This window comes from Mesorhizobium sp. P3_A2, assembly GCF_056403115.1.
The window spans coordinates 55,412-109,060 of the sequence record NZ_JBFUGC010000016.1; the positions used below are offsets into that span (position 1 = coordinate 55,412).

Annotated in this window: 59 protein-coding genes, 1 tRNA gene and 2 pseudogenes (2 of these 62 only partly in view); 34 read left to right on the forward strand and 28 right to left on the reverse strand. The window is 61.7% G+C overall.

Annotated features, from left to right (window positions below; all coding sequences use genetic code 11):
• Nucleotides 1-218 carry the final stretch of a transglutaminase-like cysteine peptidase gene (locus AC1DXM_RS28295; protein ID WP_477238294.1) on the forward strand. Its footprint begins 391 nt before the window's first position, so only the last 218 of its 609 coding nucleotides appear in the window; its start codon lies beyond the left edge, outside the window; it ends in the stop codon at nt 216-218.
• A 252-nt stretch (nt 219-470) separates the two neighbouring features.
• Here the strand turns inward: AC1DXM_RS28295 and AC1DXM_RS28300 are convergent, their stop codons facing one another.
• Nucleotides 471-1,127: a DUF2726 domain-containing protein gene (locus AC1DXM_RS28300; RefSeq protein WP_477238296.1), complete on the reverse strand. Its 657-nt coding sequence runs from the start codon at nt 1,125-1,127 to the stop codon at nt 471-473.
• Nucleotides 1,128-1,385: 258 nt separating this feature from the next.
• On the opposite strand from AC1DXM_RS28300, the gene AC1DXM_RS28305 reads away from it, so the two are divergent.
• Nucleotides 1,386-1,940: an ankyrin repeat domain-containing protein gene (locus tag AC1DXM_RS28305; protein ID WP_477238396.1), complete on the forward strand. Its 555-nt coding sequence runs from the start codon at nt 1,386-1,388 to the stop codon at nt 1,938-1,940.
• 45 nt (nt 1,941-1,985) lie between these two features.
• Here AC1DXM_RS28305 and AC1DXM_RS28310 read toward each other — a convergent pair whose 3' ends face one another.
• Nucleotides 1,986-2,513, reverse strand: a complete 528-nt coding sequence (locus tag AC1DXM_RS28310) for a gamma carbonic anhydrase family protein (protein WP_477238298.1) — start codon at nt 2,511-2,513, stop codon at nt 1,986-1,988.
• Between the two features lie 100 nt (nt 2,514-2,613).
• Complete coding sequence (locus AC1DXM_RS28315; RefSeq protein WP_477238300.1) at nt 2,614-2,982, reverse strand: DUF6949 family protein; 369 nt, start codon at nt 2,980-2,982, stop codon at nt 2,614-2,616.
• A 115-nt stretch (nt 2,983-3,097) separates the two neighbouring features.
• Here AC1DXM_RS28315 and AC1DXM_RS28320 point away from each other — a divergent pair, with 115 nt between their 5' ends.
• Nucleotides 3,098-3,823 carry a hypothetical protein gene (locus tag AC1DXM_RS28320; protein WP_477238302.1) on the forward strand — a complete coding sequence of 242 codons (726 nt, stop codon included), beginning with the start codon at nt 3,098-3,100 and terminating at the stop codon, nt 3,821-3,823.
• A gap of 242 nt (nt 3,824-4,065) precedes the next feature.
• On the opposite strand, the gene AC1DXM_RS28325 is transcribed toward AC1DXM_RS28320, so the two are convergent.
• The 3 genes from AC1DXM_RS28325 to AC1DXM_RS28335 form a co-directional block, all read right to left on the reverse strand.
• Nucleotides 4,066-4,269 carry a DUF3126 family protein gene (locus AC1DXM_RS28325; protein ID WP_006200852.1) on the reverse strand — a complete coding sequence of 68 codons (204 nt, stop codon included), beginning with the start codon at nt 4,267-4,269 and terminating at the stop codon, nt 4,066-4,068.
• 153 nt (nt 4,270-4,422) lie between these two features.
• Nucleotides 4,423-5,271 carry a serine O-acetyltransferase gene (cysE, locus tag AC1DXM_RS28330; protein WP_112563436.1) on the reverse strand — a complete coding sequence of 283 codons (849 nt, stop codon included), beginning with the start codon at nt 5,269-5,271 and terminating at the stop codon, nt 4,423-4,425.
• A gap of 193 nt (nt 5,272-5,464) precedes the next feature.
• Nucleotides 5,465-6,091, reverse strand: a complete 627-nt coding sequence (locus tag AC1DXM_RS28335) for a VOC family protein (protein WP_477238304.1) — start codon at nt 6,089-6,091, stop codon at nt 5,465-5,467.
• 112 nt (nt 6,092-6,203) lie between these two features.
• Here AC1DXM_RS28335 and AC1DXM_RS28340 point away from each other — a divergent pair, with 112 nt between their 5' ends.
• Nucleotides 6,204-6,815: an HD domain-containing protein gene (locus AC1DXM_RS28340; RefSeq protein ID WP_477238306.1), complete on the forward strand. Its 612-nt coding sequence runs from the start codon at nt 6,204-6,206 to the stop codon at nt 6,813-6,815.
• A 74-nt stretch (nt 6,816-6,889) separates the two neighbouring features.
• Here AC1DXM_RS28340 and AC1DXM_RS28345 read toward each other — a convergent pair.
• The 4 genes and pseudogenes from AC1DXM_RS28345 to AC1DXM_RS28360 all read right to left on the reverse strand — a co-directional run.
• Nucleotides 6,890-7,348: pseudogene (locus AC1DXM_RS28345) on the reverse strand (GNAT family N-acetyltransferase); the annotation flags it as partial.
• Between the two features lie 5 nt (nt 7,349-7,353).
• Complete coding sequence (locus AC1DXM_RS28350) at nt 7,354-8,121, reverse strand: alpha/beta fold hydrolase (protein ID WP_477238308.1); 768 nt, start codon at nt 8,119-8,121, stop codon at nt 7,354-7,356.
• A 9-nt stretch (nt 8,122-8,130) separates the two neighbouring features.
• On the reverse strand, nt 8,131-8,706 hold the full coding sequence (locus AC1DXM_RS28355) for a DUF192 domain-containing protein (RefSeq protein ID WP_477238310.1): 576 nt from the start codon (nt 8,704-8,706) through the stop codon (nt 8,131-8,133).
• A 123-nt stretch (nt 8,707-8,829) separates the two neighbouring features.
• Nucleotides 8,830-9,426, reverse strand: coding sequence for a cold-shock protein (locus AC1DXM_RS28360; protein WP_477238312.1), 597 nt, complete (start codon nt 9,424-9,426; stop codon nt 8,830-8,832).
• Between the two features lie 358 nt (nt 9,427-9,784).
• Here AC1DXM_RS28360 and AC1DXM_RS28365 point away from each other — a divergent pair, with 358 nt between their 5' ends.
• Both AC1DXM_RS28365 and AC1DXM_RS28370 read left to right on the forward strand, forming a co-directional pair.
• On the forward strand, nt 9,785-10,225 hold the full coding sequence (locus AC1DXM_RS28365; RefSeq protein WP_112563411.1) for a VOC family protein: 441 nt from the start codon (nt 9,785-9,787) through the stop codon (nt 10,223-10,225).
• A 133-nt stretch (nt 10,226-10,358) separates the two neighbouring features.
• The gene (locus AC1DXM_RS28370; protein ID WP_192251546.1) at nt 10,359-10,649 is read left to right on the forward strand and encodes a DUF2218 domain-containing protein; all 291 of its coding nucleotides are present in this window, start codon (nt 10,359-10,361) and stop codon (nt 10,647-10,649) included.
• Between the two features lie 2 nt (nt 10,650-10,651).
• Here the strand turns inward: AC1DXM_RS28370 and AC1DXM_RS28375 are convergent, their stop codons facing one another.
• Nucleotides 10,652-11,206 (reverse strand): DUF1697 domain-containing protein, encoded by a 555-nt coding sequence (locus AC1DXM_RS28375; protein ID WP_477238314.1) that lies wholly within the window; start codon nt 11,204-11,206, stop codon nt 10,652-10,654.
• Entirely contained in the window at nt 11,203-12,459 is a 1,257-nt protein-coding gene (gene ilvA / locus AC1DXM_RS28380; protein WP_477238316.1) for a threonine ammonia-lyase IlvA, read from the reverse strand. Before ilvA ends, AC1DXM_RS28375 begins: the two co-directional genes overlap by 4 nt.
• A gap of 116 nt (nt 12,460-12,575) precedes the next feature.
• Here ilvA and AC1DXM_RS28385 point away from each other — a divergent pair, with 116 nt between their 5' ends.
• From AC1DXM_RS28385 to AC1DXM_RS28395, 3 genes are all read left to right on the forward strand, one after another.
• On the forward strand, nt 12,576-13,979 hold the full coding sequence (locus tag AC1DXM_RS28385; protein WP_477238318.1) for an aminopeptidase P family N-terminal domain-containing protein: 1,404 nt from the start codon (nt 12,576-12,578) through the stop codon (nt 13,977-13,979).
• A gap of 101 nt (nt 13,980-14,080) precedes the next feature.
• Nucleotides 14,081-15,154, forward strand: a complete 1,074-nt coding sequence (locus tag AC1DXM_RS28390) for an alpha/beta hydrolase (protein WP_477238320.1) — start codon at nt 14,081-14,083, stop codon at nt 15,152-15,154.
• Nucleotides 15,155-15,286: 132 nt separating this feature from the next.
• Nucleotides 15,287-16,444 (forward strand): alpha/beta hydrolase, encoded by a 1,158-nt coding sequence (locus AC1DXM_RS28395; RefSeq protein WP_477238322.1) that lies wholly within the window; start codon nt 15,287-15,289, stop codon nt 16,442-16,444.
• A gap of 258 nt (nt 16,445-16,702) precedes the next feature.
• Here the strand turns inward: AC1DXM_RS28395 and ade are convergent, their stop codons facing one another.
• On the reverse strand, nt 16,703-18,514 hold the full coding sequence (ade, locus tag AC1DXM_RS28400; protein WP_477238324.1) for an adenine deaminase: 1,812 nt from the start codon (nt 18,512-18,514) through the stop codon (nt 16,703-16,705).
• A 346-nt stretch (nt 18,515-18,860) separates the two neighbouring features.
• On the opposite strand from ade, the gene AC1DXM_RS28405 reads away from it, so the two are divergent.
• The 4 genes from AC1DXM_RS28405 (at nt 18,861) to AC1DXM_RS28420 (ending at nt 22,765) form a co-directional block, all read left to right on the forward strand.
• The gene (locus AC1DXM_RS28405; protein ID WP_477238326.1) at nt 18,861-19,712 is read left to right on the forward strand and encodes an alpha/beta fold hydrolase; all 852 of its coding nucleotides are present in this window, start codon (nt 18,861-18,863) and stop codon (nt 19,710-19,712) included.
• Nucleotides 19,713-19,827: 115 nt separating this feature from the next.
• Nucleotides 19,828-20,484 (forward strand): outer membrane protein, encoded by a 657-nt coding sequence (locus tag AC1DXM_RS28410; protein WP_477238328.1) that lies wholly within the window; start codon nt 19,828-19,830, stop codon nt 20,482-20,484.
• Nucleotides 20,485-20,619: 135 nt separating this feature from the next.
• Nucleotides 20,620-20,705: transfer RNA gene (locus AC1DXM_RS28415), tRNA-Leu, on the forward strand.
• A 1,745-nt stretch (nt 20,706-22,450) separates the two neighbouring features.
• On the forward strand, nt 22,451-22,765 hold the full coding sequence (locus tag AC1DXM_RS28420) for a hypothetical protein (protein ID WP_477238330.1): 315 nt from the start codon (nt 22,451-22,453) through the stop codon (nt 22,763-22,765).
• Nucleotides 22,766-22,901: 136 nt separating this feature from the next.
• Here AC1DXM_RS28420 and AC1DXM_RS28425 read toward each other — a convergent pair whose 3' ends face one another.
• Nucleotides 22,902-23,123: a hypothetical protein gene (locus tag AC1DXM_RS28425; RefSeq protein ID WP_477238332.1), complete on the reverse strand. Its 222-nt coding sequence runs from the start codon at nt 23,121-23,123 to the stop codon at nt 22,902-22,904.
• A gap of 317 nt (nt 23,124-23,440) precedes the next feature.
• Here AC1DXM_RS28425 and AC1DXM_RS28430 point away from each other — a divergent pair, with 317 nt between their 5' ends.
• Nucleotides 23,441-24,859: a coiled-coil domain-containing protein gene (locus tag AC1DXM_RS28430; RefSeq protein WP_477238334.1), complete on the forward strand. Its 1,419-nt coding sequence runs from the start codon at nt 23,441-23,443 to the stop codon at nt 24,857-24,859.
• Nucleotides 24,860-25,094: 235 nt separating this feature from the next.
• Here AC1DXM_RS28430 and AC1DXM_RS28435 read toward each other — a convergent pair whose 3' ends face one another.
• Nucleotides 25,095-25,481: a hypothetical protein gene (locus AC1DXM_RS28435; RefSeq protein ID WP_477238336.1), complete on the reverse strand. Its 387-nt coding sequence runs from the start codon at nt 25,479-25,481 to the stop codon at nt 25,095-25,097.
• A gap of 523 nt (nt 25,482-26,004) precedes the next feature.
• Nucleotides 26,005-26,196 carry a hypothetical protein gene (locus AC1DXM_RS28440; protein WP_477238338.1) on the reverse strand — a complete coding sequence of 64 codons (192 nt, stop codon included), beginning with the start codon at nt 26,194-26,196 and terminating at the stop codon, nt 26,005-26,007.
• A 1,801-nt stretch (nt 26,197-27,997) separates the two neighbouring features.
• Between AC1DXM_RS28440 and AC1DXM_RS28445 the strand changes: the two genes are divergently transcribed.
• The 4 genes from AC1DXM_RS28445 to AC1DXM_RS28460 all read left to right on the forward strand — a co-directional run bounded on the left by AC1DXM_RS28445 (nt 27,998) and on the right by AC1DXM_RS28460 (nt 30,647).
• The gene (locus tag AC1DXM_RS28445; RefSeq protein ID WP_477238340.1) at nt 27,998-28,201 is read left to right on the forward strand and encodes a hypothetical protein; all 204 of its coding nucleotides are present in this window, start codon (nt 27,998-28,000) and stop codon (nt 28,199-28,201) included.
• 135 nt (nt 28,202-28,336) lie between these two features.
• Complete coding sequence (locus tag AC1DXM_RS28450) at nt 28,337-28,543, forward strand: hypothetical protein (protein ID WP_192251059.1); 207 nt, start codon at nt 28,337-28,339, stop codon at nt 28,541-28,543.
• A gap of 2 nt (nt 28,544-28,545) precedes the next feature.
• Complete coding sequence (locus AC1DXM_RS28455) at nt 28,546-28,734, forward strand: hypothetical protein (RefSeq protein WP_477238342.1); 189 nt, start codon at nt 28,546-28,548, stop codon at nt 28,732-28,734.
• Between the two features lie 407 nt (nt 28,735-29,141).
• Nucleotides 29,142-30,647, forward strand: a complete 1,506-nt coding sequence (locus AC1DXM_RS28460; RefSeq protein WP_477238344.1) for an HAL/PAL/TAL family ammonia-lyase — start codon at nt 29,142-29,144, stop codon at nt 30,645-30,647.
• A 21-nt stretch (nt 30,648-30,668) separates the two neighbouring features.
• On the opposite strand, the gene AC1DXM_RS28465 is transcribed toward AC1DXM_RS28460, so the two are convergent.
• Complete coding sequence (locus AC1DXM_RS28465) at nt 30,669-31,247, reverse strand: NUDIX domain-containing protein (RefSeq protein WP_112567320.1); 579 nt, start codon at nt 31,245-31,247, stop codon at nt 30,669-30,671.
• Between the two features lie 231 nt (nt 31,248-31,478).
• Here AC1DXM_RS28465 and AC1DXM_RS28470 point away from each other — a divergent pair, with 231 nt between their 5' ends.
• The 4 genes from AC1DXM_RS28470 to AC1DXM_RS28485 all read left to right on the forward strand — a co-directional run bounded on the left by AC1DXM_RS28470 (nt 31,479) and on the right by AC1DXM_RS28485 (nt 33,639).
• A complete protein-coding gene (locus AC1DXM_RS28470; RefSeq protein WP_477238346.1) occupies nt 31,479-32,576 on the forward strand; it encodes an NADH:flavin oxidoreductase/NADH oxidase in 1,098 nt (365 codons plus the stop codon).
• Nucleotides 32,577-32,701: 125 nt separating this feature from the next.
• A complete protein-coding gene (locus AC1DXM_RS28475) occupies nt 32,702-33,016 on the forward strand; it encodes an SH3 domain-containing protein (RefSeq protein ID WP_477238348.1) in 315 nt (104 codons plus the stop codon).
• A gap of 62 nt (nt 33,017-33,078) precedes the next feature.
• Nucleotides 33,079-33,357, forward strand: coding sequence for a DUF982 domain-containing protein (locus tag AC1DXM_RS28480; RefSeq protein ID WP_352560999.1), 279 nt, complete (start codon nt 33,079-33,081; stop codon nt 33,355-33,357).
• A gap of 42 nt (nt 33,358-33,399) precedes the next feature.
• Nucleotides 33,400-33,639, forward strand: a complete 240-nt coding sequence (locus AC1DXM_RS28485; RefSeq protein ID WP_112567278.1) for a DUF2188 domain-containing protein — start codon at nt 33,400-33,402, stop codon at nt 33,637-33,639.
• A gap of 79 nt (nt 33,640-33,718) precedes the next feature.
• Here the strand turns inward: AC1DXM_RS28485 and AC1DXM_RS28490 are convergent, their stop codons facing one another.
• Both AC1DXM_RS28490 and AC1DXM_RS28495 read right to left on the reverse strand, forming a co-directional pair.
• Nucleotides 33,719-33,997 (reverse strand): hypothetical protein, encoded by a 279-nt coding sequence (locus AC1DXM_RS28490; RefSeq protein ID WP_477238350.1) that lies wholly within the window; start codon nt 33,995-33,997, stop codon nt 33,719-33,721.
• A gap of 97 nt (nt 33,998-34,094) precedes the next feature.
• On the reverse strand, nt 34,095-35,063 hold the full coding sequence (locus tag AC1DXM_RS28495; protein WP_477238352.1) for an alpha/beta fold hydrolase: 969 nt from the start codon (nt 35,061-35,063) through the stop codon (nt 34,095-34,097).
• 171 nt (nt 35,064-35,234) lie between these two features.
• Between AC1DXM_RS28495 and AC1DXM_RS28500 the strand changes: the two genes are divergently transcribed.
• From AC1DXM_RS28500 to AC1DXM_RS28530, 7 genes are all read left to right on the forward strand, one after another.
• Entirely contained in the window at nt 35,235-35,975 is a 741-nt protein-coding gene (locus AC1DXM_RS28500; protein ID WP_477238354.1) for a competence/damage-inducible protein A, read from the forward strand.
• A gap of 98 nt (nt 35,976-36,073) precedes the next feature.
• On the forward strand, nt 36,074-36,907 hold the full coding sequence (locus AC1DXM_RS28505; protein ID WP_477238356.1) for a universal stress protein: 834 nt from the start codon (nt 36,074-36,076) through the stop codon (nt 36,905-36,907).
• Nucleotides 36,908-37,056: 149 nt separating this feature from the next.
• A complete protein-coding gene (gene gpt, locus AC1DXM_RS28510; RefSeq protein WP_112567259.1) occupies nt 37,057-37,557 on the forward strand; it encodes a xanthine phosphoribosyltransferase in 501 nt (166 codons plus the stop codon).
• Nucleotides 37,558-37,764: 207 nt separating this feature from the next.
• Nucleotides 37,765-38,262 (forward strand): NUDIX hydrolase, encoded by a 498-nt coding sequence (locus tag AC1DXM_RS28515; protein WP_477238359.1) that lies wholly within the window; start codon nt 37,765-37,767, stop codon nt 38,260-38,262.
• A gap of 205 nt (nt 38,263-38,467) precedes the next feature.
• Nucleotides 38,468-38,788: an ArsR/SmtB family transcription factor gene (locus AC1DXM_RS28520; protein WP_142864953.1), complete on the forward strand. Its 321-nt coding sequence runs from the start codon at nt 38,468-38,470 to the stop codon at nt 38,786-38,788.
• Nucleotides 38,785-39,249: an SRPBCC family protein gene (locus tag AC1DXM_RS28525; protein WP_477238362.1), complete on the forward strand. Its 465-nt coding sequence runs from the start codon at nt 38,785-38,787 to the stop codon at nt 39,247-39,249. Before AC1DXM_RS28520 ends, AC1DXM_RS28525 begins: the two co-directional genes overlap by 4 nt.
• A gap of 26 nt (nt 39,250-39,275) precedes the next feature.
• On the forward strand, nt 39,276-39,689 hold the full coding sequence (locus AC1DXM_RS28530; protein ID WP_477238364.1) for a GFA family protein: 414 nt from the start codon (nt 39,276-39,278) through the stop codon (nt 39,687-39,689).
• Between the two features lie 47 nt (nt 39,690-39,736).
• Here AC1DXM_RS28530 and AC1DXM_RS28535 read toward each other — a convergent pair whose 3' ends face one another.
• The 4 genes and pseudogenes from AC1DXM_RS28535 to AC1DXM_RS28550 form a co-directional block, all read right to left on the reverse strand.
• The gene (locus AC1DXM_RS28535; protein WP_477238366.1) at nt 39,737-41,542 is read right to left on the reverse strand and encodes an ABC transporter ATP-binding protein; all 1,806 of its coding nucleotides are present in this window, start codon (nt 41,540-41,542) and stop codon (nt 39,737-39,739) included.
• Nucleotides 41,543-41,931: 389 nt separating this feature from the next.
• Nucleotides 41,932-42,341, reverse strand: a pseudogene (locus AC1DXM_RS28540) (GNAT family N-acetyltransferase).
• Between the two features lie 207 nt (nt 42,342-42,548).
• The gene (locus tag AC1DXM_RS28545; RefSeq protein WP_477238368.1) at nt 42,549-44,231 is read right to left on the reverse strand and encodes an NAD+ synthase; all 1,683 of its coding nucleotides are present in this window, start codon (nt 44,229-44,231) and stop codon (nt 42,549-42,551) included.
• 95 nt (nt 44,232-44,326) lie between these two features.
• Nucleotides 44,327-45,040 carry a DNA-3-methyladenine glycosylase I gene (locus tag AC1DXM_RS28550; RefSeq protein ID WP_477238370.1) on the reverse strand — a complete coding sequence of 238 codons (714 nt, stop codon included), beginning with the start codon at nt 45,038-45,040 and terminating at the stop codon, nt 44,327-44,329.
• Between the two features lie 189 nt (nt 45,041-45,229).
• Here AC1DXM_RS28550 and AC1DXM_RS28555 point away from each other — a divergent pair, with 189 nt between their 5' ends.
• Nucleotides 45,230-45,793 (forward strand): DUF1003 domain-containing protein, encoded by a 564-nt coding sequence (locus AC1DXM_RS28555; RefSeq protein ID WP_477238372.1) that lies wholly within the window; start codon nt 45,230-45,232, stop codon nt 45,791-45,793.
• Entirely contained in the window at nt 45,790-46,395 is a 606-nt protein-coding gene (locus tag AC1DXM_RS28560) for a DedA family protein (RefSeq protein ID WP_477238374.1), read from the forward strand. The genes AC1DXM_RS28555 and AC1DXM_RS28560 overlap by 4 nt, the downstream gene beginning before the upstream one ends.
• Before the next feature lie 108 nt (nt 46,396-46,503).
• Here AC1DXM_RS28560 and AC1DXM_RS28565 read toward each other — a convergent pair whose 3' ends face one another.
• The 3 genes from AC1DXM_RS28565 to AC1DXM_RS28575 form a co-directional block, all read right to left on the reverse strand.
• Nucleotides 46,504-47,097, reverse strand: coding sequence for a hemerythrin domain-containing protein (locus AC1DXM_RS28565; protein ID WP_477238376.1), 594 nt, complete (start codon nt 47,095-47,097; stop codon nt 46,504-46,506).
• 41 nt (nt 47,098-47,138) lie between these two features.
• On the reverse strand, nt 47,139-47,498 hold the full coding sequence (locus AC1DXM_RS28570; RefSeq protein WP_112625108.1) for a diacylglycerol kinase: 360 nt from the start codon (nt 47,496-47,498) through the stop codon (nt 47,139-47,141).
• An 80-nt stretch (nt 47,499-47,578) separates the two neighbouring features.
• Entirely contained in the window at nt 47,579-47,998 is a 420-nt protein-coding gene (locus tag AC1DXM_RS28575; RefSeq protein ID WP_477238378.1) for a GFA family protein, read from the reverse strand.
• Nucleotides 47,999-48,343: 345 nt separating this feature from the next.
• Between AC1DXM_RS28575 and AC1DXM_RS28580 the strand changes: the two genes are divergently transcribed.
• The 3 genes from AC1DXM_RS28580 to AC1DXM_RS28590 all read left to right on the forward strand — a co-directional run bounded on the left by AC1DXM_RS28580 (nt 48,344) and on the right by AC1DXM_RS28590 (nt 50,633).
• On the forward strand, nt 48,344-49,414 hold the full coding sequence (locus AC1DXM_RS28580) for a GGDEF domain-containing protein (protein WP_477238380.1): 1,071 nt from the start codon (nt 48,344-48,346) through the stop codon (nt 49,412-49,414).
• Nucleotides 49,415-49,519: 105 nt separating this feature from the next.
• A complete protein-coding gene (locus AC1DXM_RS28585) occupies nt 49,520-49,903 on the forward strand; it encodes an antitoxin Xre/MbcA/ParS toxin-binding domain-containing protein (protein ID WP_477238382.1) in 384 nt (127 codons plus the stop codon).
• The gene (locus AC1DXM_RS28590; protein ID WP_477238384.1) at nt 49,863-50,633 is read left to right on the forward strand and encodes an RES family NAD+ phosphorylase; all 771 of its coding nucleotides are present in this window, start codon (nt 49,863-49,865) and stop codon (nt 50,631-50,633) included. Before AC1DXM_RS28585 ends, AC1DXM_RS28590 begins: the two co-directional genes overlap by 41 nt.
• A gap of 58 nt (nt 50,634-50,691) precedes the next feature.
• On the opposite strand, the gene AC1DXM_RS28595 is transcribed toward AC1DXM_RS28590, so the two are convergent.
• Nucleotides 50,692-52,065: a class II 3-deoxy-7-phosphoheptulonate synthase gene (locus AC1DXM_RS28595; protein ID WP_477238398.1), complete on the reverse strand. Its 1,374-nt coding sequence runs from the start codon at nt 52,063-52,065 to the stop codon at nt 50,692-50,694.
• Nucleotides 52,066-52,199: 134 nt separating this feature from the next.
• Nucleotides 52,200-53,649, reverse strand: partial view of a transcription-repair coupling factor gene (gene mfd, locus AC1DXM_RS28600; protein ID WP_477238386.1) — the end only. The gene runs 2,048 nt beyond the window's last position; 1,450 of the gene's 3,498 nt are visible here — the last part of the coding sequence; the start codon falls outside the window, past its right edge — the gene reads right to left on this strand; its stop codon occupies nt 52,200-52,202.

A 53,649-nucleotide genomic window follows, 5' to 3' on the forward strand; every position in this document is an offset into this window, starting at 1 on the left:
TGCTGATGACGGTGGCGCGCCAGCCTAATGGCGACGGCCATGCGGTGCTGACCGTGCGCACCAGCCTCGGCGAGTTCATCCTCGACAATCTGGAGTCCAAGGTGCTGTCCTGGACCGACACCGACTACACCTATCTGAAGCGCCAGTCCGACACGAATTCCGGCGTGTGGGTGACGATCAACGACGGCCGCGCCGACGCGGTTGCCAGCGTCCGTTAGGACGCGAAAACAAAAAGAAGCGTCCGTTAGGACGCGAAACCGAGAAAAAGCGTCCGCCAAAGGCAACGCAAATAAGAGATACGTCCGCTCAGGACGCAACGAGAAAGCCCGGTCGAGTCCCCACCCTCCCCGTCCCCAACGACCGGGTTTTAGGAGCCGGCCCCGTCCCCGGGCCGGCTCCACCATTTCCGCGGTAGGCAGTTTTGGTCGAACCCGAGACAGGGGCGTCACGACGCAAACATAGGCGAGCAGCTATGCCGCCGAAGGCTTGTCCACGAGCTTCTCAACCAGCCGCCTGAGTTCGGAAGGTGTCGTTTGGCCGCCAACGATCTCGTGATAGCTGATGCCTGCTCGCCGCAGTGCTTCCTTCTTGACCGCGTCCCGCGCTGCGGCCGCACCTTGATGATGAGCATGACCTTGGTATTCGACTGCATGTCGCGGCAGACAATTCTCATCTACAAGAAGAAGGTCCACCCGTTTCGAGTTGATGCAGCTGTAGGCGTCGGCATCCTTGCTGCGCAGAATTTCGCCCAATGACACTTGGGCCATCACCTGCCATCCCGGATTGCAGCCGATCACCATGCGATCAAGTTCCTTGAAGACGCGCACTTCGCTCCTGTTGAGGAGCGGCTGAATAGTGAAGTTCGCCTTCATAACAATCCGCAACTGGTCAGCTGCATCGGTCCGTTTCGGTAGCGCGGAAACAGGCTTCGGGGCGACCCACAGGCCGCTAAGGATGTCATCTCCACTGCGCTGTCTCGCCCAGCGCGCGCGGTTCCTTTGCCTCCATGCTTGCCGCCGCTTCCTCGACAGGAAACGCTCCAGGACCATGCCCGCAAGCACGCCGGCAAGGAATATGACCACAAGCAGAATAGGTTTCGCTGTCAGCTCGACAAGCTCAGGTGGCATGCAAGTAAGCTACCTCCAAGACATAGATTTACGCATTGACGGTCATGTCTGAGTTGCAACAATAAGCGACCAAGAGGCGTCCGATGTCAATTTGAGCACTAATGTTTGCCAAGAAGTGCGCCACCAAGACGACGATGAACGCTTGATATCCAAAGGTCACTGATCTCATCGGGCCGCCAGGCGCACCTGAAGATCGCGACGCACCTTTTCACGCACAGAAGTTCGAAGCACTATATGCCCTTGGCCTGGATCTCGGCGATGTTGGAAATCCCGGAAGATCGATGCGAACGCCATCGCCTGTTCAAGGCGATCGACGATGCCTTCAAGGCCGGCGATTTCGAGGGGCTCGGTGTAGCATTGGGCGGCTCGCCCCGCTGGTTCGACGAGCGCATGCCGTTCGAGCTCGGCCTCGGCCATCCGCTGGAATATGCGATTTATTGGAGCCCGGCCGGCTTTATCTCGACCTTGCTGGATGCCGGCTCAAATCCGAATTATCACGATCATGGCGGGTTTCCGGCGATCATTGCCGCGCTGTCCACCGACCGAACCGATAGGCTGGAAATCGTCAGGGTGCTGATCGACGGTGGCGCCGACCCCAACATGCGGGGCGTGAACGACTGGACGCCGCTTCACTATGCGGTGGCCATCCGCAGTGTCGATGCGATCCGCCTTCTTTTGGCGGCAGGCGCCGACCCGGCGCTCGAAACGCGGATTGATGACTATACGACGCCCCTCGAGGAAGCCGACAAGGCCGGCTTTGAGGCCGGCGCTTCATTGCTGCGCGATGCGATGGCCGGGCGCGGCGGACAGTGAGTTGGACCGCAACGCCCCCCGCGACACCGGTGGGTCATGCTTGCCTTAAACCTTCGTCAGCCCGGCCTTGAACCGCTTGCCGTTGGCGACATAGTGCGCGGCCGAGGCGCGCAGCCTGGCGATCGCGGCTTCGTCCAGCGTCCTGATCACCCGCGCGGGCGAGCCGACGATCAGCGAATTATCGGGGAATTCCTTGCCTTCGGTGACCAGCGCGCTGGCGCCGACCAGTGAGTTCTTGCCGATTCTGGCGCCATTGAGGACGATGGCGCCCATGCCGATCAGGCTGTTGTCGCCGATCGTGCAGCCATGCAGCAGAGTGCGGTGGCCGATGGTGCAGCCCTGCCCGATCGTCAGGGGAAAGCCGGGGTCGGTGTGCATCACCGTGTGCTCCTGGACATTGCTGTCGGCGCCGATGACGATTGGCTCATTGTCGCCACGGATGACCACGCCGAACCAGAAGGCGGCGTTGCGGCCGACCTTGATGTCGCCGATCAACGTCGCGTCGGGCGCAATCCAGTTGCTGTCGGCATCCTCGAAACGAGGCGCCTTTCCGTCGATCGCATAGATCGGCATTTTAGTCTCCGATTCGTCTCAGGCGGAACGAACCCTAAAACAATCCAAGGAAAACCGCGTGGCGGTTTTTCCCAGGGAAAACCGCGCAGCGGTTTTCCGTTCAAGACAAATACCGGGCCAGCGATTCCACCAAAAGCTGAGCCGCTCCAGGAGAACCGACGCCCCAGGAGGCAATGGCGATCAGCACGATACCCAGCGCCAGCGCCCAGGCCATCACGGTGCAGCCGCAGGACATCAGCATCAGCGTCGAAATACGGCCCTCGCGCCGCGCGTCCAGCGCATCGTTGGCCAGCATGAACGGCCCGGCGCAGGCCGTCGCGGCCAGCGAGCGCAGGATGTGCGCCGGCGACACATAGGGCTCGGCGAAAGCAAGCCGGCGGCCGGCGGCCAGTTCCATCACGGATCCGGTGAGCCCGCAGGCGGTGAGCCCGACGGCAAAAGCGAACAGAACGGGCAGCAGCGGGCTCATCTTTACCTTCCGTTTACCATGAAATCGCACAGTCGCACCCGACAGCCGCGTTGCAAGAGCCATGCCGCGGCGTGTGTGCCGTCCAAGGACAGGAGCGGCCATTATGGGGATTGCGATGAAGCAGGCAGCGACCGCCGAAGAATTCAACGTCGTCGATTCCGTGCTGATGAAGCGAGTGTTTTATGCCTTTGCGGCACTGGCTCTGTTGTCGCTGGCGATCAGCCTTGGCGGCAAATGGTTCGGCCGCTCGATCGCCATGGCCGGCTATACCGACGACACCACGGTCCATCGGGTGGTGATCGGCAACAATGTCATTGCCGTGCCGGCCAACGCCATCCGCTTCCTGCAGGCGCGCCGCGACGGCCTCGCTTCGCGCCTCGACCTCTATCTGCGCTATCCCCAGATGGAGGGTTACAGCGAAGCCGCCCGCGACGACTTCAACCACACGGGAACGGCCAAAAACATCATCTTCCTGTCGTTCGAACCGCAGATGATGTCGCGCGACATGAGCGGCCGTTTCGCACCGATCTACAGCGCGCTGATCCGCCAGCCCGGAACGCCCGGCCCCGGCGGCACGATGATTTACGGCTTCAGCGAAAAATCAGGTTATCTCAACGAGGTGCTTGCGGTTGCCGGCCGCGCCGGCAAGGATCCGTTCGTCGCCCGCTGCCTGAGCGGACCAAGCGCCGAGGAATCGCTGGCGCCTTGCGAGCGCGACATCCAGGTCGGCGACAGCCTCAGCCTGACCTACCGCTTTCCCCGGGAACTTCTGGACAACTGGCCGACGCTTGACGCGGCAATCGTCGCCGAGGCCACGCGTGTCCTCAAGGCAGCGAGATAGCGACCCTTCGTCGTCCACGGGCGGAGCGGGCGCGAAGCCGCGCGGACCCGCCCTTAGGCGGCGCAGCGGTGCAGAATTTGCTGTTGGAAGAGCAGGGAGGCAGTTCTGGACCGCCGCGTCCTGGGCCGATGCCCCGGCATGGATCCCAGGTCTCCGCAACGCCGCTGCGCGGCTGCTTCGCCCTGGGATGACGATGGTGCGGCTTGCTGCCGCCAATCGCCGAAGTCTGTAGCCTTCTGGGCTCAGGCCAGATCGATGTCGAGGATCGCCATCGAGAAATTGTAATCGCCGTCGTCCTCGTCCTTGAAGACGATGCCGAGGAACTCGTCGCCGACATAGACCTCGGCCGAATCTTCCTTGCGCGGCCGCGCCTTCACTTCGAGTTTGGGATTCTGGAAGACGCGCTTGAAATACGCGTCCAGCTTTCTGATTTCGTCCGGCTTCAAAAGTCTTCTCCGATCGTCGGGCTTGCTCGTTGGAACGCGCTTCTGGCACGTCGACAATGGCGATGTAAAGGCAAGCCGGCTGGATAGAACGCGAAGTTAAGGGGCAACAGCGCCGGCAGCCGGACGGAAGCCCGGCAAACCGGATCGTGCAAATCAGATGTCGAAGCTGACGACCTGGTCCATCGACTGCGACGGCAGAAGCTGGTCCATCTGGCGCGAAGGCTGGTCGCAACCGGTCTCGCCGACGACGCGGGCCGGTACGCCGGCAACCGTCTTGTTGTGCGGCACCGGCGACAGCACCACCGAGCCTGCGGCGATCTTCGAGCAATGGCCGACCTCGATGTTGCCGAGGATCTTGGCGCCGGCGCCGATCAGCACGCCGTAACGGATCTTGGGGTGGCGGTCGCCGCCGGCCTTGCCGGTGCCGCCCAGTGTCACACCGTGCAGGATCGACACATCGTCCTCGATCACAGCCGTTTCGCCGACGACAAGGCCGGTGGCGTGGTCGATGAAGATGCCCTTGCCGATGCGGGCGGCCGGATTGATGTCGGTCTGGAACACCGAGGACGATCGGCTCTGCAGATAGAGCGCAAAATCCTTGCGGCCCTGGTTCCACAGCCAATGTGCCAGCCTGTGCGTCTGGATGGCGTGAAAACCCTTGAAATAGAGCACCGGCATGATGAAGCGGTCGCAGGCCGGGTCGCGATCGTAATAGGCCTGGATGTCGACACGCACGATCGACGACCATTCCTTGTCGTCGGCTAGCATCGACTTGAAGGTCTGGCGGATGAGGTCGGAACCGATGTCCTGGTGCGCAAGCCGCTCGGCCAGCCGGTGGATGACCGCCTCTTCCAGGCTCTCTTGGTTGAGGATGGTTGAATAGAGGAACGCCGCCAGAAGCGGGTCGCGGTTCACCGCCTCCATCGCCTCGTCGCGTATCGAGCGCCAGATCGGATCGACCGGCTGCACCATTGTGGGGCGGGCAATCGTAATGCTGTTCATCGACGTCTCCGGCCTGCCGGCTTGTTGTCCGGCCGCACATATAGGCCAGATCTTAGCACGATTGAACTCAATTTTCCTTAGTCACTCATCAAATGGATTTGGTTCACGCGGATTCAAGCCGCCATGGAAAACGAACCCTTGATCCCCGGCTCGCCGGAAAACGGGCCAGCGGACCCGCGCGATACCGGGCCATTCAGGTCGGCAGCGGCTTTCCGGCCTGTTCCGCCACCATATATTCCGCATACCAGTCGGGCCAGTTCACATCGTACTGTCCGCCGGTCCGCTTCTCATGCTCGCCATGTGCCGCCGCCGCGCGTCGCAGTGCCGCGGCAAGCTCGCCCGACGAGGTGAATATCGTGTCGCCGGCGTCCACGCGGCCGGGCAAACGCTGGGTGATTTCCTGCAGGATGAAGCTGTTGCCGTCCGGATCGCTGAACGTGGCATAGGAGGAATAGCTGCGCCCTTCCGGATGCCTGCCGCTGACCGGCGGCTGCCCGGGTCCGGTGCGGTGGAACACCTCGCTGGCCTCGACGCCGCGCGCCACGAGTTCGGCATGCGCCGCCACGATATCGGATACGACGAGATAAAGCCCCTTGGCCGAGCCCGGCGCGGCTGATGTCAGGCCCTTGCCGAAATGGATCGAACACGGCGAACCCGGCGGCGTGAACTGCACGACCCGAAACGCATCGCCGACGACGAAGTCGGCATCGAGCCGCCAACCGAGGCCACCATAAAAACGCTTGGAACGCTCTGCGTCCGCAACCGCAATAATGACGGCCTCCAGCTTCATGTCGATCGGTCCCGGCACGGTATTCGTCATGTCAGCCTCCTCAGTTAAAGTGGAACGGCAGAATTCCCCAGAGCCCCGGCCCGCGCAAGGTTCGAAATGATTGGTTTTGACTCCGAGGGGTTGAGATCGGTTAACTGGACGGATGACAAATTTGAAAGACCGGCCCTTGATCGACGAACCGCTGAAGCGGCAACTCTCGGAGCTCTATCGGGCCGAAGACCGCCACTACCACAACCTTAGGCATATCGAGGCGATGCTGGCGCTGGCCGAGGACTATCGCACCTTGCTGCATGACCCCGAAGCCGTCGAAGCCGCAATCTGGTTCCACGACGCCATCTATGACAGCAAGGCCAAGGACAATGAGGCGCAAAGTGCGGCCCTTGCCGAGAAAGACCTGGCTGGACGCACTGCTCCGGAACGGTTGAGCCGTATCAGCGCGATGATCCTCGCTACATCCACGCACCAGCTGCCGTCGTTTGACGATGCGGCGGCAATGCGCGACGCCGGCCTCTTCCTCGACATGGATCTGTCGATCCTGGGCGCCGAGCCGGCTGCGTTCGACGCCTATGAGCGGGCGGTCCGACGGGAATACGCCTGGGTCGAGGAGCCGATGTGGCGCGCCGGCCGCAGCGCCGTCTTGAAGAGTTTTCTCGCTCGAGACCACATCTTCCACACCGATGAGTTCCGGCGCCGGTTCGAACCGCAGGCGAGGCAAAACATCGTGCGCTCGATCGAGGCACTCGCGGCTGACTGACCAGAAACTCCGGAGGGAGCCCGGCTAGTCCGGAAAGTTTCCATGCGTTGCTCATACGGCTTGAAACCTGCGCGGCTGTAGACCGATTGCGCCGACGGATGGTCATAGGTGTCTGTATGCAGCCAGACCCTTTGCGGCGCATGCGACCAGACGGCGCGAAGCGCCTGGTCGAGCAGGAACGGGCCGAGCCGGCGGCCATGGAAGACGGGAACCAGTCCGAAATGGACCAGCTCGACGTCCGGTTGGCCGACGCCGTTGAATTCGCACAAGCCAGCTGCCTCGCCTCCAACGCGCAGCACATGGATGTGTGTCGAGGGTAGCGCCAGCAGGCGCTCGAGGTCTCCAGCCGCCATGCGCAGCCGCTGGTCCCACTGCACAGGCTCGCCGACGGCGCGGTAGAGGCTGATGTAACCGGCGCTGTCCAGCCTCTCCAGCGCAACCGAGGCACCGGCTGCCGGCTTGATGCGGGCAGGCGCCGGATTGGCCTGGCGCATTTCCATGTAGGTGACGAGAAGATCAACCAAAGCGGCCATCCGCCTCAGAGCGGATTTTCGGCATAAAACTCCAGCACGCGCTGCTTGAAAGTCTTGTCGCCGACGGCCAGCATATGGTCGCGGCCCTCGATGTGAAACGCCCTGGCGTTCGGCATCAGCGCGGCAAGCTCGTCGGGCGAACCGCCGATATCGTCTGTCGTCCCAACCGCAATCAGCGTCGGTTGGGCGATGCGCGTCATGTCGTCTTCGCTGAGCAATTCACGCGACTTTGCGATGCAGGCCGCCAGCGCCCGGCGGTCGCTGCGTGTCTGATCGGCGAAGGCGCGAAACGAGCGGCCGCGTGGATGGCTGGTGGCGGCCGGATCATCAGCCAGCAGCGCTTCAGCGATGGGGTCCCAGTCGCCGACGCCATCGACCATGCCGATGCCGAGGCCGCCGAAGACCAGCGTCGCCACCTTGTCCGGATCGGACAGCGCCAGGAACGCCGAGATGCGCGCGCCCATCGAATAGCCCATGACATGCGCGCGACCGATGCCGAGATGGTCGAGCAGCGCTGCCGCATCCGAGGCCATTTTGGCCGGCGTATAGTCGGCCTCGTCATAGCTCTTCGACGACGAGCCATGGCCGCGATTGTCGAAGGAGATGGCGCGGTAGCCGGCGTCGTTCAGCGTCTTGAACCAGCCCGGCGACACCCAGTTGACATAGTGGCTGGAGGCGAAGCCGTGGATCATCAGGACCGGATCGCCCTCGCCCGACGCCGGCTGGCGGTCGAGGAAGGCGAGATCGAACCCGTCATGCGAAAAGAACTGCATCGACGCCGCTCAGCCGGCGCCGGGCGTGGGCGAATCGCCCTTGTCCGGGGGCGGCATGCCGGGCCCGGACACCGTACCAACGGCCGGATGGCGCAGCAGATCGCCATATTCGATGCCGTTTTTGGCGGCGATGCCGGCCTTGAGCTCGAGCACGAAGCGCACCGGAACGCCTGGCGAGATGACCGCATCGGAGAACGGCTCGCCATGCTTGACCGCCCGGATCTTGCCGTCCTGGCCGACAAAGATCAGGTCGAGCGGCATCGGCGTGTTGCGCATCCAGAAGCCGACCTGCTTCTGCATCTCGAAGACGAACAGCATGCCATGATCGTCCGCCATGTCCTGGCGATACATCAGGCCGGCCTCGCGCTCCGCTTCGGTGTTCGCGACTTCGATGGTGAAGGATTTGTCTCCGCCTTTCGTCGCCACCACCAGCGGTGTCGGATCGACGGGAAGGATCATCGCCTGGCTTTCGCCGGCGGGAGCCTGCTGGGATGCGGTCGGCTGCCCGGAATAGAAGTAAGCGCCGGCGGCCACGGCAACGATGACGCAGAGCGCGCCCGCAGTCAGCCAGTTCCTGTGCGCCATCTGAAATCCTCGACCGGAAACCATGATCCCAAAAAGTGGTCTCAGGTATTCGGATAAGATCGTGGTGAAACCAAGAAAACAAGGAAAGAGAGCCGTCCCGAATTCGTCGGGATGGCTCGCGTCCTAATGCGCGACCGGCAAGGTGCCCATATCGGGGTGAATCTCGGCAGCCATAAGGCCTTTGTCACCGCGTCCGAAGCGCACCAGAACAACCTGCCCGGGCCTGAGTTCGGTGATGCCGTAGCGGCGCAGCGTCTCCATATGGACGAAGATATCCTCGGTGCCCTCGCCCCTGGTCAGGAAGCCGAAGCCCTTGGTGCGGTTGAACCACTTCACCAGCGCCCGTTCGAGCCCGCTTTCCGGCGTCACCGACACGTGGGTGCGCTGTTCCTGCATCTCGGCCGGATGGATCGCAGTGGTGGTGTCCATGGACAGCACCCGGAACGCCTGCAAGCCACGGTCGCCATGCTTGACGAGGCACACGACACGCGCGCCTTCCAACGCCGTCTGGAAACCGTCCTTTCGAAGACAGGTCACATGGAGGAGGATGTCGCCCGAAGAACCGTCATCGGGAAGGATGAAGCCGTAGCCCTTGGCCACGTCGAACCATTTGATGGCGCCGGCGATTTCGACCAAATCGGCGGTATCGCCGCCACTGTCGCGCTTCAAGGCGTCGTCAAGGTTCTCATCCCGCCTCGTGGAAGAGGCCCTATCCCCCATAAGAACGCCCCCTTTTTTTCAAGAAAACCGCAAGTGATTCTTGACATCAGATTAACACCGCCGCTTCCCGGGTGTGCAAGACCTGCCGTGCCTTTTTTCACGGTTGGATACAAGAATAGCTGATTTGTTGTTTGCCGGCGTTGCTGCCGGCCGCAATGACGATCTGTCCAGGCCGTCAACCGGTCGGCAATTTGCGCAGGATTTTGCCGGAATTGGCAACCACTTGCGTCCGACGCTTTTGTCAGAGCAATCTGACTTTTCCAAAACCGGCTACCGCTTTTTCGGTCCGATGCTCGTTGCCCTTCGGCGGGGTGGACCCTATGTTGCCTCGCAACCCAAACATCCCCGAGGAAATCCTATGCGCTACCTCCACACAATGGTCCGTGTCGCCGACGTCGATGTCTCGCTCGACTTCTATGTCAACAAGCTCGGCCTGAAGGAAGTGCGCCGCTACGAAAACGAGCAGGGCCGCTTCACCCTGATCTTCCTCGCCGCCTCCGAGGACGTAGAGAGCGGCATCGCCGAAAAGGCACCGCTGATCGAACTGACCTACAATTGGGATCCGGAGGACTACAAGGGCGGCCGCAATTTCGGCCACCTCGCCTACGAGGTCGACGACATCTACGCCACCTGCCAGCATCTGATGGACAATGGCGTCATCATCAACCGGCCGCCGCGCGACGGCAACATGGCCTTCGTCAAGTCGCCGGATGGCATCTCGTTCGAGCTGCTGCAGAAGGGACCGGCCAAGCCCAAGGCCGAGCCGTGGGCGTCGATGCCCAACACCGGCACCTGGTAGCGATCACGCCATCTTGAGCGAGGCGGCCGCGCAACCAAGCCGGCCGCCTTTGTCATTTCCGGCGACCGCACCTATTTACCTGCCTGACGCGCGAGCCAGTCACAGCCAGCGCTCCGTCCAGGAGAATTCATTCATGCCGACCAGCCGTGTCGATGTCACCACCGCCTACGCCAGCCGCTATCTGCAACAGCTGTGCAAGCATTGGGCACACAAATTTCCCGTCGAGTTCGATCCGAACCATGGCACCATCGATCTGTCGCTCGGCCGCACGGTTCTCGATGCCGATGCGGCAGCGCTGCATATCACGGTGTCGACGGATGAAGGCGGATCGCTGGAGCGCCTGGAAAGTGTGGTTGCCGATCACATCAAGCGTTTTGCTTTCCGCGAGGAACTGATCTTCGACTGGAAGCACGCGCCGGCATAACTCTATTTTGCGCCGGACTTGCCGGCCATCTCCAGCAGCGCCAGCACCGAACGCCAGTTGCGCGCGGTGCCCGGCACTTTGAGCACGCGCGGGATCAGATTGGCGAACACCGATTTACCGAGCCCGTCCGGCGCCTTGAGGTAGAGCACGTCGCCCTTGACCTCGAAGCTTTCGGGGCCGGTGCATTTTTCGGCAAGCCTGGCGATCTCATCGTCTGTCGGCTGGCGCTCCAGCGTGTAGGCATGGAGCTTGGTCGGATCGCCGGCCACTTCCGGATAGGGATTTTCACTCACCAGCCGTTCGAACCAGCCGAGATCGCGCACCATGATGCGCGAATGAAAGCCCCATTTTTTCTCGAAAGCGGTTTCGATCTGTTTCGTCAGCGTGGCCGCATCGCCCTTCTTTGCCCGGAACACGACATTGCCGCTCTGCACATAGCTGGCGACGTCGGTGAAGCCGAGTTCCTCGAAAAATGACCGCAACTCCGCCATCTTGACGATCCGGTTGCCACCGACATTGATGCCGGAAAACAGCGCAACAAAGACCGTGGCGCTCATATGATGAACCCCGCCAGGGTCTCGTTGTCGGTGATGTCCTGATAGTGGACGCCCTCGGCCTCGAAATTCGCCTTCAGCAGGTCGAAATTGCGCCGGTCCTTGGTTTCGATACCGATCAGCACCGAACCGAAATTGCGCGCCGATTTCTTCAGATATTCGAAGCGGGCAATGTCGTCGTCGGGACCGAGCATTTCCAAGAAGTCGCGCAGCGCGCCGGGCCGCTGCGGGAAACGGATGATGAAGTATTTCTTCAGGCCCTCGAAGCGCAGCGCCCGCTCCTTCACGTCGGGCAGCCGCTCGAAATCGAAATTGCCGCCCGACACCACGGCGACGATGGTCTTGCCGCGGATCTCCTTTCGCGAAAAATCCTTCAGCGCATCGATCGCCAGCGCGCCGGCCGGCTCCAGCACCACGCCTTCGATGTTGAGCATTTCGATCATGGTGGCGCAGAGCCGGTTTTCTGGGATCAGCCGCACGGCGTCCGCGGCGAACTCCTTGAGGTGGCGCAACGGCTCGCGGCCGATCTCGGCCACCGCCGCGCCGTCGACGAAATTGTCGACATTGGCGAGCTTGATACGCTTGCCAGTGGCCAGGCTCTCATGCAGGCTCGGCGCCCCGGCCGGCTCGCAAAAGACGTAGCGGGCTTCGCGCTGCTGGTCGGCGAAATAGTGCGTCACCCCGGCCGCCAGGCCGCCGCCGCCGACCGGCAGCATGATGATGTCGGGCATGCACGCACCGGGCATCTGGTCGGCCATCTCATAGGCAACGGTGGCCTGCCCCTCGATAATGTCCTTGTGGTCGAAGGGCGGCACCATATGCGCGCCCGAACTTTCAGTGAATTCGAAGGCGGCGCGATAGCAGTCGTCGAAGAAATCGCCGACCAGCCTGATTTCGACAAAATCACCACCGAACAGGCGCGTCTTGTCGATCTTCTGCTGCGGCGTCGTCACCGGCATGAAGACCACGCCCTTTTTGCCGAAATGGCGGCACACGAACGCAAAGCCTTGCGCGTGGTTGCCGGCCGAGGCGCAGACGAACAGTTCGGCATCGTTGCCGGCGGCAAGCGCCTTGCGGAAGAAGTTGAAGGCGCCGCGGATCTTGTAGGAGCGGACCGGCGACAGATCCTCGCGCTTCAACAGCACCCGCGCCCCGGTCTTCTTCGACAGATAGTCGTTTTCCTGCAGCGGCGTTTCGGGAAAGATTTCGCGGATCGCTGCGGCAGCAATGGCGACGCGGGAGGAGAAACTGTTCATGGCGCCCGTGATCACGTGGTTGGAATGCCAAGCCTATTGCACAATTCGCCGTTTGCGGCCACCGATGCGGCGCGGCCCCTTTGACGCGCCGAAAGAAATTCATTGGAGCCATCTTCATGCCTGTTTCGGCTGTCGCTCTGAAGACCGTCGCGCTTCCTGAATTCGGCGAGCCGACCACCATGCCGCTGCTAGCGCGGCAAACCTACGAGGCGCGCATCGAGGCTCTGCTGGCGCGCGGCGCCGAGGCCGGGCTCGACGCCTTCGCCATCTACGGCGACCGCGAGCATGCGGCCAATGTCGCCTACCTCAGCGGTTACGACCCGCGTTTCGAGGAGACTTTGCTGGTTATCGTTCCAGGCAACCAGCCAAAACTTCTCGTCGGCAATGAGGGCTGGGGCTATGCCGAGATCTGCGATGGGCCCTATGAGCGCGTCCTCTACCAGACTTTCTCGCTGCCGGCGCAGCCACGCGACCGCTCCGCCTCCCTGTCCGACACGCTTGCCGCCTGCGGCCTGAAGACCGGTCAGAAGATCGGCGCCATCGGCTGGAAACCGTTCGGCCCCGGCGATGGCGGGTTTGGCGAGGCGACGCTCGACCTGCCGTCCTTCATCGCCGATACGCTGCGCACACTGGCCGGCGACCAGGGCGCGGTGGTCAATGCCGCCAACCTTCTGATGAACCCAACGGATGGTCTGCGCGCCATCAACGAGGCCGACCAACTGGCAGCCTTCGAATTCGCCGCGACCTTCTCCTCGCAAGGCCTGCGTAATGTGCTGCAAGGAATTGAGCCCGGCATGACCGAAATGCAGGCAGCCCGGCTGATGGGCATGAACGGCCTGCCCTTGTGCTGCCACCCGATGCTGTCCGCCGGCAAGCGTGCGCCCTACGGCCTGCCAAGCCCGCGCCTGGACATCATCAAGCGCGGCGACCCCATCACCATGGCCTATGGCATCCAGGGCTCGCTCAATGCCCGCGCCGGCTTCCTGGTCGAGAGTGCGCAGGAGCTGCCGCGCGAGATAAATGACTATGTCGACAAACTGGTCGCGCCCTATTTTGCCGCCGTCGTCGACTGGTACGAGACCATCGGCATTGGCGTTGCCGGCGGTGCCCTGTGGAAAGCCGTGCATGACCGCATCGGTGATCCATTCTTCGGCGTCTCGCTCAATCCCGGCCATCTCGTCCACATCGACGAATGGATGCATTCGCCGGTGTTTTCCGGCTCGGACATCAAGCTGCGGTCGGGCATGGCGCTGCAGGTCGACATCATCCCGGCGACCGGAACCAGCTATTTCACCACCAACATCGAGGACGGCATCGCGCTCGCAGACCAGGCCTTGCGCGAGGAGTTCGCGGCTCGCTATCCCGACGCCTGGCGCCGCATCGAGGCGCGCCGAGCCTTCATGATGGACGTGCTCGGCATAAGGCTGAAGCCCGAAGTGCTGCCCTTCTCCAATATACCGGCGTTCCTGCCGCCATTTTGGCTTTCGCGCAACAGTGCGATGACCGTGGCTCGGCGCTGAACGCATTTAGGCTGGACACGACTTACTTCCGCCGCACTTGGCCTGTCCGGGAGGTGTCGCGGAGGGTGGATGGCCCTTTTGGGCTTAAGTGGAATTTTGACGTGCGTTTGAAGACGATTTGCATTCTTGCATTTGCCCTGTTGATCGCCGGCTGCGGCGGCCGCAAAACCGAGGAACTGCTCGGCAGCGCCGTCATGTCCACGCCGGTGACCGAAATCTCGGGCAATCACTCGATCTTCATCGCCACGACACGCAAGAAATCCGACGATCCCAACAAGGTTTTCGACGGCGAACGCTCGGCGACGCTGAACTATGCGCGCGTCAACGTCACCGTTCCCGGCATCCACCAGACCGGCCAGATCGAGCGCCGCTCGCGCGGCAAGTCGAATGACCCGGCGAAGTATTTCATGGCTTCCGAGGTTGTCGGCTATGACGCGCAGCCGAAATTTTCCGCCGCGCTCAACGCCGATATCGCCGCGCGCGGCGGCCGCGTCATGGTCTTCGTGCATGGCTACAACACCGGCTTCGACGACGCCGTCTACCGCGTGACGCAGATCGTCCATGATTCCGGCTATCCCGGCACGCCGGTGCTGTTTTCCTGGGCATCGGGCGCCAAGACCACCGACTATGTCTATGACAAGGAAAGTGCGAGTGCCGCCCGCGACCAGCTCGAAGTGACGTTGCGCATGCTGCAGCAGTCCGGCGCGCGGCGCATCGACATCGTCGCCCATTCGCTGGGAACCTGGGTCACCATGGAAACGCTGCGCCAGCTTGCCATCACCGGCGACCGCGATCTCGGCGGCAAGCTCGGCGATGTCGTGCTGGCCTCGCCCGACATCGATGTCGACGTGTTCAAGAGCCAGATGCGCCGCTACGGCAAGCCGGACAAGCCGTTTATCCTGCTGCTCTCCGACGATGACCGTGCGCTCAGGCTCTCCGGCCTGATCGCCGGCTCGCGGCCGCGCGTCGGCGACTATAAGGATGCCGCCGACCTCGCCGCCTATGGCGTCACCGTGGTCGATCTCTCCAAGGTGAAGGGAACCGACAGCTTCAACCACACCAAATTCGCCGACAACCCCGAACTGGTGAAGATGATCGGCCAGCGGCTGCGCGAGGATGACGGCTTTGCCAGCGATCAGACGGTGACCGACCGCATCAGCGCGCTCGGACAATAGGCTGTTGCCCTGCGGCTACTGTTGCCGCGCGACTTCGCAAATGCCGCGCGGCCCGCTCATTTTCGACTGGACCGGGCCGGTCTCTGCCTCTATCGACATTGAAATCGGTGCCATGCGCCAGCGGGAGCCCGCGTGAACGTGCGTTGGAAGACCGTCCTCGTCCTTGCGTTCGCGCTCGCTGTCGCCGGCTGCGCCGGCCAGAACACGCATGACCTCTTGAACAAGACGACGGTGTCGGTGCCCGCCTCCGACATAGCGGCCACGCACGAAATCTTCGTCGCCACCACCCGCCAGCCGGCGACCAAGGACCCGCGCCAGGTGTTCGACGGCGACCGTTCGCTGACCACCAGCTACGCCCGCGTCGACGTCACCGTGCCGAAGGTTCACCAGCTGGGCGCCATCGAGCGCGCCAAGGGTTCGGCCAACTCCAACCCGGCCAAGCAGTTCACCGCCACCGACGTCGTCCACTACGGCGACGCCCCGCAATTCGCCAAGGCGGTCGGCGCCAACATCGCCGCAAACGGCGACCGCGCACTAGTCTTCGTGCACGGCTTCAACAACGGTTTCGACGACGGCGTCTACCGGCTGACGCAAATCGCCCACGACACCCAATATCCGGGCACGCCGGTGCTGTTTTCCTGGGCTTCGAGCGGCAAGACCACGGGCTACATCTACGACAAGGACAGCGCCAACGCCGCCCGCGACGACCTCGAGGCGACGCTCAGGATGCTCGCAAAGACCCGGGTGAAAAGCATCGATATCATCGCCCACTCGATGGGCACCTGGGTGACGATGGAGGCGCTGCGCCAGCTCGCCATCACCGGCGACCGCGATCTCGGCGGCAAGCTCGGCTATGTCGTCCTGGCCTCGCCCGATATCGATGTCGACGTCTTCAAGAAACAGATGATCCGCTACGGCAAGCCCGACAAGCCGTTCGCCATCCTGCTCTCGGGAGACGACCGTGCGCTGAAGCTGTCGTCCTTCCTCTCCGGCGACAAGCCGCGTGTCGGCGACTACGGCAATGCGGCCGACCTCGCCAGCTATGGCGTGGTCGTGGCGGATCTGACCAAGACCAAGGGCGGTGACCGTTTGAACCATGCCAAGTTCGCGGACAATCCGATCCTGGTGCAATTGCTCGGTGACCGACTGCGCACACCAGCCGCCCTGCGATCGAACGATCCGGGCGAGTTTGACGACATCGGCCAAGGGATCGGCAAGGCGGTCGGCTCCATGGCCGAAGTCGTCATCACCACCCCGTTCAAGGTGCTGACCATCGCCACTGGTGGGTGAAGGATTTTATCTCGTGCCGTACTCGATGTGGATATTTGGCTTAGCTGGTATTGGTATTCTAGTTTATTTCAATCTCCTTGATAAGGATACGCAACGATGGCGAAAAATAGAAAATAGAAACGATATGTACGCTTATATTGCATTTTTTGGATCTATTGCGTTAGGGATTGCGGTATCCTTCTTTGAAGATTATCTCTTCTAATTTCTCTTACAAAACTCCACACAGAGCTACGGCGGGCTCGGATATCCCCGAACAGTTTATATAAAAAGGTCGACCTTCTGGAACGTCGTCACGTCGATCAGGCCGACATCAGAAATCCTGAGCTCCGGAATGACGACCAGCGCCAGCAGCGAGTGCTGCATGTAGGCGTTGTTCAGGGAACAACCCATCTTGCGCATCGCCTCGGTCAGCTTCTCGGCTTTGGCGGCGACAATCTCGGCGCGCTCGTCCGACATCAGGCCGGCGATCGGCATTTCAACCAGCGCCAGCTCCTTGCCCTTTGAAAACAGCACCACGCCGCCGCCGACCTCGCCCAGCCGGTTGACGGCCAGCGCCATGTCTTCCTTGTTGGTGCCGACGCAGATGATGTGGTGGGCGTCATGCGCCACGCTGGAGGCCATGGCGCAGTCGCCCATATAGCCGAAGCCGGAGACGAAGGCGTTGGTGACGCCGCCGGTGCCGCGATGGCGCTCGACCAGCGCGATCTGGCAGATGTCATTGCGGCGATCCATGGCGACTAGCCCGTCCTCGACCGGCAAATCTGCCTCCAGCGCCCGCGTCGGCGCCTGGTTCTCGATGACGCCGATGACCCTGACCCGCACCTCATTGGCGCCCTTGGGCGCTACAATGTCGAAGTCGCCTGCCCTCAGCTTCTTGCCGAGCTTGACCGTGTTCTTGGCCGTCTTCGGATAGTCATAGGCCGGAATGTCGATGTCGAGCTTGCTGGCCTTGGCCAGCCTGACGCCGCGGCCATAGACCTCGTCGATGGTCATGGCGGCGAGATCGGAAACGATCAGCAGGTCGGCCAGCCGTCCCGGTGCGATCGAACCGATCTCGCGCTCAAGCTTGAAATGCTGGGCGGTGTTGAGCGTCGCCATCTGGATCGCCGTCACCGGCTTCAGCCCCTGCTGGATGGCGTGGCGCACCACCCGGTCCATATGGCCTTCATGCACCAGCGTGCCGGAATGGCTGTCATCGGTGCACAGGATGAAGTTGCGCGGATCGAGCCCGCTCTCCGTCACCGCCTTGATCTGCGAGGCGACATCGTACCAGGCCGAGCCGAGCCTGAGCATCGCCTTCATGCCCTGGCGCACGCGCGCAATCGCATCCTCGGCGCGCGTGCCCTCATGGTCGTCCTCCGGACCGCCGGCGACATAGCCGTGGAACGGCAGGCCGAGATCGCGCGAGGCGTAGTGGCCGCCGACGGTCTTGCCGGCCCTCACCGTGGCGGCGATCTCGCCCGCCATCACCGGATCGTTGGCGGCGACACCGGGGAAATTCATCACTTCGCCCAGCCCGATGATGTTCTCCCAGGTCATCGCCTCGGTGACGTCGGCAACCGTCAGTTCGGCGCCGGCATGCTCCAGCCCGGGTGCGGACGGCACGCAGGACGGCATCTGGACGTGCACGTTGATGGGCATGGCGACAGCTTCGTCATGCATCAGCCGCACGCCGGGAAGCCCCAGCACATTGGCGATCTCATGCGGGTCGATGAACATCGAAGTGGTGCCATGCGGGATGACGGCGCGGCAGAATTCGGTCACCGTCACCATGCCGCTCTCGACATGCATATGCGCATCGCAAAGGCCGGGCACGAGATAGCGGCCGCCGGCGTCGACCACCTTGGTGCCCTGGCCGATGGCGTGGCTGGCATTCGGCCCGCAATAGGCAAAGCGCCCGCCGGCAATGGCGATGTCCGTGCCGGCGATGATCTCGCCCGAATGCACATTTACCCAGCGCCCGTTGCGAATGACGAGATCGGCCGGCTTGCGCCCGGTCGCGACATCGACCAGATGGGTTGCCATCTCGGTCCAAGGCCTGGGTTTCGTGGCGTGCGCGGTCTTTGCCATGGGAGACTCCTGTTTGCCCGACTGTGCCAAGCCGGCATGGCTTTGACCAGCGATTGCGGGCGAAATCCGCTCGGCGAGGTTTATTTGTGCCGGCACTTATGTTATTGTTTTTTAGATGGTGCTGATTTGCGCCAATGACCCGCCGCGAGGCGGGTTTTTTGTTGCGATTGCCGTCACAGGCGGAACCGGACGCGTCGCGGCGGGCGGCACGGATTGAATTTTCAATTCACGCCGCCAGCCCGAACCCCCCGTTCGTTGACTCCGCACACGGGAAGACTGTTAAATCGACCTTCGCAATCGTCCGAGGCCGAAACGACCCGAGGACGAAACCTCCTGAGGGGAAGTCATGGCCCGGTTCCTGAAAGCGTTCGTCTTCGTCGCCCTGTTCCTGATCCCGGCCGGCTTTGCAGCCGCCGAGGAGCGCTGGCTGACCTTGCCGGAGCCGGCGGCGATGCCCAAACCGGATCAGACCGGCTATGCGCCGGTCAACGGTATCCAGATGTATTACGCCGTTTTCGGCGCCGGGGATCCGATCCTGTTGATCCATGGTGGTCTTGGCCACGCCGATATCTGGGCAAGCCAGGTGGCGACGATGTCCAAGACCCACAAGGTGATTGTCGCCGACAGCCGCGGCCATGGTCGCTCCACCCGCACCGAGCAACCTTACGGCTACGACCTCATGGCGTCGGATTATCTGGCCCTGCTCGACTACCTCAAGATCGACAAGACCGCTCTTGTCGGCTGGAGCGACGGCGGCATTATCGGTATCGACATCGCGCTGCATCATCCGGAGCGGCTGACAAGGCTCTTTGCGCAGGCCGCCAATGTCACCACCGATGGCGTCGACCCCGGCGTGATGACCAACAAGACCTTTGCCGCCTACATCGAACGCTCGGGCCGCGACTACAAGAAGATGTCGAAGACGCCGGACCAGTACGATGCCTTCGTGGCGCAAATCAGCCACATGTGGGAGTCGGAGCCGGCCTGGACCAAGGAACAGCTCGGCAAGATCACCACGCCGACCGCGATCGTTGCCGGCGATCATGACGAGGCGATCAAGCGCGAACACACCGAATACATGGCCTCCGTCATTCCAGGCGCCAAGCTCATCATCCTGCCCAATGCCAGTCATTTCGCCATGCTGCAGGCGCCGGACGAATACAGTCAGGCGGCGCTGGACTTCATCGACGCCAAATAGAGAATAGTGCGCAGCAACAGGCGTATTTCGATTGTTGAACAACGGGTTCCGTTTTGCGGCGAATAGGGTTACCTTCCGGCAAGACGTCTTCTGAACCGCCATTTCGGAGAACTCAATGCGTCGCCTGACGTTCGCAAGTGCGCTGATTGTTCTGGCCGCGCCGGCTTTTGCCGCCGACCCGATGGCAGTGCCGATGACCGAACCGGGCTTCGACTGGACCGGCTACTACGCCGGCCTGCAGGCCGGCTATGGCTGGGGCCAATCCGACATATCAGTGACGGAAGACGCGCCGTTTTCGATCTCGACCGACATTGACGGCGGTTTTGTCGGCGGCCATGTCGCCGGCCTGTGGCAGTTCGACCAGGCGGTGCTCGGCGCCGAGGCAGACCTCAACTATTCCGCCGTCGACGGCACAGCGGAATCGGGGCTGGGAAGCATATTTGGCACCGACATCAAGTGGTTCGGGTCAGTCAACGCCAAGGCGGGCTTCGCCATGGACCGCGTGCTGGTCTATGGCGTCGGCGGCGTCGCCTTTGCCGGCATCGAAACGTCGCAAGTCGCGGGGGCGTCGTTCGCCAGCACGCGCACGAACGTCGGCTGGACCGTGGGTGCCGGCGTCGACTACGCGCTGACCGACAAGTTCATCGTCGGCGCGCAGTATCGCTACTATGATTTCGGCTCCGAGCACTATGACGTGGCGGAACCCTTCAACGATCGCAATCAGGACGTGAAGCTGAACACGGTCGGTGTGAACCTGAGCTACAAGTTCTGAGCGTCGCCGGCGACTGAGATTTTCGCCACAACCAATTGTTTTAAAATCACGAATCACCTTTCATGAGTTCGAGCGGCGACACTCGGCAAAAGATGGCTTGACGGGTTTCCGCTGGCGTCTGAAAAGGGCTGGCCTGCGGACGTGGCGGAATTGGTAGACGCAAGGGACTTAAAATCCCTCGATCTCTGATCGTACGGGTTCGATTCCCGTCGTCCGCACCACATTGAAATCAATCAACAATTTCTCCCTAGTCGAATTTCTGGCTACCCTAATGACATTAGGCTAGGGTAGCTGTAGGGGTAGCCGACAGAGCCAATTTGGCAGGTCCTCCGAGATCGATCGCTGCGAAATCCGGTGTTCGACCGATGTCAATCTCAAGCCGTAGAAGCCTTTCTGCGCAAGTACCTGAGCTTGGCCTATCGTGTCGATTTGATTTGGCGACGGTCCGGTGCTGATGCTGCCGGCCAGCGACTGACCTGCGCGATCGCACCATATTCGCCGCCACTGCCGCGCTTATACTTCCAAGTGGTGCAACCTCAAACCGCCCTGGCCGGCGCCAACCCACCAGAGTCCCCAACTCACACGACGCCGGCCATTTTCTCTGCAACTACTTGCTTTGTCTCCGCGTACCTTATGGGACGGTAGGCTGCGCTGGGTCATGGGTTTGGGGGCGCGGCCTGCCGTCACTACGGGGCGCTGGGTGGGGTTGCTCCCTGCCTGTTTTTGACCGGCGCGTGCCCCACCCGAGGTTTCCCAACCCCTGGCGTCGGCCACTTTCCTGGTCCAGCCAACCGTCGAGCATTTGGCAATTCGGCCGGACAAACTATGATGGTGGCCTGCGGTTTTCAAAGATTGCCATTTTGTACGAATAAGTCAGGCGGATCTCATTACCACAAGCCTCACACGTCAGAGACTTGGCGCTTTTGATCATGCGCCCTTTGCGGATCATCATTCGCTTGCAGTTAGGGCATTGGACGATCATATCGTCTTCGTCCCGATCTCGTGAAAGTATCATAGTTACCTCCTGCCGGTTCGTACGAAGCAAGCCGCATGCCGCACTAGCGTCTCTTTTCGAAACACTTCGCACGCGAGACGGTGCGTTCACCACAGCGTTCAAACCTTCGAAGCAACTATCGCCGGCTGAAATCGACCGCTTTCTCGTGGCAGCAGAGGATGCACAACAGCATCGTCCGGCCGCTCCTCGCGTACCACAGTTGAGCACTACCGAGCGCTTCGTGAGGTCCACGGGCCGCTTATGAAATCGATCGAGAAAATCACCGGGCAGAAAGCTAGGTTCAATGGAACCTGACAGGGCCGGCGCGGCCTCCTACGGCGGGGTAGTCCATACGGCGTAATTGCGCGATTGCTAATATACCCATAGGGTCATCCGCGCGGGGGACCAAACTCACCCGCAGTGGCCGGCATGACATTAGCCCCACAAGGCAACCCAACCCTGCCGGCCACTCATCTATGGCTGGGTAGCGCCTACTTGCGCACGATCCATTCGAGCATGTCTTGCGGGCTCAGGCACTGCTGGCATACTTCACCTTGCCCCACTGACTGCATTGAGGACACAAAGGATGGAGATAGGCCAACTTGTCGCCCGGAATATTTCCCGAACTAGTGATCGTCAGGCTGCTGCCTTCGAAACCCTCCAAGCTGTAGGATTCCCAGGTGCCGCTGAGGGGCTGAGCGTCTTCTCGTAGTTTCAAATACCCGGTGCGACCGCATTCGCAAACCAGCTTTTCCCGCAATACAGTTGAAAGCACTTAGGACAGCCTTCTGATGATGCGGCGAACAGGCCCGATGCTACCCATGGGACATTTGGTATTCGGGTTTCCCGCACTGCCCAAGCTACATGAATATTAGCGATCGCTCAACTAAGACTGAAGTCCCTAAGCCCCCACCCGCAAGGGCATATTAGCATCCCCTTGACTAAGGCGCCGGCCGCACCAGAATCATCGGCATGGCTCGGGGCAATATCAAGGTAGGCGATGAAGTCGCCGTCACGGCGGTTGTGCGCGGTCGGGTGACACACGATCGCATCAGTGTGACGATCCCCTCCTATGCCTTCCCGCATTCGGTTGTCGATTCCACTTCAAAGGCCGTGATCGGCCAGCATATGGAGCTGACCGGCCATGTCACTCGCATCGACGGCGATAAGGTAACCATCAGCCTCCGGCCGTTGGTGACGGTCGACGCCGAGCATGTCCGCCTGGTGGAAAGCTACGTCCTGCCGAAGCGAAAAACTCCGCTTATCGGCAACCCTTCCCGAAAATGACCAAGCTCTCTGATCTCATGCCACCCGCCCCCGGCAAGAGACGTGGCGCCGAGCCAGCCGATCCGCGGGGGATAATGTTTTATCACGAAGGAGGGGCGGTGTAGGGCACAATCGCATCTCTCACTGCAGGAAGGTTCTACTCTGCCCAATCGCTTCCGCGACGCTGTATCATATCGAGAATGACTTTGAATACGCTGCCAACTTCCTCGCTGATCTCGTCGGCGCTTATACCGTGCTCTTTCGCCGCTTCAATCACCTGGTCAGCCAGGTCGACGGCCGTGGCTGGATCATCGTTGGTGACGTGCAGAAGGTGTTCTGCCATCCATTCGTCCAGGAAGAGAATGCCGCGATCGCTCATGAACGAATAGATGCTTAACGCATGTATCCGATGGAATGCGCGAAACCTGCGGTTGCGTTTCCAGGTTTGGATACACAAGCACGCGCTGCGAGTTGGCGGAAGTCCCGCGATCTGTCCTGACCGCTGAAGGCCCCGCCGGTGCCTGTTTCGGTCAGCGTGTCTTGAGGTCAGGTGACGGATATATCCGAAGCTCGTAGATATCCACGGATAGCGCTGTAATCACTCTAGCATCTTGACCTTCAAATGCATGAACCTCTCGCCTCAAAGGTGGCTTAAAGTGGCGTCGAAAAGGTTATGTTGCGTAGGGAGTGCTTGAGATGAATTTGCCGAACTTTATCAAACGTTATGACAAAGTGGAAAAGGCTGCCGAGGAACTCCAGATAGAGCTAGCCGAGGCCTTGAACAACTCCCTGAGCCTCGATGATATGGCCCCATCGCAGGACGATAGTGTCCCGAAAGACGACCTCGCGATAGAGACCGATGCCCCTCAACTTGAGGGCGTTTCCATTGAAGGTCCGCGACAGCTGACTTCGCATACGCAGAGCCGGCTCGATGCTTTGGGCTCTTTTGAGAGGCTGTTCAACGATGCGGAGGAGCATTTGGAGGAAGTCAAGGCGAAGCTTCTGGAGGTTGCAACCTCACACCACTACACACGCGAATTCTTCCACATCCTTCAAGCAGACTTCTTTCGCGCCAACGAACTGGAAATAGCAAACGCCAACCTGACTGCGGAACAGAAGGTCCTGTCCGAACAACTGCACGATGTGACGCGGAAGCAGCGCGAGCACGAGAGCGCGTTCGGTGCAATGCAGCAGCGTGAGGCGGGTCTGGTACAGGACAGGGACGCTCTCCGCAGTGCGCTGGCCGCAGTAAGGCTGGAACTGGTGGAGGCAGCCAACGCCAGCGCAAAGCGGGAAGCGGAATTCAGCGAGGTTGCCAAAGCTCTTTCGGTGAGAACGGCCGAGGCCGATAGGCGCTCACGGGAAAACGACACTTTGCGGGAAAAGCATGTGAGGCTTTCGATCGACCTCGACAAGGCACAGAAGCGCGAAGCTGAGGCGCGGCGCAGGCTCGATGAGCTATCGACCATCCATGCCAACGATGCGGCGCGGCATTCGGAACTGCTGGCTGCGCTTGGCAAGAGCGAGAAAGAGGAAACGCGGCTGCAGAAGTCGCTTGAGATCATGCAGGCGAAATTGTCGGAAATGACGGAAGCCGCACGCATCTCGGAAGACGACAGGGAAGCCGAACGCGCACGCACTCTTGCGGAGATACGCGGCTTGCGTTCTGAAATTCAAAGCCTTCAATCGCGACTGGATGTGGCGCTGAGCAAGGCAAGCGAAGCATCCGACGAGATCGCCAGACTGACGGCTCAATGGAGCGATACCATGGCCGAAAAGCAGGTTGCAGATGAAAGGTATTCTGATCTCATGAAAGAGAGCGAAGCTGATAAGCTGAGCCTTTCGAGGTTGACTGCGGACCTCTCGCAGATCTCTGTCCAATACGCATCCGAACAGATGCAGTCCGATATCCAGAGGCAGGAATGCGAGGACATGCGGGGAGAAATCGCTGCGCTCAGTGCACGCGTCAAAGAGTTGTTGCCATATGAGCGCTTGCACAAAGTGACGAGTGCAAGGGAACGTGAGGGCGTTGTCGGTGTTGGCAGCGTGGCAGCGGAACCGGCCCGACCCAGGGCCAGGCGCCGTTCCCGCACAAGCCTGCGTGCAGCGTCATAGACGTGGCGCCGGCGTTACAGATGTTGGCGGGTATAAAGTGACCAGTGGTAACGCGATCGGAACACTCAACCACGGAAAACCGGTATAGGTTCCTCACAAGAAAAAGCCCGCCAGGGGGCCAGCGGGCGTCAGAGATTGACGAGGGTAAGGGTTTGAATTCTCGTCGCAAGATAATTTAGCCGAAGCTTACATCTGGGGCAACTTGTCCGTCGGGTGTCCGGCTAAGCCGCCTGTGTCAGTCGTCACCGCCGCCGTCACCGCCGCCGTCGCCACCACCCTCGCCACCGCTGCCGCCGTCCTCGCCACCGGCATGCTCACCGCTCTGGTGCTCACCACTCTGATGCTCGCCGGTCTGGTGCTCACCGATATCACCGCTGGCATCATCGGAATCCTCACCCTGGTCGTCACTACCCTTTTGCGGGCCGGCGGTGGCGCTATCGTCATTCTGGTGGCCATTGCTGGCGTCGGCCTCGACCGCATCATCATCATCGTTCTGGTCGCCGCTGGTAATGGTCGCTGCTGAACCAGCGTGATCGGAGACCTGGCTTGCGAAGGCACTGGCTGCCGTGAAAATGCCCAGCACACCGACAGAAGTCGCCAGCAGCAAGGGGAGCTTTTTCATCGTTTTCTCCAATAGTCGGCTTGCCAGCCATGTGACTGGTTCCGGCTTTATCGTTCGAGGCGGATTACAGCGCGCTTAAGCGCAAAGGAGCAATTTTAGCTACTGCTAATTTTTTCGCCGATCCTTTAGCGATCTCGCACATGTATGGACCCAACGCCTGAATGGAAGCAGAGGGGCGTGGGCAAAGTCCAGCCTCATCAGGGTGCCAATCAGGCTGACCGCTGGCGAAGAAACGCCGAGCGCGGTTGTGGCGATGGCAATATCTGCTTGCGCTGGTGATGGCCCCCTGGCAGCCTTTCTCACGGTGAGCCCGAACAGCCTTGAAGCTATCGCCGGGCTCGTTCCTGCCGGCCTCTGAACGACAGTGCTGGTAGTTGCGAGATCAAAGGCAACATCTCGATCAACACCGGCAGGCCCAGTTCGGCCGCGTACGGCTGGATAGCCCGATAGCCTTAATTGCGCGATTGCCAATATGCTAATAGAACGTCGACACGTCGACTTTTGATACTTCTCTGGGTAGCGATTACAACCTCTTGAAGTCGGCAAGCCCCAGGCGCATCCGCTGGCCTTCCGCGAAGGCTAGAGCGAACGATTCCAGTTCGAAGGATCGGGTTAGTTCTTGGTCATCCTCGACCACGCGGACGAACCATTCGCCGCAGGCTTCGACCACTTCAATGCACGGCGAAACCTTGCCGTTCGGCTCCACGCTATCCATCGCAGCCTCCATACGAAAGCAGTGGCAACGTCGCGTTTTATAAGTCTGCCGAAACCGGCCTTTCAATAAAAAAAGATGGTACGGAAACGTACAAAACGGCATCACGCGTCCTGGCAGGACGGCAAGTGGCAAACTCGCCGGACGAAGACCCCCACGACCTCAAGCCCGGCGAGCCTCACAAACCTGATCAGAGTACGCGATCAGGACCGGGGTCAGCCGGCAAACCTGCGCTGCAAGATTGATGCCGACAAATCTCATTCGAAATGGCACAGGCTCACATATGCGCGTCAATCAGAGATTGGAGGAGCCGCTATAGCCTCATTGACCATAACATCACCAGTGCCACCACGATACCGACCAAACAGCATGCGACCCAGACGCTGGTCATGGGTCCTGCTTAATCCGCAAATCGTGCTGCACGTGAGCGCACCTTACCGCTGCCTTCGCCGCCGCCGTGAAGATTCTAGGCCGGCGCGGTTCTTCATCGCCTCCAAGATGACTTCGAACACGCTGCCTACGTCTTCGCTGGTGGCTGCCTCAGAAACGCCTTCTTGGTCGGCGGGCTGGCCGTCAAGACTTTTTATCGCCGTTTGGATTTGGTGCCGGCGCCTCGCGCACATCTCGCGGTGGCGGATCGATATGTTGAGGCTCCGGCGATGCGTCCTGGTCTGGACGGACAGGCGTCTTCTTCGGGCTGGGTTTCGGCGGCGGATCTTTGATTTTGCCTCGCATGCTCAAAGAACCGACATAGCCGCTTCTTGTTCCCACACACGCTCTGATATTTTAGCAGTTGCGAAACAAAGTCCCCGCTTCCGCGTTGAGATTTCGTCCACAAAGGGGAGAAACTCGCAAATGGATCCGGCAACTGCAGCAATGATGGTTCTGCTGTCGTGCAGCCCAAGCCAGGCTGTCTGCAAACCGCTCGATCCGTCACCGGCTAAGATGTTCGTATCCCTTGACGAATGCCAGGCTGCGTTGGCCGACAGGCTCGCAGGCGCCCCCAACGGGGAGATCGTCGGGCGATGCAGTCCGGTCGACCCATCCGCTACAGGTTCCCTTCCCGCGGGATACAGGACGGTTGTCGTCACACGGGGCATGGGCGCGAATGCGGTGAGCAGTCGCTACATCGTGCTGCACAAAGACTGAAGCCCGCCACCGTGAGGCAGCCGGCACGGCCGCCCGAGCTACTCCAAAGGCGGCTCTTCGGTCGGAGGAGTCAAAACGGTAATATCCATTCTGGCGATTGTCGACGCGGCGCGCCCCTGCGCACCAGGATCTGTGTCGCCACTTTCTGCCACCATAGCCTTGGCGCGATGTCCTACGCTGTCTGCGCTTTTGCCTGGCACAAATACTTCGCCCGGTTCTGTCTTTGCGGGTTTCGGTTGAGTTTCCGGTACCTGCCGATGTTGATTTCCAATCGCCGAGACCATTGATACCTCCGCTTGATGAGGCCGTAACCGTACCTGTCAAAGCTGTAGCCAGCCTGACCATTCTAAACAGCCCGCCACCGTGAGGCCGCGGGCTTCAAGTCGCCAACTTGGCAACTTGATCAGAAGTGATCGGTGCTCCCGCTCGTCGTCGTCTCTCGATGTCCTGGCGCTCGGCCCAAACGCCGCCTGCGTTCGTCGCACTCTTTTGGCATGCCGACAGGTGCGCGCCCACGACGTCGATCTTGGGATAATCTCGTCGGTTCAACCTCGGCCACCCCCCTTGATGCGGCGCCGGTTTCGCCCGACAATAGGGAACGATTTCGCCCGCTATGTGTTAGGAGCTCATGAATCCCGCGGACCCTGGATCCAGAATGGCAGCCGATCTTCTGACCAAGCAACTCGCCGATGCCCAGCAGCAGCGCATCAAACAAACCGAGCTTGCGCTTGCACTCAGCGAGAAAATGGTGGCTGAGAACCTCGCTTTGTCAAGCAGGATACGCTCTGCAAGGCGGCGAGTCGTGAAGTCCGGCCTGACGACAATCGACCCAACAGCCCTGAACCAGTTCGCACAATAATCGCACTCCACTGCGGATAGTGTGGGAGAGGTTGTTGGCAGCCTTGGCGGCTATCGGCCAATACGTCGCAGGAACCAAAGCGTTCGGCAGGGGTTGGTGTTCCGAAGGGATCGCAACCCAAAAGGACGCGGAACAATGGACCTGATGAACTTGGAGCTGGCCAGAGCACGACAGCGTGTCGGCCGGGCAAAGTTGGATCTCGAACGCGCTGAAAACTTGCTCGATGAAGAGTGCGGGGTCGCCGTGAACCTCGCCTTGTGTTGCCGGATTCGCTCGGCGCAACGGCGGGTGGTCGAGGCCAGGCAGCGGCTGACGAAGATCGATCCCATCAAGGCAAATTGACCATGATCGCGACCCTGAACCCCGAAATCGCGAGAAGTGGGCCCATCTATCGCCCGGCGCAACTCGCGCTACTCCGGCATCAGTTGATGCAACACTTCGAAAGCACCGACTCTGCAGCCAGGCAGGTCGAGGACGAGTTGGCCAAGCTGTCCAAAGCAACCGCCATAGATCGGCTCGCGCCCCATATCTGAAACGGGCAGGTCACCCGAGGCAGCCGTTTCAAATGTCGAGATAGCCGGCGGCGACAAGCATAGCCTTGTATCGAGATGCCCGCGCGCTGCTTCGCTTCAGCCATGCCTTTGCGCCACGCGCCATTCCGGTGTCCTTGCAACTTCCGGACGACTAGGCGACCGGGATTCGCGGGTCAAGCCCGATAATGCGCGCGCCGAAATGGAGGCGTGGTTCAGCCCGAAAGCGGATTGAGCCTCAGGTGCTGGATCAGAGTTTTATTACCCACGACGTCGCTCCAGTCGCATCAATCGCCGATTCCATCGTCACTATGCATCGCGGTTCTGCGCTACGGAGCCAAGAGCAAGGTTCACCCTTTCAAGCGAGCTAACAGCGCTTGTGCATCCGCAGCGCTATTTCGGAACGACCAATGACAATAACGATAGATGGCAACGCGAGCTGGCGCGACATCGCGCAGGTGAGCGAAGGCGAATCCCTGGCGCTCAGTCCGGCTGCGTGGGAGAGGATCACCTTTGCGAACCAGATCGTCGCTTCCATCGTCGAAAAAGGTATCCGCGCTTATGGCGTCAATACCGGGGTCGGCGCATTGGCAAGCAAGGTGGTGGCGCCTGCGCTGCAAAAGAAATTGTCGCGCAATATCATTCGCAGTCACGCATGCGGCGTCGGTGACCTAGTGCCGAGACGCGGCGTGCGCGCCATCATTGCCGCCCAAGTGGCAAATTTCGCGCATGGCCATTCCGGTGTAAGCCCTCAGATCGTCCGTAACTTGCTCACCTTTATCGAGCGCGACTGCATTCCCGACGTGCCGTCCAGGGGATCGGCCGGGTATCTGACGCACAACGCCCATGTGGCACTGGTCTTGATCGGTGAAGGCAGTGCAACCGTGGCAGGTCGCTCGATGAGCGGACTGGAAGCGCTTGCGGAAATGGGTCTGGAGCCCCTGGAGCTTGGCGCGAAGGAGGGCTTGAGCCTGGTCAATGGCACGGCGTGCGCGACCGGCCTGACCAGCATCGCCGTGCAGCGCGCGGAGCGCTTGCTGGGATGGGCTGACGCCGCGGCCGCTTTGACGCTTGAAGCCGCAGGCGCACAAATGCCGGCCTTTGGCGAAGCCATCCTGGCGATGCGGCCCTCGCCCGGCATTCAGGATGTGGGCAAAGCGCTGCGCGGCTGGCTTCACGGCAGCGCGCTCATCGCGCTTGCTCACGGCAGTCGCACGCAGGACGCACTCAGTCTTCGCGCCGTGCCGCATGTTCATGGCGCCGCCCGCGAGGTGTTGGACCGGTCCGCCGAGCTGGTCGACCGTGAATTGGCTGCCGTTACCGACAATCCGGCGGTATTCGGGTCGTTGAACGATCCTCAGGTTGTTTCGGAGGCGCATGCGGTGGCGCCGGCGCTCGGACAGGCAGCCGACGGCCTGACGATCGCCTTGGCGCAGGTGGCTGGTATGAGCGAGCGTCGGATCGACCGTCTCGTCAATCCTCTGGTCAACAATCTGCCGCCCTTCCTTGCCGATGAGGACGGCAGCAATTCCGGCTTCATGATTGCCCAATACACCGCCACGTCGCTCAGCAACGTCAACCGGCGCCTGGCCGCTCCGGCGGCGACCGACGGCGGCGTCACATCCGGGCTACAAGAGGACTTTCTGGCTCACCCGACCGTTGCAGCCAACAAGCTGCTCGCCGTTATCGACAACGCGGAATACATTTTGGCAATCGAACTCATGGCCGCCGCGCAGGCCCATGATTTTCTGGCCGAGCGCGGTGCACGCGGGCCCGGCACCGACACCATCTACCGCATGGTCCGGGAGAACATAGCGCACTATTCCGACGATCGGCCTCTATCCGGGGACATGGAGGAATTGCGCAACTTCATCCGCGAAGTGGACGTGCCACCCTGTCCGCAGCCCACCGAGTGAGGCCCGCCGAGCTTCGCGGAGCTAAGCCTTCAGCGGGTACAGTTTCAGGTGCTGGATCAGGATGATCGTCTTGGCGTCGATGATGCGGCCGTCGGCTATGCCGGCCAGCGCCTCGTCGAGCGGCATTTCGAGCACCTCGATGTCCTCGCCCTCTTCCGGTGCGCCGCCGCCGGCCGAGATGCGGTCAGCAGGTGAGTAGCGCGCCACGAAGAACCACAGCCGTTCGGTCACACTGCCCGGGCTCATATAGGGCGCAAACAGCCGCTCGATGTTCTCTAAGTGATAGCCGAGCTCTTCCTCGGCCTCCTTGAGGATGGCGGTTTCCGGATCGTTTTCGTCGAGCAGACCGGCGCAGGCCTCGATCAGCGGTTCGCGGTGGCCGGTGACATAGGCGGGATAGCGGAACTGCCGCACCAGAAGCACCGTCTGGCGCTCGGGATCGAAGGGCAGGATCACGGCGCCGTCGCCGCGATCGTAGGTCTGGCGAATCTGCGTCTCCCACTGCCCGTCGCGCCGGCGATAGTCGAGGACGGTCTTCTTCAGGACCGCCCAGTCATCGGACAGGACTTCCTCCGAGCGGATACGGATGCGATCTTCCATGATGAACTCCATGCTGTCGGCGCCATGGCCTAAAGCAATTCCAGGAAAAGTGTGAGCGGTTTTCCCGGGAAAAGCGCGAAGCGCTTTCCCTTGGGAATTGCGTCAAACAAATAGATAGAGCCGCGAACCGTTTTGCGCGCAACCGAAACGGCGAAGCTTCACCGCGTCGTGTCTGGTGCCGGCAGCTGCCATCGCCTACATAGCTCGAGCCCCGTCCCCGGAGTTTTTTTGATGACCGCAGCGCTTTTCCAGCCGATCACCCTCAATGGCCTGACCTTCCCGAACCGCATTGCGGTGGCGCCGATGTGCCAATATTCCGCCGATGACGGCTCGGCCAGCGACTGGCACCTCTATCACTGGATGAACCTGGCCATGTCGGGTGCCGGCATGGTCACCGTGGAAATGACCGATGTCGAGCGGCGCGGCCGCATCACCCATGGCTGCCACGGCCTCTATTCCGACGACAACGAGGCCGCCGCCCGCCGCACGCTGGATGCAGCCAGGCGCGTCGCGGCTCCGGAGACGAAATTCGGCATCCAGCTTGCCCATGCCGGCCGGAAGGCGTCCAACAGAAAACCCTGGGAAGGCGGTGGTCCATTGCAGCCGGGCGAGGACCCCTGGCAGACCGTCTCGGCCTCGGCTGTTCCCTACGACACCGGCTGGAACGTGCCGCATGCGCTGGAGGAGGATGAAATCCTGCAGCTTGTCGAACGCTTCGCTCAAGCCGCAAGGCGGGCCGAGCGCGCCGGCTTCGACTTCCTCGAACTACACGCCGCGCACGGCTATCTGATCTTCCAGTTCCTGTCGCCGCTCTCCAATCAGCGCACCGACCGCTGGGGCGGATCGCTGGAAAACCGCATGCGTTTCCTGCTCGAAATCGTCAAGGCGGTGCGCGAGGCGGTTCCCAGGCTGATGCTCGGCACGCGCCTGTCGGTGAAGGACTGGGTCGATGGCGGCTTCGAGGTCGAGGATGCGATCGAAGTGGCCAAGGCCTTGAAAGCATTGGGCGTTGCCTATCTCTGCTGCTCGAGCGGCGGCAATTCGCCGTTGCAGAAGCTGCCGATCGGCCCCGGCTATCAGGTGCATCTGGCGGAAGCGGTACGCAAGGGCGCCGGCATCCCGACGCGGGCTGTCGGCCTGATCGACGATCCCGCGCAGGCGGAAGCGATCGTCGCTGACGGCCGCGCCGATATGGTGGCGCTAGCCCGCGCCTTCCTCGCCGATCCGCGCTGGGGCTGGCGCGCCGCTGCCACCTTTGGCGAGAAAATCCATCCGGCGCCGCAGCTTGCCCGCTCGGTAACGACGATGCAGCACTGGATGAAGGGCTGAGCGGCTGCACCGACGGATGCGCAAGAACGCATTTGCTGGACAGGCTGCCGCAGCTTCGCTTTAATCCGACCGCACTGTTTCCGTGGGGGTAAGGCCGCCTTGGCGGCCGGGTTGGGAGCAAAGTCATGGCATCAAGGGCAATCTATCCCGTGGCCGCGGCTCTGGTCGTCGCGCTGTCGTTCGCTGCATCATCTCCGGTTGGCGCGCAATATTGCGAAGGTACGGTGCATGGCCTGTCCAGGCACTACGATCTGGATATGGGAAGCGGGTTTCTCGCCGTACGCGCGCGACCGAACTCGTCGTCGCGCATGATCGGCCAATTGTTCAACGGCGATCACGCCGAAATCTTCGACCGCCGCGGCAACTGGTACCAGATCGACTTCAAGGGCCGAACCGGCTGGGCCAACGCGCGCTGGCTGCGCAACGATTGCGGCTACTGAGACGTTTGGGCGCAGGCTGATCGCCACTTTTGCAACCAAATTGGCTGCTTTGCGTTGCGGCCATCATGGATAACAAACCTTTTGAAACGCCCGTCGTGGTCGAACTCGGCCATGTCGGCAAATATCGCCAGATCCGCAGCGCCCAGGAAGCGGCGGAGTGTCTGATGACGGTCTGGCCGCTCAATCGCGGCCCGCGCCATCGTGATGCTCTCGACACTTGCCTCAAAGTGCTGGAAGGTTATCGTTCGACGGCCGATGCGCGCAGGGCTTTGATCGAAGCGGCCAAGGAATCGGAAGTACTGGTTCCCGAAGACCGGTTGCCCGACGCCAAATTGCATTGAAGAACCGGCCGCATTGAACGAACGGACGAACCGGAGGATTTCATGGCGAAGCTGACTTACAAGATCGTCGAGCATGACGGGGGCTGGGCCTACAAGGTCGGTTCGACATTCTCGGAGACATTCCCCACCCACCAGGACGCTCTGCGCGCCGCCGAGATCGCCTCGGCCGAGCAGCAGGTCGCCGGCGCGACAGACGGCATCCAGTACGAGGATGCCGACGGCAAGTGGCACGACGAACTGGCCGACGGCCGCGATCGGCCACAGACCGAAGTTTCCGACTAGTCCTTGGTTGTCTGATATCGCTGCCGGCCGTGGATGCCTGTTTCAGGCATCCTGCCGGTCAGTCGAGAGTCTGCGTCGATTATTTGCCGCAATACTGATCGTTCACGTTGGGCCTCACATTTCCGTAGGGTCCTGACGGGTCAGAGGCGCACGGCCCGGCAGAACCGCTATAGCCTTGGCCGCCTGAGCCGTCGGCATTGATGCTGCCGGTGGTGCTCTGGTCGACGGTCGAGGACTGCTCGTTGCCGAACGGCCACCAGCTGCGATGGTTGGAGGAGGTTCCGTCAGATGATTGAGCCATCGCCGACGTGGCGAGACCGATCGTCAGAACAGATGCTGCGAAAAGTTTCCTGTACATTGAATTACTCCGTATCTGCCGCCTTGGGTGCGACACGGAGTAAATCCGGACATCCGCCGAATGGTTCAGTGAAATTGTCGTGAGGCCGCGGTGATGCCTATGGCAAAAATGCCCGCTCGGCGATGCGCTTGATGAAGGCGATGACGCGGTCCGGCTCGACGAATTGCGGCATATGGCCAAGGCCGTCGACGGCCTCGAAATCGAGCCCTTCGATCCTGTCCTTCATTGGCTCTCCATGGGTGCGCATGGCAATGACGCGGTCGGCGCTCCCGAAGAAAATACCGGCCGGCATGGCGATCTCGCCGTAACGCTGCTCAATGCGGCCAAGATCCTCTTCGACCGCCACGAAATCGGTGGAGGTCGCATGGAAATGGCTTGGCCTCAGCCCGAGCCATCCGCCGCCATTAGCCATGTAGTCGGCGGGAACGGCCTGCGGCGCGAAGATGAACTCCAGGGTCTGCCGCGCATATCGGAGGCTTGTCGGTACAGCGACGGTATAGGCCATGACCCGGCGCCAAAGCCGCGAACGGATATAGATGAGGCCCGCCTTCTCGCGCACGCCGGTTTCCAGATGCGTCAGCGGCGCCAGCAAGGCGATGCCGGAAATCGCCTCGGGATGTTCCACCGCCAGGGTCAGCGTGACGGCACCGCCCAGCGAGTGGCCGACCACGAGCGGCCTTTCCAGCCCGAGCGTTTCGATGAAGCGCCTGACGATCTCGGCCTGTTCGGGCAAGCGGCCGGTGGCGCCTCTCGCCCGCACCGAATAGCCCGATCCCGGCCGGTCGAGCGCGATCAGCCGGTAGCCGGGGCCAAAGCGGCTAAACAGCGTGTGCCGGAACTGGTGGAGCTGCGCGCCAAGTCCGTGCACGAACACGATCGGCCGCCCCTCGCCCGTGTCGACATAGTGGATGCGGTTGCCATCGATCTCGACAAACTGTCCGCTGGCCGACACCAGTCTTTCGGCCTTGGCCGCGATCCAGAGCGTCGCTGCGACCAGACAGGCGGCGATGACGAGAGCCAGCAGGAGCAGACCGCCAAGCAGCCATAACAGAATCGATACCAGCATGTTTCACCCGGGAGCGGACCGGCGCGCACCATCACCCACCGCCGGACGCACGGCAAGGCAGCCTGCCGGCTTCTGACGGCATTGCCGCCCGTTCCATGTCGCGCTATCTCAGGCGATCTTGTCTGCCCAGGCGATCCGTCTGCCCTGAGGCACCTTCCACCGGAGCCTTCCATGCCCGAAATCGTCACTGCCGCCATGCTCGTCATCGGCGACGAGATTCTGTCCGGCCGCACCAAGGACAGGAACATCGGCCATCTCGCCGACATCATGACGGCCATCGGCATCGATCTGAAGGAAGTGCGCATCGTTCCCGACGAGGAGGACGAGATCATAGCTGCGGTGAATGCCGTGCGTGCCCGCTACACCTATGTCTTCACCACCGGCGGCATCGGCCCGACGCATGACGACATCACCGCCGATTCGATCTCCAAGGCCTTTGGCGTGCCGTGCGAATACGACGCCAAGGCCTATGCCATGCTGGGCGAGAGCTATGCCGCGCGCGGCATCGAATATACCGAGGCGCGCAAGCGCATGGCGCGCATGCCGCGTGGTGCCGACCATATCGACAACCCGGTCTCCGTCGCGCCCGGCTTTCGCATCGGCAATGTCCATGTCATGGCCGGCGTGCCGGCGATCTTCCAGGCCATGCTCGACAATGTCGTGCCGACACTGAAGGCCGGCACCAAGATGCTGTCGGCCACCGTCCATTGCCCGTTCGGCGAAGGCCTGATCGGTGGTCCCTTGGGCGACATCCAAAAGGCGCATCCCGACACGATCATCGGTTCCTACCCGAAATATGGCGACGGCAAATTCTGGACGGAGCTGGTCGTGCGCGCCCGCAGCCAGGAGGCGCTGGATTCGGCACGCGCGGATGTCGAGGCCATGGTGGCCGGCTTCACCGCCGCCAATTGACCTTGGGGTTCGCGGCCCATCGCCGAGCCGGAACCAAGCGCCATACTCTGACGTTTTCCTTCGGGCGCATCAGGCGCCGACAGATTTGAGGGATTCCGATGCGCTTCAAGACCATCGTCGCCATATTGCAGAACGAACAGGATGCCGAGCGCGTGCTCGACTGCGCCATTCCGCTTGCCGACCGGTTTGAAAGCCATCTCATCGGCATTCATGCCGAAGCGCTGCCCGTGCCCTACACTTCCGCCACCGGCTTTCCCGACACCGAGTTCCTGCAGGTCTCCGCCGACATGAATCGCGAGCGCGCCGAAAAACTGCAGGCGCTTTTCCTCGGGCAGATCGAAAAATCCGGCCTTTCCTTTGAATGGCGCAGCCTCGAGAGTTTTTCCGGCGACAGCGCACTGACCGGCATTTCCAGCGTTCGGGCCGCCGACCTGATCATTGCCGCGCAACGCGAGACCGGCGGCGATCCGAGCGCCGATGTCGACACGCTGGTCTACGATGCCGGCCGCCCCGTGCTGGTGGTGCCGCATGAGGGGCCGCTGGTCACCACATTCAAGCATGTGCTGCTGGCCTGGAACGGCAGCAAGGAAGCCGCACGCGCCGCCTTCGACGCCCTGCCCTTCATCATCGAAGCCGAGAAGACCGACATTTTGGTCATCGATCCGCCTGATACACTGGACGACAATCCGGAGGCCGCCGGCGCGGAGATCGCCGCGGCGCTCTCCCGGCATGGCGCAACCGTCAGCGTTTCGGTGCAGCAGTCGGGCAATGCCTCGATCGACGACGTCATCCAGACCCGGATCGCAGAAACCGGCGCCGACCTTCTGGTGCTCGGCGCCTACAGCCATTCCTGGCTGCGCCAGCTTTTGTTCGGCGGGGTGACGCGCACCGTATTGCGCACCGTGCCGGTGGCGGCTTTCCTGTCGCGCTGAGCGAGAATTGATCCGGCCCTTGCCAAGGCCAAGCCTTTCCGGCTAATTCCGCGCGCATTCCCCAGAGCCGGTTGATTTCAGGTCGAATAGACCTGAAAACCGCTTCACACTTTTCGGCATCATGCTCTAACGCGCGGAGTGCACGACCAATGTCCCTTCCTGAAAAAGCCTTTCCGGTCTCCTGGGACCAGTTCCACCGCGACGCCCGTGCGCTCGCCTGGCGGCTAGCCGGCGCCAACAAGGGTCAGTGGAAAGCCATCGTCTGCATCACCCGTGGCGGCCTGGTTCCCGCCGCCATCATCTCGCGCGAACTTGGCATCCGCGTCATCGAGACGGTCTGCGTGGCCTCCTATCACGACTACACCAGCCAGGGGCAGTTGCAGGTGCTGAAGGAGATCACGCCCGCCCTGCTCACCGATGACGGCGTCGGCGTGCTGATCATCGACGACCTCACCGACACCGGCAAAACGGCGGGCATCGTGCGCGCCATGATGCCCAAGGCGCATTTCGCCACCGTCTACGCCAAGCCGAAAGGCAGGCCACTGGTCGACACCTTCGTCACCGAAGTCAGCCAGGACACCTGGATCTATTTCCCCTGGGACATGGGTTTTACATACCAGAAGCCGATCGCCGACGATCACGCAGGCTGATTCGCGCCAGCCCCTTTCTGTTCAGGCGGCCAAACCCGCCCTGTTTGCTATGGAAACGGGCGCGGCAAGACACAATATTCTGTTGAATAGACACCTGTTGGCGAAATTCGACGGGTTGGTGTGATGTTTTTTACTTTTATGACTTACACTTCGCCGTAAGATTCGTGTGACGGCAAAACGATTCTGGGGGCTGGGGTAGCTTCTCCGATGCTGACGAGACCAACGACGCACAGCCATATGGCCGAAAGGGTCCGGCGACTCTTCGGCAGCGCGCCGTGCCGTCTGCAAGTTGCCGCGCTGCCCTGGCGCACCACCGAAAACGGCATCGAAATCATGCTGATCACCAGCCGCGACACCGGCCGCTGGGTGCTGCCCAAGGGCTGGCCCGAGGCCAGGGAACCACTCTGCGAGGCCGCGGCGCGCGAGGCCGGCGAGGAAGCCGGATTGCGCGGCAAGATCTCGCATTTCGAGGCTGGCCGTTACTTCTACGCCAAGGCATTGGCGTCCGGCGAGGAAGTGCCGTGCGAAGTTCTGGTGTTTCCAATGCAGGTCGAGCGCGTCTCCGACCGCTGGAAGGAAAAGCGCGCGCGCACCCGCAAATGGGTCAACGCAGCTGAGGCCGTGCGCATGATCAACGAGCCGGACCTTTGCCAGATCATCGCGCATTTCTGCGCCGATCCCGACAAATTCGTCGTTAGAACCTAGCTACAACTCCACAGCGACCGCGCCATGGTCCCATGCGCCCGCATGGGTCTTGCCTATTGATTCCATTCGATGTTTCGCCCGCGGCGCCATCGATCCGACTGCCCTCTGACATCGACAGACCCCTCCCCCTCCCGGGCTACGATTGGTTGCGAGTTGACATGCAGGTATTTACCTGCATATTATGCCTTCAAGATGAGTGAGACCGATGGACGCCGACAAGGTTTTCAAAGCGCTGGGTGACCCAACACGCAGAAAGCTGCTCGATCTTCTGTGTGAGAAGAACGGACAGACGCTGGGCCAGCTTTGCGAAAACCTCGACATGGCGAGGCAATCCGCGACCCAGCACATCGACCTGCTGGAGGCGGCCAATCTGATCAGCACGGTCAAGCGTGGCCGTGAAAAGCTGCATTTCATCAACCCCGTGCCGTTGCACGAAGTCTACGAGCGGTGGGTGCGCAAATTCGAACGGCAGCGGCTGAGCCTGCTGCACGACCTGAAGCAAGAACTCGAAGGAGACGACCAATGACCCGGGAAACCACCAGTTTTGTCTACGTGACCTACATCAGATCGACGCCGCAAAAGGTGTTCGAGGCCATCACCAAACCGGATATCGCCAAACGCTACTGGGGCCACGAGAACGTCTCCGACTGGAAGCCTGGCTCGAAATGGGAACACATCCGCGCCAATGACGAGCGCACCGTCGAACTCGTCGGCAAGGTGGTCGAGATCTCGCCGCCGACCCGTCTGGTCATCACCTGGGCCAACGCGTCGCAGGCCGATGACCCGACCAAGCAGAGCCGGGTGACGTTCGCCATCGAGGAATACGACACCATGGTCAAGCTGACCGTCAGCCATGACGAACTCGAGGCCGGCAGCGGCATGGCCAAGGGCATCAGCCAGGGCTGGCCAGCTGTGCTGTCCAGCATGAAATCCTTCCTCGAAACCGGCAGCGGAATCGACCTGTTCGCCAAACCGAAATCGGCCTGAAGCTAGTTTCCAGCAGGAGAACGACAATGACCAGGCACTTTACCGGTGGCTGCGCCTGCGGCGCGATCCGCTATGAGGCGAGCGGAGAGCCGATCTTTCAAAACCATTGCCAATGCCTCGACTGCCAGAAGCGCAGTGGCACGGGTCACGGCTCCTATATCACCTTCGGCCGGCGTGACGATGTAAAGATCACCGGCCAGCCAAGCATCTGGCGGATGATCGCCGACAGCGGCAATGAAAAGGCCCAGGCCTTTTGCCCGACCTGCGGAACGCCGGTCTACGTCACATTCGTCGCCATGCCGGAGGTGACGGCAATCCAGGCAACCAGCCTTGACGACCCCGGCCAGTTCAATCCGCATGCGGTCACCTACACCGCGCGCGGCTACGCCTGGGACACGATCGACCCTGGCTTGCAGCCATTCGAACGAATGCCGGGATAGCCCGGAGCAGAGCCCCACCCCTATTCGGGATAGGGCTCTGCTTCAGCTCAGTTCACCAGGCCTTTGGTCAGTTCCAGCGCCTGGCGTTCGAACAGGCGGCGGTAGATGCCGCCCTTGAGCCGGATCAGCTCGTCATGCGAGCCTTCCTCGACGATCTTGCCGCGATCGAACACCAAGAGCCTGTCCAGCGCCCGCACCGTCGACAGCCGGTGCGCGATGACCAGCGTCGTGCGGCCGACCATCAACCGCTCCATCGCCTGCTGGATCAGCACTTCCGATTCCGAATCGAGGCTCGAGGTCGCCTCGTCCAGGATCAGGATGCGTGCGTCCGCCAGGAAGGCGCGTGCGATCGCCACGCGCTGGCGCTCGCCGCCCGACAGTTTCACGCCGCGCTCACCGACCAGCGTGCCGTACCCCTTCGGCAGGCTGGTGATGAAGTCGTGCGCGCTGGCGAGCTTCGCGGCATGCTCGATCTCCGCCTGCGTGGCGTTCGGCCGGGCATAGGCGATGTTTTCCGCCAGCGAGCGGTGAAACAGGATCGGCTCCTGCTGGACGATGGCGATCTGCGCGCGCAGCGACGCTTGCGCCACCTGGGAGATGTCCTGGCCGTCGATCAGGATCTTGCCGCCGCTGACGTCATAAAGACGCTGGATCAGCTTAACGAAGGTCGTCTTGCCCGAGCCCGAATGACCGACCAGCCCAACGCGTTCACCCGCCGCAATGTCCACCGAAAAGTCGCGGTAGAGCGGCAGCCGATGGCTGCCATAGTGGAAGGTGACGTTGTCGAAGCCAATACGGCCATCGGTGATCCGGATCGGAGCGGCACCGGGCCGGTCCTCGATGCCGAGCGGTTGCGACTGGAAGTCAACCATTTCCTCCATGTCGTTGATCGAACGCTGCAAATTGCGGATATGCGTGCCGATATCCCGGAGATAGCCCTGCAGTACGAAGAACGAGGTCAGCACGAAGGCGACATCGCCCGCACTTGCCTGGCCCCAGGCCCACAGCATCAGCGACAGCCCGATCACCGCCGTCCGCAGCACCAGAAGCATGGCGCCTTGCGTGGTGCCGTTGATGGTGCCGCGCACCCAGGTGCGGCGCGTGCGCGCCCGCCATTTGGCAACGACCTTGGCAAGTCGCGTTTCCTCGCGCGTCTCGGCGCCAAAGCCCTTGACCACGGCGTTGCAGCTCACCGCATCGGCCAGCGAACCGCCAAGCCGCGTGTCCCAGCCATTGGCGAGCCTTGCCGCGGGCGCGACATAACCGAGCGACAGCATCGCCGTCACCATGATGAACAGCACCGAACCGACTGCGACGACCAACCCCATCAGCGGCCAGAACCAGCCGAGCAGCAGCGTCGAGCCGACCAGCATGACGACGGATGGCAAGAGCGCGATCAGGATCGTGTCGTTGAGCAGGTCGAGCGCCCACATGCCGCGCGTGATCTTGCGCACCGTCGAGCCGGCAAAGCTGTTGGCGTGCCAGTCGGTGGAGAAGCGCTGCACGCGGTGGAACGCGTCGGCGGCAATGTCGGCCATCATCTTGAGCGTCAGCTCGACAATGCCCATGAAGGCGAGGTTGCGCAGCACAACGCCGGTCAGCGCCAAGGCGATGAGCGCGAAGAACGCCGCCATCGCAGTGTTCCACGCCACATCGTCGGCCGAGGCACTGCTGGCGACGGCATCGACCAGCCGGCCGGAATAGAGCGGCGTCAAGACGTCGGCCAAAGTCGACAGCAGGAAGCCGCCAATGATCAGCGAAAGCCGCCACGGCTGGCGCCGCCAGTGGCTGAGCGTGAAGCCAAGAACGCTGCGAAAGGCGCTTGCGCGCAGATCGATTCGAAAACGAGCCATGATGTCATCCGGGCGCAAACCTGCCCGGTCCCGGTAAGGTCGAAAATTGAAAACCGCGCTGGGCAATTCGCCCGGGGCTGCGGAGGTTCGGCATAGGTGGCGGCACGCCCCGATTTGTCGGGTGGCGACCGGCATCGGCAGAGGCCTGTACTCGACCCGGCATCGGCGCGAAGGGTAAACCTTCGCCGGACGCCGGGTGAGACCTAGGCTTCGCGGCCTCGCATTACCATGTGAAATACTGCCATTCGGACCTCCCGCAAGACAATTGCGGAGCGGTCCTTATAGAGACGCCATGACGGATCGCCAAGACCGGACGCTCGGCAAAGCCTATCTGGTCCAACCAGTGCGGTTATTTTGCAACAACAGGCGGCCAGGCCCTCGCCTGTGCCTCATTCCGGGTTGCGATCGAGGCGCATGTAGCGGCCATCCGTCGATGCCTTGAAACCCAGCTTCTCATAAACGCCGTGCGCGTCACTGGTCGACAGGCTCCAGTGCGAGACCAGGCTGAGCTCAGGGTGATCGATGAGCGCCCGCACCAGCTGCAAGCCAATGCCCCGGCCGCGATGCTGCGGCCAGATGATGATGTCGGCGAGATAGGCAAACACCGTACGGTCGGTGATAGCCCGGCCAAAACCAACTTGATGCCCATCGATATAGGCGCCGGCGCAAAGCGAGTTGGCAAAGGCGCGGCGATGAAACTCATCGCTGCGGCCGTTGCCCAGTAGCTCGTCATCAACAGGTCGGAGGTCGCCCGGAAATCGATCCGTGACATGTCGAAGCTGATTTCACAGTCAGGCATCGTACCTCGCAAGAAATGAGAGCGGCCGAACCTTCGGTCCGGCCATGACTTGGTTGCCCACGTGGCGCGCTTACGGCACCACGAGATAGGCCTTTTGATCGGCGATCACTATCGTCACGTCGGTGCCGGAGTTGAACTCGAAGAAATCGACCTCCATCCCGTCGCTGAAGATGAAAGCCCCCAAGGTTCTCTAACAAAATCAGAGTTCTAGCCGCGATCCCTGAAACGGTTGGTGATGGGATAGCGGCGGTCGCGGCCAAAATTCTTCCGGGTGATCTTCACGCCCGGCGCCGCCTGCCGTCGTTTGTATTCGGCAATGTAGAGCAAATGTTCGACGCGCGTTACCGTCGCCCGGTCATGGCCGCGCGCGACGATGTCGTCGACGCCCATCTCGTTCTCGACCAGGCATTCCAGAATGTCGTCCAGCACCGGATAGGGCGGCAGCGAATCCTGGTCGGTCTGGTTTTCGCGCAGTTCCGCCGACGGCGCCTTGTCGATGATGTTTTTCGGGATCACCTCGCCCGAGGGCCCGAGCGCGCCTGGCGGCACATGGCTGTTGCGCCATCGCGACAGCGCATAGACCTGCATCTTGTACAGATCCTTGATTGGATTGAAGCCGCCATTCATGTCGCCATAGAGCGTGGCATAGCCCACCGACATCTCGCTCTTGTTGCCGGTGGTGACGACCATCGAGCCGAACTTGTTGGAGATCGCCATCAGGATCGTGCCGCGCGCGCGGCTCTGCAGATTTTCCTCCGTGATGCCTTCCTTGGTGCCTTCGAAGAGCTGCGTCAGCGCATGCAGAAAGCCTTCGACCGGTTCGAATATAGGCACGATGTCATAGCGGCAGCCGAGCGCGCGGGCGCAGTCCTCGGCGTCCTTCAGCGCGTCCTTCGAGGTGTAGCGGTAGGGCATCATTACCGCGCGCAGCCGCTCCTCGCCAAGCGCATCGACGGCCAATGCGGCGCAGATCGCCGAATCGATGCCGCCGGACAGGCCGAGCACGACGTTCTTGAAGCCGTTTTTGTTGACGTAATCGCGCAGGCCCAGCATGCAAGCGCGGTAATCCGCTTCCTCGCGCTCGGGGATTTTCGACATCGGCCCTTCCGAGCAGACCCAGCCGGCATCCGTTCGCTTCCAAGTGGTGACGTCGACGGTCTCCTCGAACTGGCTCATCTGGAAAGCCAGCGTCTTGTCGGCGCCGATCGCAAAAGAAGCGCCGTCAAAGATCAGCTCATCCTGGCCGCCGATCTGATTGGCATAGATGATCGGCAAACCGGTTTCGATGACCTGGCGGATAACGACCTGATGGCGCACGTCCATCTTGGCGCGGTAGTAGGGCGAGCCGTTCGGCACCAGCAGGATTTCCGCTCCGCTTTCAGCCAGGGTTTCACAGATGCCGACGTCGCCCCAAATGTCCTCGCAGATCGGAATTCCGATGCGCACACCACGGAAGTTGACCGGTCCCTGAGCCTCGGGTCCGGCCTGGAAGACGCGCTTCTCGTCGAACTCGCCATAGTTCGGCAAATCGAGCTTGTAGCGCTCGGCCAGAATCTTGCCGCCATCGGCGAAGATGATCGAATTGTGGGTGCCGCTCTTGCGCTTCAGCGGCGTGCCGATAATGACGCCCGGCCCGCCATCGGCGGTGTCGTTGGCGAAGTCTTGCGCGGCCTTTTCGCAAACCTTGAGGAAGGCCGGCTTCAGCACCAGATCCTCGGGCGGATAGCCGGCGAGGAAAAGCTCGGTAAAGAGCACGATGTCGGCGCCCTGGCTGGCGGCATCCGCCCTCGCCTCGCGCGCTTTGGCAAGGTTGCCGGCGACATCGCCGACCGTGGGGTTGAGCTGGGCGACAGCGATGCGCAGAATATCGGGAGCGGTCTTCTTGGTCATGCCTGCGGTTTAGCGCGGCAAAATTGCCCCGGCAATGGCGTTCGTTTGGACCAATCCAGACCGATCGAGTTCGATCGTGTCCTGAGGCGACAGCCCTACTCGCCCATATATTCGCGCAGCGCTTCCGGTGAATGGTTCTCGCCGATCGACATCGCCAGGATGCGCGAAATGTGCCGGCGCGGCAGGCCGGTCTCTTCAGCCCATTGGTTGATCTGCGCCTGGATCTTGTCGAGATCCCTCTTCGACGTCGGGCTTTCGGCGATGTCGAGGCCGGCGTCACGCAGTGCGGCCGCCATATCGGCCGAGATGACGAAAGCATCCCACTCCAGCCAGCGCAGGAAATATTGGCCGGTGTTGCCGCCGAGCCGGCTGCCGTGCTTGCCGAGATACGCCATCAGCCCGACCTGGTCGTCGGCAGGCCACTCGGCCAGGAACTTGCCGAAGCCGCCATGCTCCTTCGACACGCGCTCAACGAAGGCGGCGTTGTCACGCACCGATTTGATCTTCTGCGGGTTGCGCACGATGCGCTTGTCGGCCGTCAGATCGTGCCAGAATTCGTCGGGCTGGAACAACAGCCGCTTCGGCTCGAACTGCAGGAACGCTTCCTCGAAACCCGGCCATTTCTGCTCGATGACGCGCCAGACGAAGCCGGCGGCAAACACCCGCTCGGCCATCGTCGACAGGATGCGGTCGTCGGTGATCCTGGCCACGGCGGCGTTGTCGGGCAAAGGCCCGAGCAACCCCGTCAGCACCCCGTCGCCGCCTTTGCGTTTTGCGGCACGGGCACGAATCCTGTGGAAATCAGCCATTGGCTCCCCTGATTCACTTCGGGTAGACGCGGCAATCTACCACTTCCCGTTCGGGCCGGCAGCCTCTAGGTCTAATGCATGTCGCTCAAAAGTGGCCCCGGTTTTGAGAGAGCGATATGCATAAAAACAAAGACCTAAAGCGCGTCGCTTGAACGCGCTTTAGACCAGACGCTGACCATGGAGGCGAGCATGCACAAGACCGTGCCAGAACTGGCCAACCGCTGGATGAGACGGACGCCTGAGGCCCTCAGTGAGCTCGAACGGCGGGTGTTGCAGAGCACCGTCGACCGCAAGCCGATCTCGCAGGACATCAACGACAGTCTCGCCGGTCTTCAAGGGGCCGGCGACCGGATCGCCGATGCCATCGCCCGCATCGGCGGTTCGTGGACGTTCATCCTGTCCTTCATCGCCTTCCTGGTTCTGTGGATCGGCGCCAATTGGTGGCTGCTGGGGCGAGACTCGTTCGATCCCTACCCCTTCATCTTCCTCAACCTCGTGCTGTCGATGATCGCTGCCTTGCAGGCGCCGGTGATCATGATGTCGCAGAACCGCCAGGCCGCACGTGATCGCCTCGACGCCGCGCACGACTACGAGGTCAACCTCAAGGCTGAGATCGAGATCATGGCGCTGCATGAAAAGCTGGACGAACTGCGCCACAGCCAGATGATGGGCGTGCGCGAGGACATCGCCCGCCTGGCCGAACAGATGAGCCGCATCGACGAAAAACTGTCGGGCCGGCAAGCGTCTCAATGACGGGGATCGTCCATCACCTCATCGAGCAATATGGGCTTATCGCGGTTTTCCTGGGCTGTGTCGCCGAAGGCGAAAGTGCGGCCATCCTCGGTGGCTTCTTCGCCCATCAGCATGTCTTCGTCCCTTGGAAGGCTTTCCTCGCAGCCGCCATTGGCGCCTTCGTCGGCGACACGTTTTTCTTCGTCCTCGGCCGCAGCTTCGCCGACCATCCCAGGGTACTGAAACTGAAGGCGAGGCCCGGCTTCAACCACGCCTACCGCCTCGTCTCATCCCACCCCAACATCTTCGTGCTGTCCAACCGCTACATCTACGGCCTGCGCCTCGTCGGCGGCATCGCGGCCGGCTTCGCCAGCATATCGGTACCGCGCTTCGTCATCCTCAACGCCATCTCATCGCTGGTCTGGGCAGCCTTGTTCTGCGGCATCGGCTATGTCTTCGGCCTCGGCGCGGAGCAGATGATCGGCAGGGCGCTGGTCCATCACGAACGGCTGCTGATCGCGCTTGCCATTGGGCTCGCCGTCGCCATCCTTGCCTGGCTCATCGCCCGCACCGTCGCCGGCAAGGAGCGCGCCAAGGACGCTCGCGAGAGCGAAGCCGCGTAGAGCAATTCCAGGAAAAGTGTGAGCGGTTTTCCGTCCGGAATTGCGAACAAACAAAGAGATAGAGCGATTTCGCCGTTTCTGTGAAACGGTGAAACGCTCTAGGAAAGCTCAGTCGTCGTCCTCGACCAGAGCGCGGTCGCCGCGGTCGAGGATCAGCGGGATGATCAAATCCTCCTCGTCGGCAAGATGCCGTTTCAGCATGGCGATCAGCCGGCTGTTCTCGTCGGCATAGGCATCGGCGGCGAAGCGCTGTTTGTCCTCGCTCTCCTCGAGCGTGCGGATGAAGGCGTTCGCGGTCTCGGCATTGCGCTCCAGCCCGTCATGGATGGTGTGGTGATCGGCATCGAGGATTTCGAAGCCACGCTTCAGGCGCGGCTCGGCCTTGGCGAAAGCCGGGAAATATTGATAGTCCTCGACATTGTGGTGGCCGTCGAGATTGCCGAGGAAATGGTTGAGCCGCGGCGCGAACCAGCGCGCGAAATCCGGCGCCGTCATCCGACCTTCGCGATAGTCGCCAATGCCGTTGGTCAGCATGCCACCGAGCTCACGGAACATGTCGTGCCGCTGCAGCCACATATTGGCCAGGCCATGGATGTTGGCGTGACCCTGCCAGTCTTCGCGCGGATATTTTTGCACCAGCCAGCGCAGATCGTCCGGCAGGCCGGCACGTTCAAGCAAGAGGGAATTGGCAGCTTCGCTCAACGTCAGTCTCCTTTAGTGACCGACAAATAGGAACGAAGCTGTCAGATCGGTAGTCCCGTGATGCGCTCGATGATGGCGATACCCCAGACGCCGGCGACGATCACCACCGAAATCAGCACCGCCAGCGAGCCGCAGTCCTTGGCCAGCTGGATGTCGACGTTGAACTCGCGGCTGAAGGCATCGCAGGCCGCTTCGATGCCGGTGTTCAGCACCTCGACCATGATCAGCAGCAGCACGGCGCCGATCAGCAGCGCGTAGCCGCGCCACGACACCGAGACGAACCAGCCGAGCGGCAGCGCCAGGACGAGCAGCATCAGTTCCTGCTGGAACGCCTTTTCGCTGGCGGCGAGCTTGCGAAAAGCCCGCACCGAATTGAAGAAAGCATCGATCAGCCGCTGCATTGCCCGCGCATCCCCTTCGAATCACCGGCAGGGGATATCGCAATGGCTGGATCAAGGGAATAAGGCAGCCATACCAAAAATCATTCGTCCGCAACCTTGATGGTCGGCGTCGACCTCTCGAACTGCGGCAGCCCATCGTCGATCGTATAATAATCGCCCTTGTCGCCGACGAAGATATGGCATTCGCCCTCGAGCCCGGTCGGGTTGTCGAACGATCCGGCCAGAACCGAGACATAGGCATCCTGGCCAGGCTTCCAGAACAGCACCGAGCCGCAGATCTTGCAAAAGCCGCGCTTGGCAAAGGAAGACGCTTCGTACCAGGTGATGTTGTCGGTGCCGGTTATCGTGATGTCGCCATCCGCGACATTGGTCGCGGCGTAAAAATGCCCGCTCTGCTTGCGGCACTGCGAGCAGTGGCAATAGATCACGCCGCGCAACGGCCCTTGCGTCTGGAAACGCACTGCTCCGCACAGGCAAGATCCGCTGCTGATATCGCTCATCCCTGCCCTCCACCGGCCATCGTTCACGGCTTCGCCGCCTCTCGCGAGGATTTCAGTTTTGCGAGAGCCAGGCACCAGCAAATGCGACATCGGACGGGCGCGTTCGGACTTCACCTCAGGATGGTTGCAACGCATTGTTGCAGCCTGAGGTGGAATAGTCGCATTACCTTGCGGCACATTAAGGAAACTTTAGCGCCAGCGCATTTATGGTCGTTGCCAAGCGAAGGTCGCGATTGGGGACGCGCCTTTCGCAGGATGATCCGAAATACGGCTGGTTCTCCCCCGGTCGGCGACATCTCGCACGCGCAGGTCTGCGATGGTTCCCAGGGGTAGAGTGAACAGAACATGCAGCCGGCAGCCGCCCAGACCGACCGAAACAGCGACATTGCAACAGCTGTTGTGACGACCATGCGCCAGCTCGGCGTGCTTGGTCTGCCGCGCAATTACGAGATCTTCTACGAAGCGCTAAAAGGCACCAATCGCGAACTCAGCCTTGCCGTCGTGGCGCTCGGCAACCGGCCGACGCAGGACGATCTCGACCGCATCGGCCGCGCCTTCTTTGCCCAGCACCATGGTCCAGGCATTGTCGAGCAGGCGCGCGATGTACTGGCCAGGGAACTCGAGGATATCGCCTTGCTGCTGCGAAGCGAACGCAGCCATATCGAGAAATACGGCAAGATCCTCGATGAGACGTCGAGCGGCCTCGCCAACCGCAGCCTGCTTTCACAGGATCTGCTGCAGAAGGTCGCCAACGCCATGGCGGTCGCCACCAATTCGACCCTCGACCATGGCAGGCAGGTTGCCACCACGCTCAGCGACAAGACGGCGGAACTGGAGAGCGTCAAGTCGAAGCTCGAGGAGTACAAGCGGCTCGCCGACACCGATCCCTTGACCCATATCTGGAACCGCCGCGCCTTCGACAAGCAAATCACCGGGATTTACACCTCCAACAGGGGCATCCTGTTCAACGCGCTGATTCTTGCCGACATTGACCATTTCAAGGACATCAACGACCGCTACGGCCACCCGGTCGGTGACAAGATCATCCAGATCATCGCCGAAATCTTCCAGACCAGCATCCGTGAAGACATGTTCGTTGCCCGCACCGGCGGCGAGGAATTCGCGCTGATCATCGAGGGCGCCAGCGAGGATACCACCTACGAGATCGCCGAACGCATCCGCGTGCTGATCGAACAGACGCCCTTCACCAGCAGCCAGACCGGCACCAATTACGGCACGGTGACCGTTTCCATGGGCATCTGCATGGCCTCCGAAGCCGAAAGCCCGGAAGATCTTTACACCAAGGCGGATCGGGCGCTCTACCGCTCCAAGGTCGGCGGGCGCAACCGCATCACCCGGCATTCGACAATGGCCGGCCGCACCGGCAAGAACTGGCTGCTCTACAAGAAAGACTGACGCTTCGGCGCACAGCCTATTCGCGGACGTAGGCAAATTTATCGGGCACGGCATCTTTCCATATGAATTTTCATGGCCTATATTTTCCATGGAAAGAGAGAGGCCATGTCTGTTACACAACCCAATGCTGCCAAAAAAACGGCCGAAAACGTGGTTTTGACCAAGGCCACGCTGCGCGCTGCCGAGCTTATGGACATAACCGCCAGGACGCTGGCGTCGATCATCGGCGTCTCGGAAGCCACGGTTTCGCGCATGCGCAGGCAGGAATTCCTGCTCGAGCGCGGCACCAAGCCGTTCGAGCTCGCGGTGCTGTTCGTGCGGCTGTTCCGTTCGCTCGACGCCATTGTCGGCGGTGACGAGGCGATAGCCCGGGCATGGCTCAAGAATGCCAACACGGCGTTCGACGGCAGCCCGCTTGAAAAGATCCTCACCATCACCGGGCTTGTCGATGTCATTGCCTATCTGGACTCCCGACGCGCTCTCGTCTGAAGCCGTACGGCTCTACGGCAAATACTGGCGCATGGTCGAGGCGCAGCACCGCGTCTCGACGCTGAAAGTCGTCGATACGCTGGACGAACAGGCGCTGATCGAGGATCTGATCGAGGAGACCAAGCCGCAGATCCCCATGGAATGCCGGCATCTCCACTATCTCCTGGCAACGCCCTTCCGCTACGGCTCGATCTACCCTTACGGCTCGCGCTTCCGCCGCGCCGGCCGCACCCTGGGCGTCTATTACGCGGCGGAGACGATCATGACCGCCGTCGCTGAAATGGCCTTCTACCGCCTGCTGTTCTTTGCCGATTCGCCCGACACCCCGTGGCCGCACGACGCCGCCGAATACACCGCTTTCGCTGCCGCGATCCGTTCCGACAAAGCCGCCGACCTGACGCGGCCGCCGCTCGACCGCGATGAGGCTCAGTGGACGCATCCGACCGACTATGCCGCCTGCCAGGCGGTTGCCGATGCCACGCGCGAGGCCGGGCTGGAAGCGATCCGCTACCGCTCGGCGCGTGACCCCAAAGGTACCAATGTGGCGCTGCTGACATGCCGCGGCTTTGCCAAGGCCAAGCCGCTGGAGCCGCACACCTGGCGCATCCGGCTCGGCTCGTTCGGCGTGCAGGCGATCTGCGAGTTTCCGGAAAGGCGCATCGAGTTTTCCAGAACCGCCTTCGCCAATGATCCCCGGCTCAACGGCCTGCGTTGGGAACGCAGCCGCTGATCAACAAAAAAGCGCCGGATTTCGCCGGCGCTTTTTTCTTTTCAACCTGCAAACAGGTTCAACCGTTGGCTACCTGCTTGTGCTGAACCGGATGGCTCTTCTTCAACAGATCGGAGACCAGGAACGCCAGTTCGATCGCCTGGTCGGCATTGAGGCGCGGGTCGCAATGGGTGTGGTAGCGGTCCTGCAGCTCCTCGGCGGTGATTGCACGGGCGCCGCCGGTGCATTCGGTGACGTTCTTGCCGGTCATCTCGACATGGATGCCGCCGGGATGCGTGCCTTCGGCGCGATGCACCTCGAAGAAGGTCTGCACTTCCTTGAGGATGCGGTCGAACGGCCGCGTCTTGTAGCCGGCGGCCTCGATCGTGTTGCCATGCATCGGATCGCACGACCACACCACGCTGCGGCCTTCCTTCTGCACCGCGCGCACCAGCTTCGGCAGATGGTCGGCGACCTTGTCGGAACCGAAGCGGGCGATCAGCGTCAGCCGGCCCGGCTCGTTCTCCGGGTTGAGCAGGTCGATCAATTCCAGCAAGCCGTCCGGCGTCAGCGAGGGACCGCATTTGAGGCCGAGCGGGTTCTTGATGCCGCGGCAATATTCGACATGCGCATGGTCGGGCTGGCGCGTGCGGTCGCCGATCCAGATCATGTGGCCCGACGTGGCGTACCAGTCGCCAGAGGTCGAATCGACGCGGGTCAGCGCCTCTTCATAGCCGAGCAGCAGCGCTTCATGGCTGGTGTAGAAATCGGTCTCGCGGAGCGCGTAGTTGGTCTCGGAGGTGATACCGACGGCCTTCATGAAGTCCATCGTCTCGGTGATGCGGTTGGCGAGCATGCCATACTTCTCGCCCTGCGGGCTGTCGGAGACGAAGCCGAGCATCCAGCTGTGCACATTCTCCAGGCTGGCATAGCCGCCCTGGGCGAAAGCGCGCAAAAGGTTGAGCGTTGCCGCCGACTGGCGGTAGGCCATTTCCTGGCGGGCAGGGTCGGGAATGCGCGACTTGGCGTCGAACTCGATGCCGTTGATGATGTCGCCGCGATAGCTGGGCAGCGTCACCCCGCCCTTGGTCTCGTTGTCGGACGAGCGCGGCTTGGCAAACTGGCCGGCGACGCGGCCGACCTTCACCACCGGCTGCGCACCGGCAAACGTCAGCACCACCGACATCTGCAGGAAGACGCGGAAGAAGTCGCGGATGTTGTCCGCGCCATGCTCGGCGAAACTCTCGGCGCAATCGCCGCCCTGAAGGAGGAATGCGTCGCCGGCAGCGACAGAAGCAAGCTGCTTCTTCAGCTTGCGCGCCTCACCGGCAAAAACCAGCGGCGGAAAGGTGGCGAGCTGGGCTTCCGTGTTCTTCAGCGCGGCAAGGTCCGGATAGGCAGGAACCTGCTTGATCGGCTTTGCTCTCCAAGAATTCGGCGACCATTTCGTCATCGCTGCACCCAAACGCTCTTTCCAGCGGGCTTTGTCCGCCATTCCAACCCCCATATGGGGATCGCGGCTCCATACACGAAGCCGATTTCCTATTCTAGACCGGAATTCAAGTGCTGGCGAATGCGCCAGCTGGGCTAGGCGGCCTTCTCGACCAACCGCGCCAGCTGCGTCATGACGACCGCCGAGCCCGCCAGACGCTTCTCGGCTGTCGGCCAGTCGCGGATGAAGACCACGCTGTGATCGGCCCTGATCTTGGCCAGCGAGCCCTGCTCGCCGATGTATTTGACCAGCCCGACCGGGTTGGAGAATTCGCGCTTGCGGAAATGGATGACGACGCCCTTTGGCCCGGCATCCAGCTTTTCGACATTGGCCTTGCGGCAGAGCGCCTTGATGAAGACGATCTTCAAGAGATGCTTCACCTCTTCCGGCAGCGGACCGAAGCGGTCGATCAGTTCGGCGCCGAACGCATCGATCTCCTCGGTGTTTTCGAGGTCGCCAAGGCGGCGGTAGAGCGCCAGCCTGAGCTGCAGGTCCGGCACATAGCTTTCCGGGATCATCACCGCCGTGCCCACCGCAATCTGCGGCGACCAGCCACCATCCTGGACTTCGCCGGAATCCTTCACTTCTGCGACCGCCTCCTCCAGCATCTGCTGGTAGAGTTCGAAGCCGACCTCCTTGATGTGGCCGGACTGTTCTTCGCCAAGCAGATTGCCGGCGCCCCTGATGTCGAGATCGTGGCTGGCGAGCTGGAAGCCGGCGCCGAGTGTGTCCAACGACTGCAGCACCTTCAGCCGGCGCTCGGCCGTGTCGGTGAGCTTGCGGTTGGCCGGCAGCGTGAACAGCGCATAGGCGCGCACTTTGGAGCGGCCGACGCGGCCGCGCAGCTGGTAGAGCTGCGACAGGCCGAACATGTCGGCACGATGGATGATCAGCGTGTTGGCGGTCGGGATGTCGAGCCCGGATTCGACGATGGTAGTGGACAACAGCACGTCGTACTGGCCGTCATAGAAGGCGTTCATGATGTCGTCGAGCTCGCCGGGCGGCATCTGGCCATGGGCCACCGCGACTTTCAGCTCGGGAACGGATTCTCGCAGGAAATCATGGATTTCGGCGAGATCGCTGATGCGCGGCACGACATAGAAGGAATGGCCGCCACGATAGCGCTCGCGTAGCAGCGTCTCGCGGATGACCAGCGGGTCGAAGGGCGAGATGAAAGTACGCACCGCCATGCGGTCGACCGGCGGTGTGGCGATCAGTGACAGTTCGCGCACGCCGGTCAAGGCGAGCTGCAGCGTGCGCGGGATCGGCGTCGCCGACAGCGTCAGCACATGGACATCGGTCTTGAGATCCTTCAGCCGTTCCTTGTGCTTGACGCCAAAATGCTGCTCCTCGTCGATGATCAGCAGGCCAAGATTCTTGAACGAGATCGCCGACCCAAGCAGCGCATGGGTGCCGATGACTATGTCGACCTGGCCCTCGGCGATGCCTTTCTTGGTCTCCGCCAGTTCCTTGGCGCCGACCAGCCGCGAGGCCTGGGCGACGCGGATCGGCAGGCCGGAGAAGCGCTGCGAGAAGGTCTTGAAA

What these genes read in the sequence shown, in the direction of transcription:
- AC1DXM_RS28485 (WP_112567278.1), top strand. Translation starts at nt 33,400, where the DNA reads ATGGCGAAGCTGACTTACAAGATCGTCGAGCATGACGGGGGCTGGGCC.
- AC1DXM_RS28425 (WP_477238332.1), bottom strand. Translation starts at nt 23,123, where the DNA reads ATGAGCGATCGCGGCATTCTCTTCCTGGACGAATGGATGGCAGAACAC.
- AC1DXM_RS28560 (WP_477238374.1), top strand. Translation starts at nt 45,790, where the DNA reads ATGACGGGGATCGTCCATCACCTCATCGAGCAATATGGGCTTATCGCG.
- AC1DXM_RS28590 (WP_477238384.1), top strand. Translation starts at nt 49,863, where the DNA reads ATGTCATTGCCTATCTGGACTCCCGACGCGCTCTCGTCTGAAGCCGTA.
- AC1DXM_RS28580 (WP_477238380.1), top strand. Translation starts at nt 48,344, where the DNA reads ATGCAGCCGGCAGCCGCCCAGACCGACCGAAACAGCGACATTGCAACA.
- AC1DXM_RS28575 (WP_477238378.1), bottom strand. Translation starts at nt 47,998, where the DNA reads ATGAGCGATATCAGCAGCGGATCTTGCCTGTGCGGAGCAGTGCGTTTC.
- AC1DXM_RS28370 (WP_192251546.1), top strand. Translation starts at nt 10,359, where the DNA reads ATGCCGACCAGCCGTGTCGATGTCACCACCGCCTACGCCAGCCGCTAT.
- AC1DXM_RS28535 (WP_477238366.1), bottom strand. Translation starts at nt 41,542, where the DNA reads ATGGCTCGTTTTCGAATCGATCTGCGCGCAAGCGCCTTTCGCAGCGTT.
- AC1DXM_RS28490 (WP_477238350.1), bottom strand. Translation starts at nt 33,997, where the DNA reads ATGTACAGGAAACTTTTCGCAGCATCTGTTCTGACGATCGGTCTCGCC.
- AC1DXM_RS28350 (WP_477238308.1), bottom strand. Translation starts at nt 8,121, where the DNA reads ATGCAGTTCTTTTCGCATGACGGGTTCGATCTCGCCTTCCTCGACCGC.
- AC1DXM_RS28505 (WP_477238356.1), top strand. Translation starts at nt 36,074, where the DNA reads ATGCGCTTCAAGACCATCGTCGCCATATTGCAGAACGAACAGGATGCC.
- AC1DXM_RS28405 (WP_477238326.1), top strand. Translation starts at nt 18,861, where the DNA reads ATGGCCCGGTTCCTGAAAGCGTTCGTCTTCGTCGCCCTGTTCCTGATC.
- AC1DXM_RS28320 (WP_477238302.1), top strand. Translation starts at nt 3,098, where the DNA reads ATGAAGCAGGCAGCGACCGCCGAAGAATTCAACGTCGTCGATTCCGTG.
- cysE (WP_112563436.1), bottom strand. Translation starts at nt 5,271, where the DNA reads ATGAACAGCATTACGATTGCCCGCCCCACAATGGTGCAGCCGGTCGAT.
- AC1DXM_RS28300 (WP_477238296.1), bottom strand. Translation starts at nt 1,127, where the DNA reads ATGCCACCTGAGCTTGTCGAGCTGACAGCGAAACCTATTCTGCTTGTG.
- AC1DXM_RS28440 (WP_477238338.1), bottom strand. Translation starts at nt 26,196, where the DNA reads ATGGATAGCGTGGAGCCGAACGGCAAGGTTTCGCCGTGCATTGAAGTG.
- AC1DXM_RS28460 (WP_477238344.1), top strand. Translation starts at nt 29,142, where the DNA reads ATGACAATAACGATAGATGGCAACGCGAGCTGGCGCGACATCGCGCAG.
- AC1DXM_RS28515 (WP_477238359.1), top strand. Translation starts at nt 37,765, where the DNA reads ATGCTGACGAGACCAACGACGCACAGCCATATGGCCGAAAGGGTCCGG.
- AC1DXM_RS28495 (WP_477238352.1), bottom strand. Translation starts at nt 35,063, where the DNA reads ATGCTGGTATCGATTCTGTTATGGCTGCTTGGCGGTCTGCTCCTGCTG.
- AC1DXM_RS28545 (WP_477238368.1), bottom strand. Translation starts at nt 44,231, where the DNA reads ATGACCAAGAAGACCGCTCCCGATATTCTGCGCATCGCTGTCGCCCAG.
- AC1DXM_RS28360 (WP_477238312.1), bottom strand. Translation starts at nt 9,426, where the DNA reads ATGGGGGATAGGGCCTCTTCCACGAGGCGGGATGAGAACCTTGACGAC.
- AC1DXM_RS28435 (WP_477238336.1), bottom strand. Translation starts at nt 25,481, where the DNA reads ATGAAAAAGCTCCCCTTGCTGCTGGCGACTTCTGTCGGTGTGCTGGGC.
- AC1DXM_RS28550 (WP_477238370.1), bottom strand. Translation starts at nt 45,040, where the DNA reads ATGGCTGATTTCCACAGGATTCGTGCCCGTGCCGCAAAACGCAAAGGC.
- AC1DXM_RS28555 (WP_477238372.1), top strand. Translation starts at nt 45,230, where the DNA reads ATGCACAAGACCGTGCCAGAACTGGCCAACCGCTGGATGAGACGGACG.
- AC1DXM_RS28385 (WP_477238318.1), top strand. Translation starts at nt 12,576, where the DNA reads ATGCCTGTTTCGGCTGTCGCTCTGAAGACCGTCGCGCTTCCTGAATTC.
- AC1DXM_RS28365 (WP_112563411.1), top strand. Translation starts at nt 9,785, where the DNA reads ATGCGCTACCTCCACACAATGGTCCGTGTCGCCGACGTCGATGTCTCG.
- AC1DXM_RS28335 (WP_477238304.1), bottom strand. Translation starts at nt 6,091, where the DNA reads ATGACGAATACCGTGCCGGGACCGATCGACATGAAGCTGGAGGCCGTC.
- AC1DXM_RS28570 (WP_112625108.1), bottom strand. Translation starts at nt 47,498, where the DNA reads ATGCAGCGGCTGATCGATGCTTTCTTCAATTCGGTGCGGGCTTTTCGC.
- AC1DXM_RS28520 (WP_142864953.1), top strand. Translation starts at nt 38,468, where the DNA reads ATGGACGCCGACAAGGTTTTCAAAGCGCTGGGTGACCCAACACGCAGA.
- AC1DXM_RS28470 (WP_477238346.1), top strand. Translation starts at nt 31,479, where the DNA reads ATGACCGCAGCGCTTTTCCAGCCGATCACCCTCAATGGCCTGACCTTC.
- AC1DXM_RS28305 (WP_477238396.1), top strand. Translation starts at nt 1,386, where the DNA reads ATGTTGGAAATCCCGGAAGATCGATGCGAACGCCATCGCCTGTTCAAG.
- AC1DXM_RS28420 (WP_477238330.1), top strand. Translation starts at nt 22,451, where the DNA reads ATGGCTCGGGGCAATATCAAGGTAGGCGATGAAGTCGCCGTCACGGCG.
- AC1DXM_RS28455 (WP_477238342.1), top strand. Translation starts at nt 28,546, where the DNA reads ATGATCGCGACCCTGAACCCCGAAATCGCGAGAAGTGGGCCCATCTAT.
- AC1DXM_RS28595 (WP_477238398.1), bottom strand. Translation starts at nt 52,065, where the DNA reads ATGACGAAATGGTCGCCGAATTCTTGGAGAGCAAAGCCGATCAAGCAG.
- AC1DXM_RS28450 (WP_192251059.1), top strand. Translation starts at nt 28,337, where the DNA reads ATGGACCTGATGAACTTGGAGCTGGCCAGAGCACGACAGCGTGTCGGC.
- AC1DXM_RS28410 (WP_477238328.1), top strand. Translation starts at nt 19,828, where the DNA reads ATGCGTCGCCTGACGTTCGCAAGTGCGCTGATTGTTCTGGCCGCGCCG.
- AC1DXM_RS28525 (WP_477238362.1), top strand. Translation starts at nt 38,785, where the DNA reads ATGACCCGGGAAACCACCAGTTTTGTCTACGTGACCTACATCAGATCG.
- AC1DXM_RS28310 (WP_477238298.1), bottom strand. Translation starts at nt 2,513, where the DNA reads ATGCCGATCTATGCGATCGACGGAAAGGCGCCTCGTTTCGAGGATGCC.
- AC1DXM_RS28430 (WP_477238334.1), top strand. Translation starts at nt 23,441, where the DNA reads ATGAATTTGCCGAACTTTATCAAACGTTATGACAAAGTGGAAAAGGCT.
- AC1DXM_RS28340 (WP_477238306.1), top strand. Translation starts at nt 6,204, where the DNA reads ATGACAAATTTGAAAGACCGGCCCTTGATCGACGAACCGCTGAAGCGG.
- AC1DXM_RS28445 (WP_477238340.1), top strand. Translation starts at nt 27,998, where the DNA reads ATGGCAGCCGATCTTCTGACCAAGCAACTCGCCGATGCCCAGCAGCAG.
- AC1DXM_RS28375 (WP_477238314.1), bottom strand. Translation starts at nt 11,206, where the DNA reads ATGAGCGCCACGGTCTTTGTTGCGCTGTTTTCCGGCATCAATGTCGGT.
- AC1DXM_RS28315 (WP_477238300.1), bottom strand. Translation starts at nt 2,982, where the DNA reads ATGAGCCCGCTGCTGCCCGTTCTGTTCGCTTTTGCCGTCGGGCTCACC.
- AC1DXM_RS28355 (WP_477238310.1), bottom strand. Translation starts at nt 8,706, where the DNA reads ATGGCGCACAGGAACTGGCTGACTGCGGGCGCGCTCTGCGTCATCGTT.
- ade (WP_477238324.1), bottom strand. Translation starts at nt 18,514, where the DNA reads ATGGCAAAGACCGCGCACGCCACGAAACCCAGGCCTTGGACCGAGATG.
- AC1DXM_RS28530 (WP_477238364.1), top strand. Translation starts at nt 39,276, where the DNA reads ATGACCAGGCACTTTACCGGTGGCTGCGCCTGCGGCGCGATCCGCTAT.
- gpt (WP_112567259.1), top strand. Translation starts at nt 37,057, where the DNA reads ATGTCCCTTCCTGAAAAAGCCTTTCCGGTCTCCTGGGACCAGTTCCAC.
- AC1DXM_RS28585 (WP_477238382.1), top strand. Translation starts at nt 49,520, where the DNA reads ATGTCTGTTACACAACCCAATGCTGCCAAAAAAACGGCCGAAAACGTG.
- AC1DXM_RS28465 (WP_112567320.1), bottom strand. Translation starts at nt 31,247, where the DNA reads ATGGAAGATCGCATCCGTATCCGCTCGGAGGAAGTCCTGTCCGATGAC.
- AC1DXM_RS28500 (WP_477238354.1), top strand. Translation starts at nt 35,235, where the DNA reads ATGCCCGAAATCGTCACTGCCGCCATGCTCGTCATCGGCGACGAGATT.
- AC1DXM_RS28475 (WP_477238348.1), top strand. Translation starts at nt 32,702, where the DNA reads ATGGCATCAAGGGCAATCTATCCCGTGGCCGCGGCTCTGGTCGTCGCG.
- ilvA (WP_477238316.1), bottom strand. Translation starts at nt 12,459, where the DNA reads ATGAACAGTTTCTCCTCCCGCGTCGCCATTGCTGCCGCAGCGATCCGC.